42 protein-coding genes and 16 pseudogenes (1 of these 58 running past the window's edge) are annotated in these 57,671 nt (G+C 56.7%); 36 read left to right on the forward strand and 22 right to left on the reverse strand.

What is annotated here, in order from left to right; translation table 11 throughout:
• Positions 1–28: 28 nt before the first annotated feature.
• The 4 genes and pseudogenes from CES87_RS28410 to CES87_RS28425 all read left to right on the forward strand — a co-directional run bounded on the left by CES87_RS28410 (position 29) and on the right by CES87_RS28425 (position 3,722).
• Positions 29–727, forward strand: coding sequence for an ABC transporter permease (locus tag CES87_RS28410; protein WP_128608718.1), 699 nt, complete (start codon positions 29–31; stop codon positions 725–727).
• A 9-nt stretch (positions 728–736) separates the two neighbouring features.
• Positions 737–1,843 (forward strand): annotated as a pseudogene (locus CES87_RS28415) (succinylglutamate desuccinylase/aspartoacylase family protein).
• A gap of 18 nt (positions 1,844–1,861) precedes the next feature.
• Positions 1,862–2,624: pseudogene (locus CES87_RS28420) on the forward strand (ABC transporter ATP-binding protein).
• A 192-nt stretch (positions 2,625–2,816) separates the two neighbouring features.
• A pseudogene (locus tag CES87_RS28425) lies at positions 2,817–3,722 on the forward strand (MurR/RpiR family transcriptional regulator).
• Positions 3,723–4,579: 857 nt separating this feature from the next.
• On the opposite strand, the gene CES87_RS28435 reads toward CES87_RS28425, so the two are convergent.
• Positions 4,580–5,236 (reverse strand): trypsin-like peptidase domain-containing protein, encoded by a 657-nt coding sequence (locus CES87_RS28435; protein WP_128608720.1) that lies wholly within the window; start codon positions 5,234–5,236, stop codon positions 4,580–4,582.
• A 581-nt stretch (positions 5,237–5,817) separates the two neighbouring features.
• Here CES87_RS28435 and CES87_RS28440 point away from each other — a divergent pair.
• Positions 5,818–6,564 (forward strand): metallophosphoesterase, encoded by a 747-nt coding sequence (locus CES87_RS28440; RefSeq protein ID WP_128608721.1) that lies wholly within the window; start codon positions 5,818–5,820, stop codon positions 6,562–6,564.
• Positions 6,565–6,780: 216 nt separating this feature from the next.
• A complete protein-coding gene (locus tag CES87_RS28445; RefSeq protein WP_128608722.1) occupies positions 6,781–7,344 on the forward strand; it encodes a cupin domain-containing protein in 564 nt (187 codons plus the stop codon).
• Between the two features lie 15 nt (positions 7,345–7,359).
• On the opposite strand, the gene CES87_RS28450 is transcribed toward CES87_RS28445, so the two are convergent.
• Positions 7,360–8,556 carry a benzoate/H(+) symporter BenE family transporter gene (locus CES87_RS28450; protein ID WP_128608723.1) on the reverse strand — a complete coding sequence of 399 codons (1,197 nt, stop codon included), beginning with the start codon at positions 8,554–8,556 and terminating at the stop codon, positions 7,360–7,362.
• A gap of 349 nt (positions 8,557–8,905) precedes the next feature.
• On the opposite strand from CES87_RS28450, the pseudogene CES87_RS28455 reads away from it, so the two are divergent.
• Positions 8,906–10,293, forward strand: a pseudogene (locus CES87_RS28455) (PLP-dependent aminotransferase family protein).
• Positions 10,294–10,777: 484 nt separating this feature from the next.
• Here the strand turns inward: CES87_RS28455 and CES87_RS28460 are convergent.
• Positions 10,778–11,692 (reverse strand): annotated as a pseudogene (locus CES87_RS28460) (AraC family transcriptional regulator N-terminal domain-containing protein).
• A 208-nt stretch (positions 11,693–11,900) separates the two neighbouring features.
• On the opposite strand from CES87_RS28460, the gene CES87_RS28465 reads away from it, so the two are divergent.
• Positions 11,901–13,100, forward strand: coding sequence for an MFS transporter (locus tag CES87_RS28465; protein WP_128608724.1), 1,200 nt, complete (start codon positions 11,901–11,903; stop codon positions 13,098–13,100).
• Positions 13,101–13,139: 39 nt separating this feature from the next.
• On the opposite strand, the gene CES87_RS28470 is transcribed toward CES87_RS28465, so the two are convergent.
• Positions 13,140–14,072, reverse strand: coding sequence for an AraC family transcriptional regulator (locus CES87_RS28470; protein ID WP_128608725.1), 933 nt, complete (start codon positions 14,070–14,072; stop codon positions 13,140–13,142).
• Positions 14,073–14,468: 396 nt separating this feature from the next.
• On the opposite strand from CES87_RS28470, the gene CES87_RS28475 reads away from it, so the two are divergent.
• The 4 genes from CES87_RS28475 to CES87_RS28490 all read left to right on the forward strand — a co-directional run bounded on the left by CES87_RS28475 (position 14,469) and on the right by CES87_RS28490 (position 18,401).
• Entirely contained in the window at positions 14,469–15,818 is a 1,350-nt protein-coding gene (locus CES87_RS28475) for an MFS transporter (RefSeq protein WP_128608726.1), read from the forward strand.
• Between the two features lie 98 nt (positions 15,819–15,916).
• Complete coding sequence (locus CES87_RS28480) at positions 15,917–16,609, forward strand: fumarylacetoacetate hydrolase family protein (RefSeq protein WP_128608727.1); 693 nt, start codon at positions 15,917–15,919, stop codon at positions 16,607–16,609.
• A gap of 43 nt (positions 16,610–16,652) precedes the next feature.
• Complete coding sequence (locus tag CES87_RS28485) at positions 16,653–17,411, forward strand: SDR family oxidoreductase (RefSeq protein ID WP_128608728.1); 759 nt, start codon at positions 16,653–16,655, stop codon at positions 17,409–17,411.
• 33 nt (positions 17,412–17,444) lie between these two features.
• Positions 17,445–18,401, forward strand: coding sequence for a 2-hydroxyacid dehydrogenase (locus CES87_RS28490; protein WP_128608729.1), 957 nt, complete (start codon positions 17,445–17,447; stop codon positions 18,399–18,401).
• A gap of 452 nt (positions 18,402–18,853) precedes the next feature.
• Here CES87_RS28490 and CES87_RS28500 read toward each other — a convergent pair.
• A pseudogene (locus CES87_RS28500) lies at positions 18,854–19,776 on the reverse strand (LysR substrate-binding domain-containing protein).
• A gap of 554 nt (positions 19,777–20,330) precedes the next feature.
• Between CES87_RS28500 and CES87_RS28505 the strand changes: the two are divergent.
• Positions 20,331–21,654, forward strand: a pseudogene (locus CES87_RS28505) (MFS family transporter).
• Positions 21,655–21,694: 40 nt separating this feature from the next.
• Here CES87_RS28505 and CES87_RS28510 read toward each other — a convergent pair.
• Positions 21,695–22,616, reverse strand: a pseudogene (locus CES87_RS28510) (LysR family transcriptional regulator).
• A 104-nt stretch (positions 22,617–22,720) separates the two neighbouring features.
• Here CES87_RS28510 and CES87_RS28515 point away from each other — a divergent pair.
• From CES87_RS28515 to CES87_RS28580, 14 genes and pseudogenes are all read left to right on the forward strand, one after another.
• Positions 22,721–23,386: an RraA family protein gene (locus CES87_RS28515; RefSeq protein ID WP_128608730.1), complete on the forward strand. Its 666-nt coding sequence runs from the start codon at positions 22,721–22,723 to the stop codon at positions 23,384–23,386.
• A pseudogene (locus CES87_RS28520) lies at positions 23,386–24,047 on the forward strand (RraA family protein). Before CES87_RS28515 ends, CES87_RS28520 begins: the two are co-directional and overlap by 1 nt.
• Positions 24,047–24,684: pseudogene (locus tag CES87_RS28525) on the forward strand (RraA family protein). Before CES87_RS28520 ends, CES87_RS28525 begins: the two co-directional pseudogenes overlap by 1 nt.
• Positions 24,681–25,895: a pyridoxal phosphate-dependent aminotransferase gene (locus tag CES87_RS28530; RefSeq protein WP_128608731.1), complete on the forward strand. Its 1,215-nt coding sequence runs from the start codon at positions 24,681–24,683 to the stop codon at positions 25,893–25,895. The pseudogene CES87_RS28525 and the gene CES87_RS28530 overlap by 4 nt, the downstream one beginning before the upstream one ends.
• A gap of 173 nt (positions 25,896–26,068) precedes the next feature.
• Complete coding sequence (locus CES87_RS28535; protein WP_019579805.1) at positions 26,069–26,608, forward strand: thiamine pyrophosphate-binding protein; 540 nt, start codon at positions 26,069–26,071, stop codon at positions 26,606–26,608.
• Positions 26,596–27,192: a thiamine pyrophosphate-dependent enzyme gene (locus CES87_RS28540; RefSeq protein ID WP_128608732.1), complete on the forward strand. Its 597-nt coding sequence runs from the start codon at positions 26,596–26,598 to the stop codon at positions 27,190–27,192. Before CES87_RS28535 ends, CES87_RS28540 begins: the two co-directional genes overlap by 13 nt.
• Before the next feature lie 66 nt (positions 27,193–27,258).
• Positions 27,259–28,422, forward strand: coding sequence for an acyl-CoA dehydrogenase family protein (locus CES87_RS28545; protein WP_128608733.1), 1,164 nt, complete (start codon positions 27,259–27,261; stop codon positions 28,420–28,422).
• A 74-nt stretch (positions 28,423–28,496) separates the two neighbouring features.
• A complete protein-coding gene (locus tag CES87_RS28550) occupies positions 28,497–29,699 on the forward strand; it encodes a CaiB/BaiF CoA-transferase family protein (protein ID WP_178081495.1) in 1,203 nt (400 codons plus the stop codon).
• A 62-nt stretch (positions 29,700–29,761) separates the two neighbouring features.
• Complete coding sequence (locus CES87_RS28555; RefSeq protein WP_128608735.1) at positions 29,762–30,526, forward strand: electron transfer flavoprotein subunit beta/FixA family protein; 765 nt, start codon at positions 29,762–29,764, stop codon at positions 30,524–30,526.
• Positions 30,527–31,483, forward strand: a complete 957-nt coding sequence (locus CES87_RS28560) for an electron transfer flavoprotein subunit alpha/FixB family protein (RefSeq protein ID WP_128608736.1) — start codon at positions 30,527–30,529, stop codon at positions 31,481–31,483.
• 25 nt (positions 31,484–31,508) lie between these two features.
• A complete protein-coding gene (locus CES87_RS28565) occupies positions 31,509–32,351 on the forward strand; it encodes a MaoC family dehydratase N-terminal domain-containing protein (protein WP_128608737.1) in 843 nt (280 codons plus the stop codon).
• Positions 32,348–33,163, forward strand: a complete 816-nt coding sequence (locus CES87_RS28570) for a CoA ester lyase (protein WP_128608738.1) — start codon at positions 32,348–32,350, stop codon at positions 33,161–33,163. The genes CES87_RS28565 and CES87_RS28570 overlap by 4 nt, the downstream gene beginning before the upstream one ends.
• 61 nt (positions 33,164–33,224) lie before the next feature.
• On the forward strand, positions 33,225–34,616 hold the full coding sequence (locus CES87_RS28575) for an aldehyde dehydrogenase family protein (RefSeq protein WP_128608763.1): 1,392 nt from the start codon (positions 33,225–33,227) through the stop codon (positions 34,614–34,616).
• A 95-nt stretch (positions 34,617–34,711) separates the two neighbouring features.
• Positions 34,712–35,626 carry a transporter substrate-binding domain-containing protein gene (locus tag CES87_RS28580; protein WP_128608739.1) on the forward strand — a complete coding sequence of 305 codons (915 nt, stop codon included), beginning with the start codon at positions 34,712–34,714 and terminating at the stop codon, positions 35,624–35,626.
• 324 nt (positions 35,627–35,950) lie between these two features.
• Here the strand turns inward: CES87_RS28580 and CES87_RS28585 are convergent, their stop codons facing one another.
• Positions 35,951–36,724, reverse strand: a complete 774-nt coding sequence (locus CES87_RS28585) for a creatininase (protein WP_128608764.1) — start codon at positions 36,722–36,724, stop codon at positions 35,951–35,953.
• Between the two features lie 170 nt (positions 36,725–36,894).
• A complete protein-coding gene (locus tag CES87_RS28590) occupies positions 36,895–38,325 on the reverse strand; it encodes a cytosine permease (RefSeq protein ID WP_128608740.1) in 1,431 nt (476 codons plus the stop codon).
• A gap of 327 nt (positions 38,326–38,652) precedes the next feature.
• Between CES87_RS28590 and CES87_RS28595 the strand changes: the two genes are divergently transcribed.
• Both CES87_RS28595 and CES87_RS28600 read left to right on the forward strand, forming a co-directional pair.
• Complete coding sequence (locus CES87_RS28595; RefSeq protein WP_128608741.1) at positions 38,653–39,321, forward strand: FMN-dependent NADH-azoreductase; 669 nt, start codon at positions 38,653–38,655, stop codon at positions 39,319–39,321.
• Positions 39,248–40,717 (forward strand): amidase family protein, encoded by a 1,470-nt coding sequence (locus CES87_RS28600; protein ID WP_256591125.1) that lies wholly within the window; start codon positions 39,248–39,250, stop codon positions 40,715–40,717. The genes CES87_RS28595 and CES87_RS28600 overlap by 74 nt, the downstream gene beginning before the upstream one ends.
• A gap of 7 nt (positions 40,718–40,724) precedes the next feature.
• On the opposite strand, the gene CES87_RS28605 is transcribed toward CES87_RS28600, so the two are convergent.
• Entirely contained in the window at positions 40,725–41,750 is a 1,026-nt protein-coding gene (locus tag CES87_RS28605; RefSeq protein ID WP_256591126.1) for a LysR substrate-binding domain-containing protein, read from the reverse strand.
• Complete coding sequence (locus tag CES87_RS28610; protein ID WP_128608742.1) at positions 41,750–42,364, reverse strand: DUF1989 domain-containing protein; 615 nt, start codon at positions 42,362–42,364, stop codon at positions 41,750–41,752. Before CES87_RS28610 ends, CES87_RS28605 begins: the two co-directional genes overlap by 1 nt.
• 129 nt (positions 42,365–42,493) lie before the next feature.
• Here CES87_RS28610 and CES87_RS28615 point away from each other — a divergent pair, with 129 nt between their 5' ends.
• Entirely contained in the window at positions 42,494–43,363 is an 870-nt protein-coding gene (locus CES87_RS28615; RefSeq protein ID WP_128608743.1) for a LysR family transcriptional regulator, read from the forward strand.
• Here CES87_RS28615 and CES87_RS28620 read toward each other — a convergent pair.
• From CES87_RS28620 to CES87_RS28630, 3 genes are all read right to left on the reverse strand, one after another.
• Positions 43,347–43,943, reverse strand: coding sequence for a flavin reductase family protein (locus CES87_RS28620; RefSeq protein WP_128608744.1), 597 nt, complete (start codon positions 43,941–43,943; stop codon positions 43,347–43,349). The genes CES87_RS28615 and CES87_RS28620 overlap by 17 nt on opposite strands.
• A 79-nt stretch (positions 43,944–44,022) precedes the next feature.
• Positions 44,023–44,286, reverse strand: a complete 264-nt coding sequence (locus CES87_RS28625; RefSeq protein WP_128608745.1) for a hypothetical protein — start codon at positions 44,284–44,286, stop codon at positions 44,023–44,025.
• Between the two features lie 365 nt (positions 44,287–44,651).
• Positions 44,652–45,437 (reverse strand): LuxR C-terminal-related transcriptional regulator, encoded by a 786-nt coding sequence (locus CES87_RS28630; RefSeq protein ID WP_128608746.1) that lies wholly within the window; start codon positions 45,435–45,437, stop codon positions 44,652–44,654.
• Between the two features lie 133 nt (positions 45,438–45,570).
• On the opposite strand from CES87_RS28630, the gene CES87_RS28635 reads away from it, so the two are divergent.
• The 3 genes and pseudogenes from CES87_RS28635 (at position 45,571) to CES87_RS28645 (ending at position 48,838) form a co-directional block, all read left to right on the forward strand.
• Entirely contained in the window at positions 45,571–46,386 is an 816-nt protein-coding gene (locus tag CES87_RS28635; RefSeq protein ID WP_128608747.1) for a carbon-nitrogen hydrolase family protein, read from the forward strand.
• Positions 46,387–46,528: 142 nt separating this feature from the next.
• A pseudogene (locus CES87_RS28640) lies at positions 46,529–47,636 on the forward strand (polyamine ABC transporter substrate-binding protein).
• 81 nt (positions 47,637–47,717) lie between these two features.
• Positions 47,718–48,838: pseudogene (locus CES87_RS28645) on the forward strand (P1 family peptidase).
• 445 nt (positions 48,839–49,283) lie between these two features.
• Here the strand turns inward: CES87_RS28645 and CES87_RS28650 are convergent.
• Positions 49,284–49,535, reverse strand: a pseudogene (locus tag CES87_RS28650) (LysR family transcriptional regulator); the annotation flags it as partial.
• On the opposite strand from CES87_RS28650, the pseudogene CES87_RS28655 reads away from it, so the two are divergent.
• Positions 49,526–49,789 (forward strand): annotated as a pseudogene (locus CES87_RS28655) (cation:dicarboxylate symporter family transporter); the annotation flags it as partial. The pseudogenes CES87_RS28650 and CES87_RS28655 sit on opposite strands and share 10 nt — an antisense overlap.
• A 250-nt stretch (positions 49,790–50,039) precedes the next feature.
• Here the strand turns inward: CES87_RS28655 and CES87_RS28660 are convergent.
• The 5 genes and pseudogenes from CES87_RS28660 to CES87_RS28680 all read right to left on the reverse strand — a co-directional run bounded on the left by CES87_RS28660 (position 50,040) and on the right by CES87_RS28680 (position 54,894).
• Positions 50,040–51,338, reverse strand: coding sequence for a dicarboxylate/amino acid:cation symporter (locus CES87_RS28660; RefSeq protein WP_128608748.1), 1,299 nt, complete (start codon positions 51,336–51,338; stop codon positions 50,040–50,042).
• A gap of 37 nt (positions 51,339–51,375) precedes the next feature.
• Complete coding sequence (locus tag CES87_RS28665; RefSeq protein ID WP_128608749.1) at positions 51,376–52,317, reverse strand: D-2-hydroxyacid dehydrogenase; 942 nt, start codon at positions 52,315–52,317, stop codon at positions 51,376–51,378.
• Between the two features lie 14 nt (positions 52,318–52,331).
• Complete coding sequence (locus CES87_RS28670) at positions 52,332–52,724, reverse strand: VOC family protein (protein ID WP_128608750.1); 393 nt, start codon at positions 52,722–52,724, stop codon at positions 52,332–52,334.
• Positions 52,721–53,685, reverse strand: a pseudogene (locus tag CES87_RS28675) (hydroxymethylglutaryl-CoA lyase). Before CES87_RS28675 ends, CES87_RS28670 begins: the two are co-directional and overlap by 4 nt.
• Before the next feature lie 18 nt (positions 53,686–53,703).
• A complete protein-coding gene (locus tag CES87_RS28680; RefSeq protein WP_128608751.1) occupies positions 53,704–54,894 on the reverse strand; it encodes a CaiB/BaiF CoA-transferase family protein in 1,191 nt (396 codons plus the stop codon).
• Positions 54,895–55,007: 113 nt separating this feature from the next.
• Here CES87_RS28680 and CES87_RS28685 point away from each other — a divergent pair, with 113 nt between their 5' ends.
• Entirely contained in the window at positions 55,008–55,907 is a 900-nt protein-coding gene (locus CES87_RS28685) for a LysR family transcriptional regulator (protein WP_128608767.1), read from the forward strand.
• Between the two features lie 304 nt (positions 55,908–56,211).
• On the opposite strand, the gene CES87_RS28690 is transcribed toward CES87_RS28685, so the two are convergent.
• The 3 genes and pseudogenes from CES87_RS28690 to CES87_RS32485 form a co-directional block, all read right to left on the reverse strand.
• Positions 56,212–56,781, reverse strand: a complete 570-nt coding sequence (locus CES87_RS28690) for a YSC84-related protein (RefSeq protein WP_128608752.1) — start codon at positions 56,779–56,781, stop codon at positions 56,212–56,214.
• Positions 56,782–57,030: 249 nt separating this feature from the next.
• Positions 57,031–57,153: a DUF2514 family protein gene (locus CES87_RS32480; RefSeq protein WP_256591129.1), complete on the reverse strand. Its 123-nt coding sequence runs from the start codon at positions 57,151–57,153 to the stop codon at positions 57,031–57,033.
• Positions 57,148–57,321 (reverse strand): annotated as a pseudogene (locus CES87_RS32485) (glycoside hydrolase family 19 protein); the annotation flags it as partial. The pseudogene CES87_RS32485 and the gene CES87_RS32480, both read right to left, overlap by 6 nt.
• Positions 57,322–57,422: 101 nt before the next feature.
• Here CES87_RS32485 and CES87_RS28700 point away from each other — a divergent pair.
• Positions 57,423–57,671, forward strand: partial view of a trans-aconitate 2-methyltransferase gene (locus CES87_RS28700; protein WP_128608754.1) — the 5' end (the start) only. It continues 507 nt past the right edge of the window; only the first 249 of its 756 coding nucleotides appear in the window; the start codon lies at positions 57,423–57,425; its stop codon lies off the right edge, out of view.

Here is a 57,671-nt window from a genome sequence, read left to right on the forward strand (position 1 = left end):
CCGCCGAACTGTAACCGGGAGCCCACCCATGATTCTCGACTACAACCTGATCTGGGAAAACCTGCCGCTGTATTTCAATGGCGCATTGGTGACCTTGAAAGTGCTGCTGATTTCCCTGGCCGCTGGACTGGTGCTGGCGATTCCCTTGGCGCTGATGCGCGTATCCCGGTCACCGCTGATCAACTTCCCGGCCTGGCTCTACACCTACGTGATTCGCGGTACACCGATGCTGGTGCAATTGTTCCTGATTTATTACGGGTTGGCGCAGTTCGAAGCGGTACGCCAAAGCGCGCTCTGGCCTTACCTGTCCAGTGCAACCTTTTGTGCCTGCCTGGCCTTCGCGATCAACACCAGTGCCTACAGCGCGGAACTGCTGGCTGGCAGTCTGAAGTCCACGTCCCACGGCGAGATCGAAGCCGCCAAAGCCATGGGCATGTCGCGCATTACCTTGTACCGCCGCATTCTCCTGCCCTCCGCCTTGCGCCGGGCACTGCCGCAGTACAGCAACGAAGTACTGATGATGCTGCAGACCACCAGCCTGGCGTCGATCGTCACGCTGGTGGATATCACCGGTGCCGCGCGGACTGTCAGTTCGCGGTTCTACCTGCCGTTCGAGGCGTTCATCACTGCCGGCCTTATCTACCTGGCCATGACCTTCATCCTGGTTCGTCTGTTCAAGCTGGCCGAGCGCCGCTGGCTGGCCTATCTGGCACCGCGCAAGCACTAAGGAGCTGCTATGGAGCACATTCAATACCTCTTGCCGTGGAGTGCTCGGGCACGGAACGCAAGCTTGCACTGTTTCGTTTGGCAGCGGCCCGCGCAAGGCCTATATCCAGGCCTCCCTGCATGCCGACGAACTACCGGGGATGCGCGTCGCCGTCGAACTCAAGCGCCGTCTGCAAGAGCTGGAAGAACAAGGCGCCTGACCGGGGTGATCGAATTGGTGCCGATGGCCAATCCGATCGGTATCGCACAGATGTTCCAGGCCACCCATCAAGGTCGTTTCGAGTTCTCCAGCGGGAAGAATTTCAACCGCGATTTCCCGGAGCTCGTCGAAGCCGTAGTGCCGATGCTGGAAGGTCGCCTGGGAGACGATGCCGACACCAATATCGCGCTGATCCGCCGCGCCATGGGCGATGCCCTCGCCCACATGCCGGCACCGACATCGGAACTCGACGGCTTGCGGCGCCTGTTGATGCAGCATGCTTGTGATGCCGATGTGGTGCTGGACCTGCACTGCGATTTCGAGTCGATCATGTTGCTGTATGCCATGCCGCAAAACTGGCCGCGCTTGCGCTCCTTGGCCGCCGTCTTGGCGCTGGCGTTGCCTTGCTGGCGGAGGCCGCCGGAGGCAACGCCTTCGATGAAGCCTGCGCAATTCCCTGGCTGCAGCTGGCCGAGCGTTTTCCTCAAGCCAATATTCCGCTGGCGTGTGTCGCCACCACAATCGAATTGCGCGGCATGGTGACACCGAACGCGAGCAATGCGTCGATAGCGCGCAGGCCATTCTCGGCTATCTCGCCGAGCAAGGCCTGATCAGCGGTGACTGGCCTGCCGCGCCACCGAGCCGTTGTGAAGCGACACCGTTCGCCGGCGCGCAGTACGCCTATGCGCCGCACCCGGGTGTGGTGAGTTTTCTGCAACCGTTGGGCGCCCACGTCAAGGTCGGCGATCCGCTGTTCGAAGTGTTTGATCCGCAGACCGATCAGCACAGCGTGGTGCACGCCAGCACCGACGGCATCCTTTATGCCGCGAACGTCTGCGCTTTGCCCAGCCCGGTTTGTGGCTGGCCAAAGTGGCCGGCAGCACCCCTATCCGCCAAGGCCGCTTGCTCAGCGACTGATTCCAGAGAGTTGAAACCATGTACAAACTTGAAATTCAGGACCTGCACAAGAGCTACGGCACCCACGAAGTGCTCAAGGGCGTATCCCTGGAAGCGAAAGCCGGTGACGTCATCAGCATCATCGGCTCCAGCGGTTCCGGCAAAAGCACCTTCCTGCGTTGCATCAACCTGCTGGAACAGCCCAACGCCGGCAATATCGTGCTCAACGGTGAGCAGCTCAAGCTGGTGACCAACAAACTCGGCGGACTCAAGGCGGCCGAACCCAAGCAGCTGCAACGCATGCGTTCGCGGCTGTCGATGGTGTTTCAGCACTTCAATCTCTGGTCGCACATGAGTGCCCTGGAAAACGTCATGGAAGCGCCGGTGCATGTGCTGGGCATCAACAAGAAACAAGCGCGGGAAAAAGCCGAGCACTACCTGAACAAAGTCGGCGTGGCGCACCGCATGGACGCCTGGCCGGCGCATATGTCGGGCGGTGAGCAACAGCGTGTGGCTATTGCCCGCGCACTGGCCATGGAACCTGAAGTGATGCTGTTCGATGAGCCCACTTCCGCACTCGACCCGAGCTGGTCGGCGAGGTGCTTAAAGTCATGCAGGATCTGGCACTCGAAGGTCGCACCATGGTGGTCGTGACCACGAAATGGGCTTTGCCCGCGAGGTGTCGAACCAGCTTGTGTTTTTGCATAAAGGCCAGGTCGAAGAGCGAGGCGACCCGCGTGAAGTGTTGGTCAAACCGCAGTCCGAACGCCTCCAGCAGTTTCTGTCCGGCAGCTTGAAATAATCATACACTCCAGCAAACTTATCCCCCCGCGCAAAATCCTGTGGGAGCGTGCGGGCGGCGTTCCGACTTGCCCGCGAAGCGAACACCGCGATTTTCAGGCATTGCGCGTTATCGTTCTTCGCGGGCAAGCCTCGCTCCTACAGGCATTAAGGCCAGCGCCATCTCTAACCCTCAGGAAGTGTTGAACCGGATATGCCGACTCCCTCGAATAACACCACGGTCTATGCCGCGCCGGTGATGCGCAAACTGGCGCAAATCGCTCCCGAATTACAACCTTCACTGCGCAAGGTGGCGGATTTTATCTTGCGTCACCCGCTCAGGGCCGCGACGCTGACGATCGAAGAAATGGCCATGAAACATCCACTTCGCCTGCAGCGGTCAATCGTCTGGCCAAGGCTCTGAACCTGGGTGGCTATACTGGCATGAAGGCCGAGCTGGTCGCGACGTTGCAGCAAATGGTGTCGCCGGTCGACAAGCTTCGCAACGAACTGGCCCATCGTCCTGGCGGCGCATTTGGCCTGCATGAGCAAATCCAGAGCGCCACCAGCAACCTCGCCACGGCGGCAACCAATAACCATGCAGACACCTTTGAGGCTTTCATCACCTGCCTGACCAAAGCTCGCAAAATTTACATCCTGGGCTTTGGCAACAGCGTCTACTTCGCTGGCCTCGCCGCCTCAACCCTGATGCCGTTCTGTGCGGACGCCACGGCCATCAGCATGGAGGGAGGCAACGAAAACGCCGCATACCGCCTGGCTGCCATCACCGATCAGGACGTATTGCTGGCGATCTCCCTGCCACGCTATTCCCTCGACACCCTGCAACTCGCACGTTTTGCCAACGAGCGCGGCGCCTCGGTGCTGGCAATCACCGACTCACCCGCATCGCCTCTGACCGGCATTGCCGAACACGTGCTGTTTGCCCCCGCCGACCATCCGGTAATGACCAGTTCCAACATTGCCGTGCTCGCATTGATCGAGGGATGGTGCGGGCGTGATGGCTCGCAATAAAGAAGCCGTCAAGCTGGCGACCGAACTGACCGAGAGTGTGATGTCTTATCTGCATATTCCCTCCAGCGGTAAATTGCCGAAGAAGTGATGGTTCATTCTTAAGGTGTGATGGGACGGTGTGCATATCCATTGCTCCGGTAATGCCGGCTTATGGTTCCGCCCTTACGGCGGGTCACTTTGAAAAGCGCAAAGTAACCAAACGCTCTCGCCCTGACGTACGGTGCCTCGCCTAGGCTCGGCATGCCCTCGCTCCGGTCCTGCTCCGTGGGCCCGCCGCGATCGGCCATCCTTGGCCGTGCGCGGCTAACCCGGCATCCATGCCGGGTTGCCCACTGCGCAGAACCTCCACTCGGCCTTCCGACGGGGCAGATCAAGATCAAAATCAAGAGCCAGAGCAGAACCAGAGCCAGAGCCAGAGCCAGAGCCAGAGCCAGAGCCAGAGCCAGAGCCACAGCAGAAGCGATTTCGGCGTTTACACAACGGTGTGGAAAACACGCGTACCTGTAGGAGCCGGCTTGCTGGCGAAGGCGGCGTATCAGGCACTGCATGGTTAACTGGACGGCCGTTTTCGCCGGCAAGCCGGCTCCTACAGGGGGACGCGTACCTACCTCAACCAGGTCGGCTGTCAGGCCGCCTCGCGCGCGTTTGATTTGGCTTTTGATCTTCTTGCCACATCGAGAGGCCGAGTGCAGGTTCTGCGCAGTGGGCAACCCGGCATGGATGCCGGGTTAGCCGCGCTGGGCCAAGGATGGCCCATCGCGGCGGGCCCACGGAGCAGGACCGGAGCGAGGGCATGCCGAGCCACAGCGAGGCACCGAACGAAAGGGGCAAGAGCCCTTGGTTACTTGGGGCTCTTCCAAGTGACCCGCTGTAAGAGCGGAACCATAAGTGGCCGTTACCGCAGCAATGGATATACACCCAATCCATATCCACGACAGCTAAACGTTACTTCGCCACATATTTCCTGCCGTGCGGATCGTTAAGCTTTGCCTGCAACATCCCCCACTCACGCTGAATGATCGAGTAAGGGACAAAGATGCTGATCCTCTCAGCTCCCTTTACGCCGGAGTTAATGCTCACATCGTTCAGTGTGGTTGAGTAGAAACCGATATTGATGCCAACAACACTGCCGTCATTGGCGATGACCGGCCCACCCGACATTCCCTTGACCAGCGGGGCATCATGGATGCCATAGAGATCACCGCTGTGTTCATCGGCATTGATGAAAGGCGTTTGATACACCTTGCCTTTCCCGGTGGTGGCCACGAGGTAAGGACTGACTCCCACGGCAGTTATACTCTCGCCCACGCGCGGTGCGCGCCATGATGGGTAATGACCGCTGGCCTTGTGCTGGATGAAGACAAGATCGCAGAGTGTGCTGCAGCTATATATCACGTTGGGAATGAACGGAGTGTGGCGGGTGGTGACGGCGTAGTCATCGTTCCATTGCGTGGCCGAGGCCATGTAAAGATACGGCACAGGAAAGCCAGAGAAGACTAAAAAGTATGAATCATTAACAGCGCCCGAAAAGTCGGGCTTTACGATGCCGTTGCATCCTGCAGTTACAACTCCTATTAAAAAGTAGGCCATGATCTTGATCATGATGTATCCCGACTTATAGGAAGAATGTGACTGTTTTGGTTATCAGTATTTTTTATTTTGTGAGGATGCAGTACACCTCGCTCTTTGATTTAGTTGAACGCCTTGTTACTTATGGCTCAAGTTCAATACCGCGCATGAATAAATCGCGCTAAGGCCAATCGCTTTTTATTCAACCTGAAGAGTGCAAAATATTTGGCGCCAGAAAAACGTTAAAAGCGAGAATATACCAGTAACAACTAAGTAAAAGAGGACAGCGGTATTCCTGGAAAAGTCGGCGATACCAGGAAGTTTAGTTTGGATCCAATTATCTCACCCATTTACGTTAAAGCGCTGACCACAAGGTACTTTCACATTTTTAGAGTTTGGAATTGGAACGCTGTACGACTGCCAAAGTTGACACCCCCAACTACCTACTGCCGGTGAGCGGCGCGCGAGACAAAGCTATGCCAGAATTTAAGGGAACACCTGTGCAATGAACCACTGATGGCGAATATGGCAACTACCATGCAGCCCTTGCTGATGCTGAGCCGGTCATCGCCAAAGCAATAACCTGACCGCCTTCTGCCGCGCCGGAGGATCCGATGTACGAAACTACCGAGGTGTCGCGCGTGAAGCATTTCGCCGCGAATACGGCTGGCCGGGATTTCGCGGTCGGCGACATTCATGGCCACTTCACCCGGCTACAGACTGCGCTGGATGCGGCCGGTTTCGATCCTGCTGTTGACCGCCTGTTCAGCGTCGGTGATCTGGTTGACCGGGGGCCTGAGTCCCTGGATGTCGATGAATGGCTACTGCACAAGCCCTGGTTCCATGCAGTGCGTGGCAACCATGAGCAGATGACTGTTGATTCGCACGCCGCCGGCCGCACCAGCAATCAACGCGCCATGCACTTCATCAATGGTGGTGGGTGGTTCTACGGGATATCCAGCATCGAGCAAGACTTCTACGCCAGCATCCTGGAGAACCTGCCTCTGGTGATCGAAGTCGAGACCGCACAGGGCCTGATCGGCATCGTGCACGCCGACGTTCCGTGCGCAAGCTGGGGAGAAATGATTACCGCGCTTTCTGGATCGGCGATGGAGGCCGACCACGTTGCCGCCATACTTCAGTGGTCACGCAAGCGCCTGACCGACGAAAACCGCGCTGGCGTTAATGGTGTGCGAGCCGTAATCGTGGGCCATACGCCACTCAGGCAGCCGGCCATACTCGGGAATGTCTACCACATCGACACCGCAGGCTGGATGGACGGGTATTTCACGCTGCTGGATCTCGCCACGCTGCAATGCTTCCCGCCAATCGACCCCGCGCTCGATTACAACCGGGATTAAGCACCTTCTGCCGCCATGTGAGGAATCGACCGAGCTGTCGCGCCAAGCCCTACACTGAATCATGGACAACGACATCCAGATCAGCGGATCAGCCTGGTTCACCACAGGACAAGGACAAGCCATGGCGGCTTCAGCAACGACGTTATTTGTCCTTAATTAAATGCAGCGAGCGGAGCGCTATACCCTCCTCTCGCTGCCCTCTTTGACGACCGCCCGTTGAGTAATCCAGATGAAATAAGAAGAATCGTGACCGGCCGCGACGAACAGGGTAACTCTGTGTTCGTTTCAGACGACTTTGCCCCAAGAGCCCAGTCCTTTGCCTCGATTCCGGGGCAAGCGATGGCCCAGCTATGGTCGACCCCCGCCTCTCCTGCGCTCGTCGAAAAAGGACGCGATCCAACCCTTGATCACGCTTCGCTGATTCCTCCACCGGGAGGTACAAGCATTGCCATGTTTGATTTTCCACCGGACACCGTCATGCAGAATCTCGTCGATGGCGCCCAGGCCTTTGGCGAACTGAGTGCAGCACTGCCTGGCTTGATCGAAAGCTTCGAACCGGACCATCCGGGCATGCACACCACCGCCACCATTGATTACGGAATCATTCTGGAAGGTGAAATGTGGCTAGAGCTCGATAACGGTGAGAGTCGCCTCGTCAAGGCGGGCGATATCGTGATTCAAAATGGCACACGACACGCGTGGCGAAACAAAAGTGACCGGATTGCCCGGGCACTGTTTGTGATGATCGGTGCGCCACTTCCCGAGAGACAGGCTGTGTAGTTTTTAATTATTCATTTATCGTCCAACGAGGGCGGCGGCTTTGCTTTCCCGGGTGTAGGTCAATACGAAGTGCGCCACGAGGCCGAAGATCAAACCCCAAAACGCAGCGGCCAAACCGAGGAAGCTCATGCCCGACGCCGTCACCAGGAAGGTAATCAGCGCCGATTCCCGTTGTTTTTCGTCTGCCATGGCGCCGGTCAGCCCGGCGCTGATTGCACCGAACAAGGCCAGGCCGGCAAGGGAGGCAATCAACTCTTTGGGCAGCGCGGAAAACACCGAAGCCAGGGTCGCGCCGAAGGTGCCCATCAGAATGTAGAACGCCCCGCAGGCGATCCCGGCGATGTAGCGTTTGTCGCGCTCTTCGTGGGCTTCGCGGCCGGTGCAGATCGCCGCTGTAATCGCTGCCAGGTTAAAGCCGTGAGAGCCGAACGGCGCCATCAGGATCGAGCCGATCGCGGTGACCGAAATGATCGAGCGTGCCGGGGTGTTGTAACCCGAGGTGCGCAACACCGCCATACCCGGCACGTACTGACCAGTCAGGGTCACCAGCGCCAGTGGCAGGCCGATGTTGATGATCGCGTGCCAGCTCCACTCGGGGGCAATGAAGACCGGATGGGCCACGGCGATGGTGATCGAGCCGCTGTTGAGTTCACCGAACGAGGCGGCCACCGCACAGCCGACAATCAGTACCGAGAGAATCGCGTAGCGCGGCGAAAAGCGTTTGAAGATCAGGTAGGTCGCGATCATCGACAGCACCAGTTCCGGTTGCAGCTTGATCGAAGTGAACAACTCGGCGCCGAAGCGGAACAGAATGCCCGCGAGCATCGCGGCGGCGATGGCTTTGGGCAGGCGGCTCATCAGTTTGTCGAACGCCCCGGACAAACCGACCACGGCGATGATCACCGACGCCACTACATAGGCGCCGATGGCCTGGGGCAAAGTAACGGTGGGCAACATCGACACCAGCAATGCCGCACCCGGCGTCGACCACGCGGTGATCACCGGAACTCGCAGGCGCCAGCTCAGGAACAAGCCGGTAATACCGCTGCCAATGGAAATGGCCCAGATCCACGAAGACACCACGTCGTTGGGCAGGTGCGCTTCCTTGGCTGCCTGAAACACGATGATTAAGGGGCCGGCGTAGGAAATGATCACGGCAATAAAGCCCGCGATAACGGCTGACAGGGATAGATCCTTTCTGAGTGTGTCCATGGTGTCTCGACTTGGCGCAACAGAGTCGCGCAGTGAACAGGGGAGGATTGAGTCGATTGATTCGATGCGATATGAGTGTATTTGAAAGAATTGAGTTGATTCAATAGATGACAGGGTTGTTACGAGATGTTTTTTTGCTAGCAGTGACAGCTTTTTGCGGATAATACGTTTAATTCATTGATTTATAAGGTTATTATTTTTCTGAAAAATCTCCTGCTTGGACATTGAATATCGACTCAATCAACGAATCAATCGAATCAATTTCTCGATTAGGTCGATTTATTAGTCGCCTAACCTCCATGTGATATGCTCGGATATTCATCATTTCTACGATGGGCAGCGATCATTCATGTGGGTTCCCCAGCTAAGCGAGTTCAACCAGCCGATGTATTTGTCGATTGCCGATGCGTTGGCGCGCGATATAAGCAACGGCGTGTTGAATGAAGGCGATCGCCTGCCGACCCTGCGGGAGCTGGCCACTACCCTGAATGTAACGCCGGGCACTATCAGCCGGGCCTATAGCGAAGCCCACCGACGTCGCCTGGTGCAGGGGAAGTGGGACGCGGCACTTATGTGCTCAACCAGAAGCAGCTCGAACTGCCGGCGAGCAACAGCACCGCGCCACTCAATCTGGGGCAATCCGAGTTACTCGATCTTTCGATCATCAAGCCCTACAGCGAAACCCTGGAGTACTGGTTGCGCGGCGCTCTGGTGGGGATGGCCAAAAGCACCGATTTCGCCCGAGCCCTGGATTACGCGCCGGACGGCGGTCACCCGGCGCATCGCGAGGCGGGCGCGCAGTGGTTACGCCATTCGTTGCCCGATGCGCAATGGCAGCAAGTGGTGATCACCGCCGGGGCCCAGCATGGTTTGATGGTCGCGATGAGTGCCCTGACCAACGCCGGTGACCTGGTGCTCTGCGAAGCGCTTTGCTACCCCGGCATTATTTCCCTGGCCCACGGTCTCGAGCGCCGCCTGCGTGGCGTACCCATGGACGACGAAGGGATCATTCCCGAAGCGTTGCGCGAACTGTGCGAGCGAGAGAAACCGGCGATGCTGGTTTGCGTGGCGACCTGCCAGAACCCGACAGCGGCGATCATGTCGCAAAAGCGCCGGGCCCAAATTGCGGCACTGGCCGAAGAATTCGACTTCATCATCCTCGACGATGATATTTATGGCTTCCTCGCCACCGACCCGTCAATCAAGCCGCTGTCGGCATTTGCGCCGGACCGTTCGGTGTACCTGACCAGCTTGTCGAAATCGGTCATGCCGGCGCTGCGCGTCGGTTATATCTATAGCCCGCCAAAACTGCTGTCACGCCTGACCTCGATGGTGCGCAGCAGCGTCTGGATGCCGTCGCCGTTGACCGCGCAACTGGCCAGCAATGTGATAACCGAAGGCCTGGACAAAAAACTGATCCGCATCCAGCGCAACGAAGCCGCGGGGCGGCAAGCGATTGCCCGGGAAATCTTCGCCAATTTCGAGCTCAAGACCCAGCCCTATTCGTACCACATCTGGTTGACGCTGCCCGAGCCATGGACCAGCGACGAGTTCACCATGCTCGCCCGGGCCAACGGTGTGCTGGTACTCAGCGGCACCCAGTTCCAGGCTGAACGCTCCGGGATTACCCGTTGTGTGCGACTGGTGTTGATGTCGCCCACGAGCCAGGACGAACTGCGTTTCGCCCTGACCAAACTGGCCAGCCTGATCGATTCCGACCCGCGACGGTACTACTGAGCCGCCGCAGGGCCGCTGGATCCCGTCGCAGAGTTGAGTCCCCTGATCAGCGCCAAAAAAGCTCAAAGCGTTTCCTTTGACGTCGGGCAGCTACCCGTCAATACCGATGGTATTCCTGACCTCCGTGGTCACCTCCATAGTAGCGATCATGGTCACGTCCGTGTCCATCACGGTAAGGCCAGCAGCCGCCAAGTAGAACGGTTGCAGATATCACCAGAACCAATACAGTTGTGCGTTTCATTTGATCATCTCCGGACAGGCTAAACCTGAAGCTGTAAACGTTTGATTGCGCCTAATTTGAGATGGTTCAAACAGTCCCTTTACCCGGTGCCGATCGGAATTTTTAACGCCTGCTTTTATGCGTCAGCACTCTCCCCTACGCCCAACGGCAACCAGTAGGCGGCAGAGATCACCGCCCAGCGCCGCACCGATATCCTCGATATGAAGCCATCATCAATCGCCTCTCATGTACGGATTGATGTTGCTACCCCTGCCCTCGCAACACCGCAATATCCTCTTGGGGGTACGCCAAACAGCCGACTGTATTCGCGACTGAACTGAGACGGGCTTTCATATCCGACCTTGAAAGCCGCACTGGATACGTCCTGGTGTTCATTGAGCATCAATCGCCTTGCCTCATTCAGTCGCAGCCACTTTTGGTACTGCAAGGGGCTCATTGCGGTGAGTTGGCGGAAGTGGTGGTGAAAGGTCGGGGTGCTCATCTGCACTCGGGCCGCAAGATCATCGACGCGAAGCGCCGAGGTGTAATTCAACTTCAGCCAATCGATGGCTTTGGCGATCCGATAACCTTGGCCATCGACAGAAGTTATTTGTCGAAGCCGGCTCGCCTGATCACTCTGCAAGAGACGGTAGTGAATCTCGCGCTGGATCAAAGGGGCGAGAACTGGAATGGACTCCGGCTCATCGAGCAGTGCCAATAGGCGCTCAAATGAGGCCAGCATTGCCGGGGTCACTGAACCAATTCCTACCCCTTCGCAATTGAACGATCACGGGTGGGCGGCAGATCACTTTGCGCTATCAGCTCAGCCAGCATGCGCAGATCGAGTTTCAACGTCAGCCCCAGGCATGGCTGCACCGGGCTTGCCGACAGCACTTGTGAATTGGCAGGCAAGTCCAATGAGGTGATCAGAAATCGCGAGGTGTCATACAGGTAGCCCTCGCCCCCCACCCAGAGCTGCTTCTCACCACGGGCGACGAGAATGATGCTTGGCTCAACCATGCAGACGATGGGCGGCGCTGGATGTTCGCGCCTGAAAAAGCCGAGGCCAGCAATGGCCGTTCCATAATCACCTGGTTTCGAGATCTGCGCGCCGATGATCTGCGCAAGCCTTTCTTGTGGCGACGCCTGTTGAGGAGCTGTGTCGGGGTTGTTCGTCATATTCGTCTTGTACCTCTTCACTGAACTCTAACTCGCCAGCTCCCGAGCGTCCTGCAAAAAAACGGAGAGTCATAGAATCAGGCAAGTAATCCAGCGCAATGCACTACAGAGAGCCTTGGTAGACCGGGAAAATGTCCATCCGACAAATCCTTTGAGGTCTTCGCCATGCTTGTACAAGCCCATGCCGGCCCAATACAGAATTCAAACAATGACTGATCACACCATCCCAGTGCCCCATAAATCATGGGGTGCCATATTCGCCATGTCGCTCGCCGCCTTCGTGCTTGTGGCATCGGAGTTCATGCCCGTCAGCCTGCTGACGCCAATTGCCGCCGATCTGCATATCACCGAAGGACAAGCCGGTCAGGGTATTTCCGTTTCGGGGCTGTTTGCCTTATTCACCAGCCTTCTTATTCCGCAGGTGGCGACGCGGGTTGACCGTAAACCGCTACTTCTTTCACTGACGCTGTTGATGATCCTTTCCGGAACAGTGGCCGCGTTCGCACCGAACTACGGGGTATTCATGATCGGGCGCGCGCTGATCGGTGTTGCGATTGGTGGCTTCTGGTCACTGTCGGCGGCAACCGCCATGCGCCTTGTGCCTGATAACCAGGTCACACGTGCCATGGCAATCGTCAACGGCGGCAACGCTTTGGCGACTGTCATTGCAGCACCATTGGGCAGCTTTCTCGGTGCCTTGATTGGCTGGCGCGGTGCATTCTTGTGCGTCATCCCGGTCGCGACAGTTGCTTGTGTATGGCTGTCTGTAAGCCTTCCACCGATGAAATCGCAAAGCGGTTCAGGCACTGGAAACGTCTTCAGGTTGATGAAAAGCGTACCGGTCGCGTTAGGCATGGTGGCGGTCAGTGTGTTTTTCATGGGCCAGTTCATGCTGTTTACCTATTTGCGCCCGTTTCTTGAAACGGTCACGCACGTCAGTGTCTCCATGCTGTCGTTGATGTTGCTCGTCCTGGGTCTTGCGGGCCTCGCGGGAACCTTCCTGATTGAAGCGTTGTTGAAAAATGGCCTGCATCGAACCCTCATCGCCATCCCGATCTTGATGGCGGTGATTGCACTGGCACTGGTTTCATTCGGTAGCTCGGCGGCCACCACGACTGTCTTGCTGGGCTTCTGGGGACTGGTTGCGACTGCAGCGCCCGTGGGATGGTGGACATGGCTGGCGAGAACGTTGCCAGACTCTGCTGAAGCGGGAGGCGGCTTAATGGTGGCGATCGTCCAACTGGCAATCGCCTCTGGGGCAACCGTTGGTGGGCTGGTCTTTGACTTTAGCGGCTATCGAGCGACCTTCGAGTTGAGCGCCATCTTGCTGGGTGTGGCGGCCTTTCTTGCCTTCTTGGCTGCTCGCGCAGCATCGCGGGAGTCACTTGCAGTGGCGATGCCCTTCTGAGCGCCGTCGAGTTTGCGCTGCAATGTAAGCGATGAACAATCACGTGTTGGACGGCGATTGCGGCGTATCAGGATTGAGTTGCTGACGCCTGAATTGCCCTGGAGGCTGGCCGTGGATCTGGCGGAAGCGTCGCGAAAAATAGGCCTCGTCGGCGAAGCCACACAATCTCGCCACTTCCCCCACCGGCCGCGTTCCATTGAGTAAATAATTGCGTGCCGCGTGCATCCTGCGCTCGAGCACCAGTTCAGTGAAAGTCTTGCCGATTTCCTTGCGCAACCAGTGCGTCAGGTACGTCGGTGACAGGTACGTCGCAGCGGCAACCTTGATCAGGTTGAGGTCGGGGTCGGCGATGTTCTTGCGCAAGTATTCCGACATCCTGCTCAGTGCGTCGCGTCGGCTGACTTCAGCGGCGTTCTCTTCGGCCAACCGTTTCAGCGGCTCGGCATACAGGGCACAGACGCTCCCCACCAATTGCAGCAGCAAGCCCTTGAGCATCTCCCGGGTACCGAACTGACGGTTTTCATCGAGCATGCGCATCTGTTCGATCAGGGCACAGACTTTGCTGAAATCTTCATCGGCCAGAATGAAATCCAGATGCTCCTGAAAGCGGAACGGCGACAACTCCGGCGCCAGCAGAATCGAGACTTCCTCCAGATCCATCGGATCGCACTGCAAGTGCGGTAGCAGAAAGGTCTGGGAAAAATTGATCACCATGAAATTGCTGTCGGCCGGATGCGGAATCACGTGCACGCGATGCGGCAGGATGAAGGCCAGCGTGTTGCGCGGAAACGGGCGTTCGACGTTGCCAATGTGCTGCACCGTATCGCCACCGAGGTTGATCTGGATCTGGAAATACTCGTGGCGATGGGGACTGGTTTCGGCACGCCGGCCCTTTTTGTCGCGAATGTAGAAGTCCGTCAATTCGCTGCGTTGCTGCATGACGTAGGTGGGCACTCGATCGGGTGACGACATCTCCTGAGGATCCTCGGCGGGTACATGGACAGGTTGTCATCACGCTGAGATGCAGGCGGCGACGTGGATGATTGTGTAGGCGTATACGACAGAATCTAACACGTCATAGGATGACATCAAAAATCAGAAAATTAATTGTATCCGTGTGTGCTACATCGTCTGTCCAAAAAACATGAACCAGTGCAAATACATTTAATCGCTAATAATCAAACACTTAAAAACATTACTGATCAAAACTCCGATAACGGATTGATTTGATTTTTCTTGGACACCTGCATTAATCGCTGTTTTAAATAGAAAAAACGATCTAACGCCTGCGTTGATTTTGAAAGGTTGTACGACCACTGTGACAGACATGCAGCCCGACCCTTCCAAAAACAATCAAAAGGTCTCCTCATGTCGAACTCGCAAACCTCCCCGTCCACCGCGCCGTCGGTGAGCGTCGGCGCCCAGGACGCCGCACTGTCCCAGCGCCTGCCGACACGTCGGCGCTGGTTCATGCTGTCATTGCTGCTGATTGCGACCATCATCAACTACATCGACCGCGTGAACATCTCGATTGCCGCACCGTTCATGGCCAAGGATCTGGGCCTGGACAAGATCGAAATGGGCCTGATTTTTTCCGCATTTGCCTGGACTTACGCGCTGGCATTGGTACCCGCCGGGTTCATCGCCGATCGTTTCGGTTCCCGGTTCACCTACGGGGTGTCGCTGATCAGTTGGTCGACGGTCACCGTGTGCCAGGGCTTTGCCACAGGATTCGCTTCGCTGTTCGGACTGCGCCTGGCCGTCGGTGCCATGGAAGCTCCAGCGTTTCCGGCCAACAGCCGCGCGGTCACGGTGTGGTTCCCGGCCCGCGAACGGGGCCTGGCCAGCAGCATTTACGTGTGCGGCCAATATCTGGGCACCGCGCTGTTTACCGGCGCGCTGCTGTGGCTAGCGACGACCTATGACTGGCGCCATGTGTTCTACAGCACCGGGATTCTCGGGATTGTATTCGGTGTGATCTGGCTGTGCCTGTACCGCGATCCGCTGAGTTGCAAGAACGTCAGCCCGGAAGAATTGAAGTACATCGAAGCCGGCGGCGGACTGGTCAAGAGCAGTCAGGAACGCACCAAGTTCAACTGGCGGCAGATCGCCGAGCTGTTCAGCTATCGGCAGATCTGGGCAATTTGCATCGGCAAGTTTGCCAGCACCTCGGCGCTGTATTTCTTCCTGACCTGGTTCCCGACGTACCTGATCGAGGAACGCAAGCTGACCATGATCAAGGCCGGGATCTTCGCGGTACTGCCGTTCGTGGGTGCAACGGTCGGCATTCTGCTGGCCGGCATCGTCTCCGACTTGCTGATACGCCGTGGTTACTCAATGTCCTTCGCTCGCAAGTTGCCATTGGTGGTCGGATCGATGCTGGGTATGTCGATTGTTCTGGTGAATTTCACCGACTCGAACGTGATCTGCATTGCCGTGCTGACCATTGCCTTCTTCGCCCAGGGAATCGCTTCGTCGTCGTGGGCGGCGGTGTCAGAAGTTGCGCCCAAGGAACTGATCGGCCTTACCGGCGGGATCACCAGCCTGGCCGCCAACATCGGCGGGATCGTCACCCCGATTGTGATTGGCGGCATCGTCCACGCGACAGGCTCGTTTGCCTACGCCTTCTGGTTCATTGGCGGCGTGGCGTTGATAGGTACCTTGTCCTATTCGTTGCTGCTCGGTCGCTTGTACCGCATCGAACTCAAGCCGCGCTGAGCCAAAAAACCGTTTTTCTCCAACACAAGGCGGCTTTCGTCCAACTTTGCAAAAGATTGCCGCCGTACGCTGACGCTTCAAACAGGACGACTACAAAAATGACGATGACCGAGTACGTGTTTACCCCGGATCTGCCCGTGACCTTGCCGGTTGCCGGCAGCCAGCAGCGCTTTCCCGTTGGCCGGGTATTTTGCGTCGGCCGCAACTACCCTTGGCCAGACACCCAAGGCCAGTCCCGCCAGCCGCCAGTGTTCTTCATGAAACCGGCGAGCAACGTGGTGGATGCGGCGGGTGAAGTGACTTTCCCACCGTTGACCGAAGAGTTTGTCCACGAAGTCGAATTGGTCGTGGCCATCGGTGAAGGCGGCGCCAATATTCCGCAGAGTCAGGCGCTGGCCTATGTCTGGGGCTATGCCGTCGGTCTTGATCTGACCCGTCGTGATGTCCAGCGCTCGGCCAAAAGCAATGGCTTGCCGTGGGAAGGTGCCAAGGTGTTCGACGGCGCCGCGCCAATGACCGCCATTGTGCCGGTGACTCGTGCAGGACACCCGGACGGCGATTTGTGGCTGAACGTCAACGGTGAGGAGCGCCAGCGCGACAGCCTCGACAGCCAGATCTGGTCGGTCAGTGAAATCATCAGCCGCATCTCGCAATCGGTAGCGCTCCGGGCGGGTGACTTGATCATGACCGGCAGCCCCGCAGGCGTCGATGCGCTGCAACCGGGCGACATCATTAACGCCGGGATCGACCGCATCGGCCAACTGGAAATGCGCGTCGGTCAGCGACCTTGAACCCGGCATACGCTCTCGTGAATTGAAAAAAGGAGATAACAACATGTCCAGTCCTTTGAAAGTGGCCCTGGTCACCGGCGCCGGTAGCGGAATCGGCCGCGCCGTGGCCCTGGCTCTGATGGCCGACGGATTTACCCTGGTATTGGCCGGACGTCGGCCGGAGCCATTGCAGGCCTTGGTCGAATTGGCGCTCAGCGAAGGACATGAAGCGTTGGCGGTGCCCACTGATGTGCGCGACCCGGCCAGTGTCGATGCGCTGTTTGCCACCATCTCGGAGGTGTATGGCCGCCTGGACGTGGTGTTCAACAACGCCGGGGTCAACGCCCCCGCCGTGCCGCTGGATGAGCTGACGTTCGAGCAATGGCGAAACGTGATCGACACCAACCTCAACGGCGTTTTCCTATGCGCCCGTGGTGCCTTCGGACTGATGCGCCGGCAACAGCCACAGGGCGGACGCATCATCAATAACGGCTCGATCTCGGCGCATACACCCAGGCCGTTCAGCAGCGCCTACACCGCCAGCAAACACGCGGTGCTGGGCCTGACCAAATCCTTGGCCCTGGACGGTCGAGAATTCAACATCGCCTGCAGTCAGATCGACATCGGCAACGCCCTCACCGAAATGTCGGTGCGCATGACCAAAGGCGTGCGCCAGGCCAACGGCACCATCGCCGTGGAGCCAATGGTGGACGTCAAGCATGTGGCCGATGCCGTGCGCTACATCGCCGGTCTGCCGCTGGAGGCGAACGTCCTGAACATGACCGTCATGGCCAGCGCCATGCCGTTTGCCGGTCGCGGTTAAACCGGCCTTTTTATTCCGTTACGCGAGGTTTACATGAAGCCAGAAGTCTTGCAGCTCAGCCCGATCCTGATCCCTGAAATCAACGCGCGGCTCGATGAGCTGTTTACCGTCAGACGTTACTTCCAGCAGGCCGACAAGCCAGCTTACTTGCAGGAACACGGCGCGAACATTCGCGGGGTGATCACCGGCGGGCATACCGGTATCAGCCAGGCGCTGATGGAGCAGCTACCGAAACTGGAAGTGGTGGCGGTCAACGGCGTGGGTACCGATGCGGTGGATCTGGCTTACGCCAGGGATCGCGGGATTCGCGTGACCGCAACCATCGGCGCGCTCACCGAAGATGTCGCCGACCTGGCCATCGGCTTGTTGATTGCCGTGTGCCGCGGGCTGTGCACCAGTGATCGTTACGTGCGCTCGGGGCAGTGGCCGCACAGCCCGACGCCGTTGGCCCCGTTGCCGTTGGCGCGTCAGGTGTCCGGCATGCGCATCGGCATCGTCGGCATGGGCAGGGTGGGTCGTGCCGTGGCAACCCGCGCCGCCGCATTCGGCTGCCCGATCAGTTACACCGATCTGCAGCCGATGAGCGATGTGAACCACACGTTCATCGCCGATCTGAAGCAGTTGGCCAGCAACAGTGATGCGCTGATTCTCGCGGCCGCTGCCGACAAGGCTGAAGCCATCATCAATGCCCAGGTGCTGCAAGCGTTGGGCACAGGTGGGTATCTGATCAATGTAGCGCGAGGCAAGCTGGTCAACGAGGTCGACCTGGTGTCTGCACTTGCTGCCGGTGAGATCGCAGGTGCGGCGCTGGATGTATTTGTCGATGAGCCGAACGTGCCCGAAGCGCTGTTTGGTAACGAGAACGTGGTGCTGCAGCCCCATCGCGCGAGTGCAACGCTGCAGACCCGCACGCGGATGGGCGAGATGGTGGTGGCAAGCCTGGTGGACAGTTTCGCCGGGAAGATACCCCAGGGCTGTGTGACTGACTGAGTGTTGGCCACCCTGGGAAGTAGCGATCCCTCGGAAGTGGAAAAGCCATTGCGCGTGAGGTCGACAAGGTAAATCACAGTGGGCGCTTGATGCTTTGATCGTCACCTTTGGGTCCAGGCTGTGTGAAAACTCATGCGCCGTTTTGAAGTCCGCGTTACTACGTAAAATCTGCCAGCGGTTGGTTATCAGCAGGCCGTAAGTTTGCGTAGGAACGCGATTTTTCCGCCATCTGAGCAATACTGGAATCGAGGGAGACATCTGGAATGCAGATTTGCGTTGAATTTTCCAAGACTGACTTTTGATGTGCCCAGAGACGTGCATCGCAAAGCAATCCGGGGATGAGCACGAGCGGCAAGCTGTTGAAAGACAACGGTGGGTTCCCTCAAAGGTTCGTGGTCAAAGATTGGTCGTTGTGACTTGGGGACTTACTGACGGGTCGATGTTTTGATTGCTCAAAGCATGTGCCCTGCCCAGATTTTGCGACTTACCAGGTCGGCGGCAATCTCGATGAACGCATCCCCAACAAATTTTGCAGCCGGACTAACTCGCCTGTCCGCGGGAAAGACCTGGACCAATTTACGCATGGGAGTGGGGTCGACCAAAGGCGCAGCACTGAGCAAGCCAGATTCGATTTGCGCGTAAATCGATGCCAATGGCAAAGCGGTCAAACCAAAGCCATTGCGGACCAGGTCGATCATCGCGCCGAAAGAGTCAGCTTCAACGCTGGTCTTTAGCTTGATTCCTACTTCACGCGCACAATTGTCCAGAATGACGCGAAGACTGTGTCGAGCGCTGGGCAATACCAATTGTTGGTCCGCCAAAGATTCGAAAGACACTGGCGTATCAATGCGCAGGTCAGCGCTGGCGGGACCAACCAGCAGCAGGTTTTCCATCATCACCGGCACGATTCGAAGCGTATGTAGCGGTTGCGGGTCATAAGAAATCGCAAGCTCCAATTCGCCACGCTGAACCCAATCCAGCAGGTAACCGCTGAAGGCCGAGGAAAATCTGATGGCTAGATTCGGGTGTTCTTCCTTGATTTTTCGAACCAACGGAACAGTGACAATTTCCGCTACCGTCGGCGTTGTACCGATTACCACTGTGCCCCGAAAAGAAGACTTCCCGCCCACAACCGAACTTCGAATGGATTCCATCTCTTCCATGATTCGGTGGCATGCGCCAACACTTCACGGCCGGCATCGGTGATTTCCATGCCTCGACCATGCCGATCAAAGAGGTAGGTTCCGAGTTCTTTTTCCAGCAAACGAATTTGTCTGCTCAAGGCCGGTTGTGCAATGTGAAGGCGGTCAGAGGCCTTGCTGAGACTGCCAAGCTCGGCAACATGGATCAGTGTTTTGAGTTGAACGACATCCATTAGCGGGCCAGTCGAATCGGGCTCGGCGCGAAATGCGTCGAAACTAGTGTGAGTGTAAACGCATTAGCGTCACCGGGAATGCCACATTCCCCCGTTGCGTAGGACATGCAGGCTTGTGAGCAGGCTGTGTACCTTGCCCCGCCGGGGCTGCGAGGCAAGCTATAAAATTTCGGTATATCAGTTAGGCCTGGCTGACGGCTTATTACCCTCGTGACTCTGCGGTAGCGTGCAATCAACGTCGACGCCAAGAGCTGATCGACTGACTACAAGAATAAGATTCGAGGGCTTGCGCCATGACTTACTTCATTTCTCGTGACCTGACCGACCCGCCTTACACGCTCAGCGAACAGCTGACCTCTCGCGTACATCCCCCCTCTTCATGTGCCTTGGCCAACACAGGATTACAGCCGCTGCGTTAAGCAGATCAACACATCGAGCTAGCAACGTCGGACACGCATCAGCGTGCGCCTCGTATCGTCTTGCCTTGAAAAAGGGTGAACTAAATGTTCGCATCAACCAGCGACTCAACAATCCACACTGCAAAGGCCGATCAGATGAAAAGTCCGAATCGCGTCAGAGCAATCATGGGTGCCTGTTCGGGTAATCTTGTGGAGTGGTACGACTTTTTCATTTACGCCTACACCGCCATCTACTTCGCGGCTTCGTTTTTTCCCAAAGGTGACACCACGAGCCAACTGCTCGCTACAGCCGGCGTTTTTGCCGTCGGTTTTTTCATGCGTCCTCTCGGTGGCTGGATTTTCGGCTGGATCGCTGATACTCGCGGCCGAAAAGTGTCGATGATTATCTCGGTGTTCATGATGTGCGCCGGCTCCCTGCTGATTGCCGTCATGCCAACCTATGAAACCATCGGTGTGGCTGCGCCGGTTTGCTCGTGGTAGCCCGACTGATTCAGGGCCTGTCCGTAGGCGCCGAGTACGGCACAGGTGCCACCTACATCAGTGAAATCGCGACACCTGGTCGTCGTTGTTTTTATGGATCGTTCCAGTACTTCACCATCATCGCAGGTCAGCTTCTTGCCCTGATGACCGTGGTCATACTTCAACAAACGCTTACCGGCGAGGAACTGCGCGAATGGGGCTGGAGAATTCCGTTTTTCATCGGTGCCCTGAGTTCTATCGTGGTCGTGTATTTGCGCCGCGCGATGCATGAAACCGCCACCAAAAAAGACATGAACCGTAAAGATGCCGGTTCGCTGCGCGGCATGTTCAAACATAAACGCGCAGTGGCACTGGTGGTAGCGTTTACCATTGGCGGTTCGCTTACTTCTACACCTTCACTACCTACATGCAGAAATTCCTGGTGATCTCTGCGGGGTTTAGCCCGGAAACAGTGAGCTTCATCATGACGGCGGCACTGGTTGGCTTTATGTTCTGCCAGCCAATCTTTGGTCTGCTCGCCGACCGTATCGGGATCAAGGCTCACATGTTGATGTTTTCCGGATTGGCCATGCTGATGGTGATCCCTCTGCTCTATTCACTGCAATCAGTCAGCAGTCCGTTTACAGCGTTCCTGTTGGTATTTGGCGGTTTGGCTATCGCGTCGCTGTATACCCCGATTGCCGGTATCGTCAAAGCTGAACTGTTTCCGCCAGCGGTTCGAGCATTGGGAGTGGGCTTTCCTTATGCCGTCGGTAACGCGGCGTTCGGCGGCACCGCCGAGTACGTCGCCTTGTCGCTTCGCTCACAGGGGATTGAGGAATATTTCTTCTTCTACGTCGCGGCCGTAGTAACCATTACTTTCATCGCCGCAATGCTGATGCCGAACCTGTCCCGCTATGGTTACATCAGCGGATCTGGTGAGATCGAAGAGCGCACCGGGCTGAGGGACCGCGTCAAATCACAGGCTGCCGGGATCTGAATCACGGACGATTACTGCGATTATTTAAAAGGGCCCATGATCATCCATGGGCTCTTTTTTTGATTGGGGAGCGCGTTTTAGTGCGCAACCGGTCAATTATTTCTTCCACCTGCGGATTAGGCCGATCAGCATTCCAGGCTACCGCAGTCGTGACGACGTTGAGCTTCTGACTAAGCGGTCGAAACACTACGTTGTCGGGGGCCAGTTTTTTCAGCGACGCTGGCACCAGTGCGATGCCCTGACCGTAGCTGACAAAGGCGATCTGAGAGGCGACAGAGCGCACTTCATGCAATACGCGAGGGGAAAAACCACTGGCTCGGCAGGTGGCGATGAGATTGTCGAAATACACCGGGCTGACCTTTCGGGAAAACATCACCAAAGGCTCGTTGGACAGACTGGACAGACTGATTCGAGTGCGCGAAGCCAAGGGGTGATCACTGGGCAAAGCCACCACCAGGCGATCTTCCAACAGCGGCAGTGACTTGATCGAGGCTCCCAAATCACCATCCAGGCGGGCGAACGCCAAGTCGATATCTCCGGCTTCCAGCGCCGGAACGGCTTCAACGCTGTCGATTTCCCGCACAGACACGGTGAGGTGCGGATAGTCGTTCTTCAATTGCTCGATCAACCCCGGCAAGACATCGAACATTGCCGTGGAAATCGCTCCAATGGTCAACATCCCCGACTGACCCGCCACTGCCTCTTCCACGGCAAGTTCCAGGCGCTCAAGTTGGTCGGCGAACTTACGCACGGCCGGCAGAATCGCCGCCCCACCGGCGTCAACTTTGCACCACGTCGCGAGCGGTCAAACAATTTGACCTTGAGCGCCTGCTCCAGTACCTGAATCTGCTCGCTCAACGGCGGCTGGACATTCCCAAACGCTTGGCCGCACGGCCAAAATTCTGTTCTTCGGCAACCGCCAGAAACAACCAGAGATGACGAATCAGACGAAAGTTGATCATGATTAATCCATAGGTTTAACGTATCTAATGCTTCTGTGATTAGTAATATACCTATCAAATTGTCTCACCGACACTGGGCGCCTCGTCACTAGAGGGGCTACCCCATGATCCATGAGAGTTTGCTAAATCGCTTGGCAGCGCTGGATACCAACACGGTGTCCGATGCGCTCGACTTCCTTGGCCTGCCTGGCGCCACTGTGGGGCTGCGCCCACTGTGGAACTGCCCAAAGATCGTTGGCCGCGCCAGTACGGTACAACTGGCCCGGAAATCTGACAGTGCACCTACAGTGCATCTGATTACCCCAGTGGTTGAACAGATCGATAGTGACGACCGTGTACTAGTGATCGCCGGCGGTATCGAGGGCATCTCCTGCTGGGGCGACATCCTGGCCAACGCGTCGGCCCGCAAGAAAGTACGCGGCACTGTGATCGATGGTTTCAGTCGAGACATCGATGGCAGCGAGTCGATTGGCTACCCGGTTTACGGACGCGGGGTCACCATGATCAGTGCCCGCAATCGAGTCATTCAGATCGACGCGGCCGTGACCATAAAAGTGGCCGGCGTCGACGTCAGTGAAGACGACTATGTCATTGCCGATACCTGCGGAACTGTGTTCGTCCCACAAGCCTATATCGAGAAAGTGGTCGACCTTGGCGAGCGCATCGCCCGCCGCCAGGACGCAATGGTCGAGGCAGTGCGCAGCGGCCGTTCGGTAGCCGAGGTCATGCATGACACCCAATTCGAAGCGATCCACGTGGAGCACGCCTGATGAATCTTGAAGATCAAACCCTGGTCGCCTTATTTGAAGGCCTCGACACCCCAGGCGTCTCCGATGCCCTGGACAAACTAGGCCTGCCCGGTCCATGCCTCGGCGTGGCGCCGCTGGACAACTACAGCAAGGTTATCGTCGGCCCGGCCTTCACCGTGCAGTACGTCACGGCCAGCGTACCTCCGGGCACAGTAGGCGATTTCATCGAAGACGTGGCACCCGGCGATGTGGTGGTCATCGACAACGGTGGCCGCACTGACTGCACCGTCTGGGGCGACATCATGACCCAATACGCCGGTACTCGGCAGATCGCTGCCACTGTCATTGACGGTGTTGCCGTGACGTGAACAAAGCACTGGGCGATGGCTACCCGATCTTCAGCAAAGGCCGCTTCATGCGCACCGGCAAAGACCGTGTACAGGTTCAGTCGGTCAACCAGCCAGTGTCCATCGGCGCCGCTCGAGTATGTGCTCGCGACATCGTGGTCGCCGACGCCAACGGCGTGGTGATCGTCCCCCGCGCTCGTGCAGCTGAAGTGGCTGCGTGTGCTCGTCAGATCGAATCGGTCGAAGCCGACATTCGCGCCCTGATCGCTCAAGGCAAAACCCTTAAAGAAGCCCGGGCCGCATTGGGTTACCACAGCTTGCAGAGGAAAGTCTGATGACCACGCTCCCCCTCCCCCTGAATTTCCACGAACGTGCAAAAGTGTTGGGCAGCTCGACGCTGTATGAAGCGTCCCATCTTCCTTGTGCGGTCGACAGTGCGATCCGTCCAATTTGGGACGGCGCCTTCATCGCTGCCCCCGCCTACCCGCTGGAATGTTCGCCGGGTGACAACCTCGCTCTGCACTTGGCCATGGAACGAGTGCCTCGTGGCAGTGTATTGGTTGTAGGTACAGGTAGCTTCATCGCCGGTTACTGGGGCGAAGTGCTAACCGTGGCGGCTGAAGCGGCTGGCGTGGTCGGTCTTGTGATTGATGGTGGCGTTCGCGATATAGCGGCCCTCAAGAAACGTCAGTTTCCAGTATTTGCCCGCGGCATCTCGGTCAAAGGCACCGTTAAGGCCAGCGCTCCCTCGGTGGGCCAAGCGTTTGATTTCAACGGTGCACACGTTGCACAGGCGATCTGGTGGTGGCCGACGATGACGGCGTGATCATCATTCCCAAGGCGGATGCGGCACGCACTCTGGCTGAAGGCGAGGCGCGCGCGAGCAAGGAAGCGCAGATGATGCAGGCATTGACCGAAGGCCGTTCGACACTGGAACTGATGAACCTGACTGAGTGGAGAACCCGCGCATGAGCGTCGATATCCAACGACTGAATCAACGTCTGGCCAGCGCACGACCATCAGCGACTTATCGGATCATGGACCGTGTGGCGGAACGTCGGGCACAAGGCGCGAAGATCATTTCGCTATGCGCCGGCGAGCCAGATTTCGATACGCCCAAGCATGTTCGCGAAGCGGCAATCATCGCCATCGAGCACGGCCATACCCGCTACACCCAAGTTGCCGGGGTCCGTTCACTGCGAGAAGCGGTGGCCGCCAAGTTCCACCGCGAGAATGGTCTGGATGTCACCTGGCAGGACACCCTCGTCTGTAACGGTGGCAAACAGGTGATCTACAACGCCTTGGCTGCGACCCTTAATGAGGGCGATCAGGTCATCGTGCCGGCGCCGTACTGGGTCAGCTACCCGGAGATGGTTCAATTGTGTGGAGGTGAGGCCCGGATCGTGACGTGCGATTCAAGGACCGGCTTCAAGCTAACACCAGCCGCGTTGGCCGCGGCGATCACGCCGCATACCCGCTGGTTAATCCTCAATTCGCCGTCCAACCCGACCGGCGCGGTGTACAGCCGGGACGAACTGCAAGCTTTGGCTGAGGTGTTGTTGGCTAATCCTCACGTGCTGATTCTGGCTGATGACATCTACGAGCATCTGATCTTCGACGACCAAACTTTCCATACCCTGGCCCAGGTCGAACCGCGGCTGGCACCGCGAACCCTGACCATGAACGGTGTGTCCAAGGCCTATGCCATGACCGGTTGGCGCATCGGCTTTGCTACGGGACCACGCTGGCTGCTGGAGGCTATGGAAAAACTGCAAGGTCAGCAAACCTCTGGCGCCAGCTCGATTTCGCAACAAGCCGCAATTGCTGCTCTGGACGGCCCCAAGGACTTTATCCGTGAAAGCCGTGCCGCTTTCCAGAGTCGTCGCGATTTGATGGTGGCGCTGCTGAACAACACGCAAGGTCTTGAATGTGTCAGTCCGGCAGGGGCTTTTTACGCGTTCGCCTCCTGCGCCGGATTGATCGGCCGTACCTCACCGGGTGGCCGAGTACTGCACACCGACGAAGATGTTGCACATGCGCTACTCGATGAGGCCGATGTGGCCGTGGTGCATGGCAGTGCTTTTGGCCTTGGTCCTTACATTCGTATTGCCTATGCACTGGACGATGCTTCATTGCGCCGGGCTTGCGAGGCGATCCGTACATTCTGCACCTCTGTGCGTTGATCATTCTCCCTTCCCATAAAGCGTGGCTATCGCATTTGCCCGGCATGCCACGCACACCTCAACCAGCTATACAAAATGGGCATATCTCAAAGACAAAAACGGTAGTCGTCCTTCTCCTCCATCCCTCCCAGAATGTGTGAAAACACAAAAGCAGCACTGCTTGGGAGATGGGTATGTCAACAGAAGCTGAACAAACCGTAGGACAGGATTGGCAGGAGGACGTGTTCCGCGTGCTCAAGGCCCACAACGTCAAACACGTGGTCTTCGTACCGGACGCAGGCCATTCCGCGGCCATCCGAATGTCCTATGCAGACCCCGACATCAAGGCCGTCGTCCTTACCACTGAAGAAGAAGGCATCGGCTATCTTGCTGGCGCCTGGCTTGGAGGGGAGCGCGGAGCCCTCTTGATGCAGTCCAGCGGCGTCGGAAACTGCATCAACACTCTGGCTCTTCAAGTCTGCGCCGGCTTCCCGCTGTTGATGGTTGTCACCATGCGTGGCGACTGGGCCGAATTCAACGCGTGGCAGAACCCTATGGGTCAGGCAACCGAAGCCTCTCTGAACCTGATGAAGGTCATGACCTGGCGCGCGGACGTCCCGGAAGACGTCGCTCCACTTCTTCACGGTGCCGCGACCATGGCATTCAACGGAGATTCCTCCACTGCCCTGCTGCTCGGTCAGCGCCTGATTGGAGAAAAGAAATGGGTCAAGTAAGCGCAAACCACATTCTGTGCCGCCGCGAAGTGGTTAAAACCCTCCTGGCCGACCGCAAAGACGTGCTGGTCGTGACCGGCCTGGGCTCGGCGTCCTATGACGTCATGGCCGCTGGGGACAATGATCTGAATTATTACCTCTGGGCCGCCATGGGCAGTGCCATTACGGTTGGCCTGGGTCTGGCTAATGCACAGCCTGACAAGTCGGTGGTGGTAATCACCGGTGATGGTGAGTTGCTCATGGGCTTCGGCGCCCTGGCCACCGTCGCGCTTCAAAAGCCCGCCAACCTGACTATTGCGGTGTTGGATAACGGTCACTTTGGCGAGACCGGTATGCAGGTCAGCCATGCGGGGTTTGGAATTTCCCTGGACCAGGTCGCGAAAACTTGCGGCTTCAGCTGGACCGATGAAATCCGTGACATGGAAGGCGTACACAACCTGCGCGAGCGCTTCGCAACACGCGATGGCGTCAAGCTCGCAACGATCAAGATCAAAGCGGAAAACCCGCCACGCGTGCTACCACCGCGTGATGGTCACTACGTCAAAAATCGCTTTCGTGCTGCGCTGGGTTTCAACCCGATCTGACAATTCTATGCCCGTATCCGGTCACGCAGGGCAGTTGTCATGCGTGACGCGTTGAGGAGAATAATAATGACTGACCGCAACTCTGACGAACTCAATGCCATCCGCGAGGGCGTACGCGCTCTTTGCGCTGAATTCGATGCGGCTTACTGGCGTAAAGTCGACGAAGAAAAAGGCTTTCCGGAAACCTTCGTCAAGGCCCTGACGGACGCAGGTTGGCTGGCCGCGATGATTCCTGTCGAATATGGCGGCTCCGGCCTCGGACTGGCCGAGGCCTCAGTAATCCTGGAAGAAGTGAATCGCTGCGGTGGTAACTCCGGCACCGTCCACGGGCAGATGTACAACATGTTCACCCTGCTGCGTAACGGTAGCGAAGCGCAGAAAAGCTATTACCTGCCGAAACTGGCCAGCGGCGAATTGCGCCTGCAATCAATGGGTGTGACCGAGCCTACTACCGGCACCGACACCACAAAGATCAAGACCACAGCGGTCAAACGCGGCGACAAGTACGTCATTAACGGGCAGAAGGTCTGGATCTCGCGAATTCAGCATTCCGACCTGATGATCCTGCTAGCGCGTACTACCCCTTTGGCCGACGTGAAGAAAAAGTCCGAAGGAATGTCGATCTTCCTCGTCGACCTACGTGAGGCCATCGGTAACGGCCTGACCGTGCAACCTATCGCCAACATGGTCAACCACGAAACCAACGAGCTGTTCTTCGACAACCTGGAAATTCCTGCCGATAGCCTCATCGGCGAGGAAGGCAAAGGTTTCCGCTACATCCTGGATGGCCTGAATGCTGAACGCACACTGATCGCCGCCGAATGCATTGGCGACGGTCGCTGGTTTATCGAAAAAGCCAGCGCCTATGCGCGTGATCGCGTCGTGTTCGGACGCCCTATCGGGCAGAACCAAGGCGTTCAGTTCCCCATCGCTGAAGCACACATTGAAATCGAAGCGGCTGACTTGATGCGCTGGCGTGCTTGCGAGGAATACGACAGCGGCATCAACGCCGGGGCCAGCGCCAACATGGCCAAGTACCTGGCGGCGAAAGCCTCTTGGGAAGCCGCCAATGCGTGCTTGCAGACTCACGGCGGTTTTGGTTTTGCCTGCGAGTACGACGTCGAGCGCAAATTCCGTGAAACCCGTCTGTATCAGGTTGCTCCCATCTCCACCAACCTGATCCTGTCGTACGTTGCCGAACACCTGCTTGAACTGCCGCGCTCCTTCTAAAGGAACAGCGTAAAGCCCAGTGCGTCGGCTTAAGCAGGCGCGACTGGGGAGCCATGACAAGAGAGATAATAATCATGAGCCAACCCAAAGGTATCCGTCCGCTCGATGGCATTACCGTCGTCAGCCTTGAGCATGCGATTGCGGCGCCCTTCTGCACCCGTCAACTGGCCGACCTTGGTGCGCGTGTGATCAAGGTCGAACGCCCCGGCACGGGGGACTTTGCCAGAGGTTACGACCAACGCGTCAACGGTCTCGCCTCGCACTTCGTCTGGACCAATCGCTCGAAAGAAAGCCTGACCCTCGATCTGAAACAGGATTCGGCCACCGAGGTGCTGGACAGTTTGCTGGCCACCGCCGACGTCCTGGTGCAGAACCTGGCGCCGGGTGCGGCAGCACGAATGGGACTTTCATTTGAGGTTTTGCATCAGCGGTTTCCGCGCCTGATTGTCTGTGACATTTCAGGCTACGGCGCAGGCGGCCCCTATGAAAAGAAAAAAGCCTATGACTTGTTGATACAGAGCGAAGGTGGATTCCTTTCGGTCACCGGCGGACCGGGTGAGGAAGAAATGGCCAAGGCCGGTTGCTCGATTGCTGATATCGCGGCCGGCATGTACGCCTACACCGGAATTCTATCCGCCTTGCTGTTGCGTGGACGCACTGGCGAAGGTAGCCACCTCGATGTGTCGATGCTGGAAAGCCTGGTCGAGTGGATGAATTACCCGATGTACTACGCCTACGACGGCGCTACACCTCCCCCCCGCGCCGGCGCCGCGCACGCCACGATCTACCCCTATGGCCCCTTCCCCATCGGTGACGGCACAACAGTAATGCTGGGTTTGCAGAACGAGCGAGAGTGGCAGCTGTTTTGCGACAAGGTACTGCTTACTCCTGAACTGGCGAAAGACGAACGTTTCTCTGCCAACTTCAAGCGCGTCGAAAACCGCCAAGCGCTGCGGGCACTCATCGTTGAATCGTTCTCCACACTCAATTTCGATGCCGTGTTTGATCGGTTGGAGCATGCGCAAATTGCTAATGCTCGGGTCAATGACATGCAAGGTGTTTGGGACCATCCGCAACTTCAGGCGCGTGATCGCTGGCGGGAAGTCGAAACCTCTGCCGGCACCGTTCCTAGCTTGATACCTCCCGGTAGCAACAGCGCGTTCGAGCCACGTATGGATGCCGTACCGGGCCTCGGCCAGCACACCGAACAGGTGCTCAGGGAACTGGGGCTGGGTACGGATCGTATTGAACAAATGCGCACTGCCGGGGCGATTTAGCCTTGATCTGAAAACAAAAGGCCTGCCTGCAACGATCAAAGTTTTTGAGAGAACACTGCCCAATGAAGATCCTGGTAGCTGTGAAACGAGTAGTCGACTACAACGTGAAAGTTCGCGTCAAAGCAGACAATTCGGGCGTCGACCTCACCAACGTCAAGATGTCGATGAACCCGTTCTGCGAAATCGCAGTGGAAGAAGCCGTACGCCTGAAAGAACTCTCTATAAAAGAAGGGCGCGTTGCGACTGAAATCGTCGTCGTCTCCGCCGGCCCGTCCACCGCTCAAGAGCAACTGCGCACTGCGCTGGCTCTGGGTGCCGACCGCGCCATCCTCGTCGAATCCGCTGAAGACCTGACTTCCCTGGCCGTTGCCAAGCTGTTGAAAGCGGTGGTCGACAAGGAACAGCCTCAGCTGGTGATCCTTGGCAAACAAGCCATCGACAGCGACAACAACCAGACTGGCCAGATGCTCGCTGCATTGAGCGGCTACGGTCAGGGTACGTTCGCCTCCAAAGTCGAAATCAGCGGCGACAGCGTTGCCGTGACTCGCGAAGTCGACGGCGGCGCACAGACAGTTTCCCTGAAACTGCCGGCCATCGTCACCACCGACCTGCGTTTGAACGAGCCGCGCTATGCGTCCCTGCCAAACATCATGAAAGCCAAGAAGAAGCCTCTCGAAGTGCTGACTCCGGACGCTTTGGGCGTTTCCACCGCCTCCACCAACAAGACCGTGAAAGTCGAAGCGCCTACTGCACGCAGCGCGGGTATCAAGGTCAAGTCGGTGGCTGAACTGGTCGAGAAACTGAAAAACGAAGCGAAGGTGATCTAAATGACTATCTTGGTTATTGCTGACTATTCAAATGACCAGCAGGACAACAAAGTGCTGGCTCCAGCCACGCTAAACACTGTGGCTGCCGCTACCGAAATCGGTGGTGACATCCACGTGCTGGTAACCGGCGCATTCGTGGGTGCCGTAGCTGAAGCCGCGGCAAAAATCGCTGGCGTGGCAAAAGTGTTGGTGGCCGACAACGCTGCATACGCCAACTTGCTTCCAGAAAATGTCGCCCCTTTAGTCGCCAGCCTGGTGATCGAGCAGCAATCGATTTACAGCCATGTCCTGGCCTCCGCCACCTCAAACGGTAAAAACATCTTGCCGCGCGTTGCCGCTCAGCTGGATGTTGACCAGATCTCCGAGATCATCTCGGTCGAAAGCGCTGACACCTTCAAGCGCCCGATCTACGCCGGTAACGCTATCGCTACCGTGCAATCGAGCGCTGCGGTGAAAGTCATCACCGTGCGTGCCACTGGTTTCGATCCGGTTGCCGCTGAAGGTGGTTCGGCTGCCGTTGAAGTCATTGCCACTGCCCATGACGCTGGCGCTTCCAGCTTCGTTGGCGAAGAACTGGCCAAGTCCGACCGTCCGGAACTGACCGCTGCCAAGATCGTCGTTTCCGGCGGTCGCGGCATGCAGAACGGCGACAACTTCAAACACCTGTACGCCCTGGCCGACAAGCTGGGCGCTGCTGTCGGTGCTTCCCGCGCCGCGGTCGACGCAGGTTTCGTACCCAACGACATGCAGGTCGGTCAGACCGGGAAGATCGTTGCTCCACAGCTGTACATCGCGGTCGGTATCTCCGGCGCGATCCAGCACCTGGCCGGCATGAAAGACTCCAAAGTGATCGTTGCGATCAACAAGGACGAAGAAGCGCCGATCTTCCAGGTGGCCGATTACGGGCTGGTGGCGGATCTTTTTGAAGCGATTCCAGAAATGGCTGCCCTGGCCTGATCACTGACCGACTGGAGCAAAGAATATGAGCAGTTCCGATTTTTCCGCCTGGATTGGACGACGTCAGGAAAGCCAGGACCGGATCAGTTTCACTCTGGTCAGACGCATTGCCGCGACATTGGGCGAGTCGGCTCCACAACCCGGTGAGCCACTGCCGCCCCTGTGGCACTGGGCATTTTTTCAGGAGCCGGTGGGTGCCAGCGAACTGGGGCCGGATGGCCATCCAGCGCTTGGGGGCTTTTTGCCGCCGGCCCATAACCGCAATCGCATGTGGGCGGGCAGCCGAATCGAGTTTTACCAGCCGATAAAAGTGGAGGCTGAAGTGACCTGTCTATCGACCATCCTCAACGTCGAGGAGAAGCACGGTCGCACGGGTTCCTTGCTGTTCGTCACGGTACGTCATGAGTTTTTCCAGGACGGCAAACTCGCCCTGCAAGATGAACAGGACATTGTTTACCGCGAACCTACCCCGCCCAAACTGCAGGGCACCGAAACGTTACCTGAAGGCCAATGGCAGGAACGGATCGAGCCTTCCCCAACCCTGCTGTTCCGTTATTCCGCAGTCACCTTCAATGGCCATCGAATTCACTATGACTGGCCTTATGTGACAGAGAGCGAAGGTTATCCAGGGCTGGTGGTACATGGTCCATTGATCGCAACGTTGAACTTGCGTGCCTTCACCAAAGCGCATCCAACTGCGCGCCTGGAGCGTTTCACTTTCCGTGGAGTACGGCCGCTGATTTCGCCACAGCCTTTCGAGGTGGGCGGACGTCTAATCGAAAACGGCAAGGCGCAGGTTTGGGCTGGTAATCAGGACGGCACAGCACAGATCGGAGAGATCGAGTTCAGCAATGGAGCAACGCCATGAGCCAATCAATTGTTCGCTCCGCCCTGTTTGTGCCGGCCACTCGACCAGCGCGCATCCCAAAAGCTATTGCCACTGGTGCGGATCGGGTCATCGTTGACTTGGAAGATGCCGTGCAAGAAAACCTCAAGGAGCAGGCGAGGGATAATCTTGACGCTTTCCTGAGCGAAGCTCCGGATGCACGGATTCTGGTCCGTGTGAATGCCCCGGATCACTGGGCGCATGTTGCGGATCTGGACCTTTGCCGGCGCCACGCCGGCGTGATCGGAATTCTGCTACCCAAAGCAGAAAGCGCGGAACAGGTCATCACTGCTGCTGGTACCGAAAAACCGATTTGGCCAATCATCGAGAGCGCCAAGGGCTTGTCAGCACTCAACGAGATTGCCGGCACTCTAGGCGTTGAACGCTTGTCGTTCGGCAGTCTGGATCTGGGTCTGGACCTGAACCTGACTACTGGCAGCCCTGCTGCTGAAGAAATCCTTAGCCATGCTCGCTACTCCGTTTTGCTCGCCACCCGAGTTGCAGCGCTCGCTCCAGCGCTGGACGGCGTGTTTGCGTCGATTCAGGACACCGCAGGGCTGCTGCGCGCTGTTCATTTTGCACGCGACATGGGCTTTGGTGGCGCGCTGTGTATCCATCCAACCCAAGTCGCGATCATTCATCAGGCGCTAAAACCCAGCCTGGAAGAATTGCACTGGGCGCAATGCATTATCGAAGCCGCTCGCTCAGGTGAAGGCGTTTTCGTGCTGGATGGGCAAATGGTCGATGCGCCGGTTATTGGTCGCGCACAATCCATTTTGGCTCGCGCGATCTGATTCAACACCGGCGCTGTTGCTTAGAAGCTATGCATCCAATCCCACCCAGCAGGACGGTGTCATGACTAACGTTTCCAGCCTTACCCATGCCATTTCGATCAACCCCGCCAATGGTGAGCAGATCGGCCAGTACCCCTTCGAATCCGCAGCGGAACTGGAGGCGTCACTGTCACGTGCGATTACAGGGTTTTCCACCTGGCGTAGCCAACCCGTCGAAATGCGCTCGCAAGCACTGATCGCTTTGGCGAGGGCATTACGCGACAACGCAGAAACGATGGCGAAGATGATCACGCAAGAGATGGGCAAACCCACCACTCAGGCGCGCGGTGAGATTGAAAAGTGTGCGCAGCTCTGCGAGTGGTACGCCGAACACGGCCCCGCCATGCTGACCGCCGAACCCACACAGGTCGAGGGCGGTAAGGCACGAATTGAGTATCGTCCACTGGGTCCGATTCTCGCCGTGATGCCGTGGAACTTTCCCATCTGGCAGGTGCTGCGCGGCGCCGTTCCTGCGTTGATTGCCGGAAATACCTACGTCTTAAAACATGCGCCGAACGTGATGGGATGTGCCTACCTGCTGCAAGATGCGTTCAAACGCGCCGGCTTTGCCGAAGGCGTGTTTGAAGTCATCAATGTCACGGCCGACGGTGTCTCCACTGCGATAACAGATACTCGCATTGCCGCGGTCACGCTCACTGGCAGCGTCCGAGCGGGCATGGCTATCGGCGCGCAGGCGGGTGCAGCCTTGAAGAAGTGCGTGTTGGAGCTGGGTGGCTCAGATCCCTTCATTGTGCTCAACGACGCCGACTTGGACGAAGCTGTGAAAGCTGCTGTGGTTGGCCGATACCAAAACACCGGACAAGTCTGCGCGGCTGCCAAACGCCTGATTGTGGAGCAAGGTGTTGTCGAGGAGTTTACCCGCAAGTTTGTCGAATCCACCTCCAAGTTGGTCATCGGCGATCCACTGGCCACAGACACTTACATAGGACCCATGGCCCGCTTTGATCTGCGCGATGAACTGGATCGTCAGGTCCGAGACACCCTGGAAGAAGGTGCGACCTTGTTGTTGGGAGGCAGAAAGGCCGAAGGCCCTGGTAACTTCTACGAGCCGACGGTATTCGGTGATGTCACCGACCAGATGACATCATTCAAACAGGAATTATTTGGGCCCGTGGCTTCGATCATCACCGCGCGGGACGCCGCACACGCACTGGAGCTGGCCAACAATAGTGAATTCGGGCTTGCCTCGACCATCTACACACGCAATGTCGAACTGGCCCAGAAGCTGGCCGGCGAACTGGAAACCGGAGGCGTATTCATCAATGGCTATTGCGCAACCGACCCACGCGTCACTTTCGGCGGCGTGAAGAAAAGCGGTTTTGGCCGGGAACTGTCGCATTTCGGTGTGCGCGAATTCTGTAATGCGCAGACCGTCTGGTTGGACCGTCACTAACAATAAGCAAGACGCCAGGAACTGCGAGACCTTTCGCCAAACCAAAGATGGGCGAGTCCGGAAAAGATTCGCCTTGCCCTTATGAGGAGCTTTTGATGCGTACCTTCCCTGCAATGCTGGGCGTTACTCTGACGGCTGCGTTGACCTTTACTCCAGTAATAGCTGCCGAACTTACAGGAACACTTAAAAAAATAAAGAACTCGGGGACCATAACCCTGGGCCACCGGGACTCTTCAATTCCGTTTTCCTACTTCGCCGACGCTTCCGGCAAACCAGTTGGCTACTCCCATGACATCCAGTTGAAAATTGTCGACGCTATCAAGCAAGAACTTGAGATGCCCGAACTGAACGTACGGTACAACCTGGTGACGTCACAAACGCGCATCCCGCTTGTGCAAAACGGTACTGTCGATCTGGAGTGCGGTTCTACTACCAATACCGCAGAGAGAGCGCAGCAAGTCGAATTTTCAATCGGCATCTTCGAAGCCAGCACTCGACTTTTGGTCCGAAAGGATTCGATCTACAAAGACTTTGACCATCTCAACGGCAAGAACGTCGTGACAACTGCTGGCAGCACTGCCGAGCGGATGCTCAAGGTAATGAACGCCGAGAAAAAGATGAACATGAACGTCATCTCTGCCAAAGACATCGGTGAGTCTTACCAAATGCTGGAGTCCGGTCGTGCCATTGCTTTTATGCAAGACGATGCGTTGCTGGCAGGCGAGATGGCCAAAGCTAAGAAACCAGAGGATTGGATGGTCACAGGAACGCCGCAATCCAATGAAATCTACGGCTGTACTATGCGTCGAGGTGATCCAAGTCTCAAAAAAGTCGTCGATGATTCGATCAAAGCTCTTTTCGTCTCAGGTGAAATCAACACGATTTACGATAAATGGTTTACTCAGCCTATCCCCCCTAACGGCTTGAACCTGAAATTCCCCATGAGTGCAGAACTCAAGACAATTATTGCTAAACCCACTGACCAGCCTGCGCCGGTAAAATCCCAGTAATCGTCGTATTGTAAAAAATTGATTAACACGCAAACGCCACCCGTCAGCACTCCGATCAACTGAGTGTAACCACCAATATGGCCAGCGATAATCAACCGCGACAGCAACTCTTCGATGGCGAATATCGGCAGTGGCTCCATTCCGCGCAGCGGGTTTCGGGTGTGATCCGCTGCGCGAGAGTAGGCCAGCAATAGTCTGCTTTGGAACCAGTCGCGCTGGGGACTTTCCAAAAACCTGGTTCTAGAAGATTTATTTGCACGGACGAATCAGTCAGTTAATTTCTCGATTACACCAATGCACCGCGACGCTGAAAGTCGCCTGTCCCTATAGCGAGTCAAGTCCGAACTCGAATCGTACCGCTTGGGCGATACCACCGATAACATCATTCACCAACCACCTTCCTTTCTCCGCGCTTGAGTCCAGTGCAGATGACAGCACCCCACTGGCTGGTACCCATTCAGTGCGCGCGGGGTACATGTCGTAAACTGGGAACTGCGCCGGTCCGTGATCAGGAATCTGGTCAAGGCACACCATCTGCGGGTAGTAATGCAGCATCATCGATGTTTCGATGACCGCAGCATGTTCCAGCGCAATCCCAGGAAAACCGTCCGGAAAAATTTTGTCGAGTGTCTGTGATTTCACGAATTCCCAATGCTCGAGGCGCATGACTTCTAGTCCGCTATTCGGACCAATATCGCGCATGGCCAGTTCGATGCCTTCGGTGACAAACCACTGGTTTTCATAATGACCGATCACCAACACCAGACGCTTCACTCCATGGCGATGAAACTCGCGTACGGCATCGCGTACCATGGCGATCAGAGTGGCGCCGTCCACGCTGGTGGTCCCGCAGAAGTGCTGGCCTCCTCCACATTTTGGCTGTGACTTGTAGCCGTAGGACAGTGCCGGGGCGACGAGGCCGTCTATCATCTTGGCGACATCTTCACTGATTGCACTGGCCAGCAACGCGTCGGTGCCCAAGGGCAAATGAGGTCCGTGTTGTTCAGTTGCGCCGATAGGCAGCATGACCACCGCGCCTGATTGCACGCGGCGCTCATAGTCGACCCAACTGATGTTATCCATCCTGACGTTATTCATAGCGTCGCTTCCGTTTCGGGGGTTGATGGTGAACGTCCCGGCGCCCGGCCGCACCGAGATGATCACGCGCTGGCTTATGCTCGCGCCGGATACCAGGCTTCGGGTTCCGGGTACAAGAGGGGTCATACCCAGTTTCCTCTCTAATCATTCAATAGACGAACACACAGCGATTACTTGGCCAGCACTGAAGTGCTGACAACTTCTGCACGGCGTGAGCGATGCAGTAAATAGTAAATACCGCCGCCCACACCAAACCCCGCTAACCAGGACAAATCAATTCCGCCCAATGCCATTGCGAGCGGACCTTGCAGTGATTTAATTGTTCCGACCTGAAATAACCAAGCTGCAAATACGCCCACGGCCAGTGCAAATACGCCTCTCCAATTCACATCAGAACAGGCACTTAAAGAGTGATGGCAATACAGCGATTTCAAATCGACCTGACCACGGCGAATCAGGAAGAAATCGACCAGCGTGATACCCGCCCACGGACTGATCCATACGACAAAAAAGACCATGAGGTTTTCAAAGGCATGCACAAACTCGGCGGATTGCAGAAACAGGTAGAGCATCAACAGCGCAACCACGCCTGAGACCATCGAAACCGCCCAGCGTGGAACACGCAAATCCAGCGACAACGTCGCCAGCGCTGCGGAATAAATAACCACGATGTTGGTGGCGACCGGGCCATGCAACAGCACCAGCAACACCGGTAACGCCATCGTGCCGAACACCGCGATGATCAATTGCGCAGGATCCGAACCTCCGCCCCCCGAAGCAATGGCAGCGCCCAGAAAAGCCAGCCATACAGTGGGCAGAAACATGCCTAGGAACGTCGATCGAAAAACTTGACCATCAGACAATCGACTCTGGGTGAAGCGGGTGTAATCCGACGCGTACACCAGCCATGAAATACCCCAGCCGATCCCGATCGCCGTCATCAGGCTGCTCATTGCCGACAGCTTGCCGAAACCCTGAAGGGTGGACGCCTGCCACTGGATATCCACATGGGCAAAAGCCAGAGCGGTCATTGCCACCATGATTAACAGAATCACCGGCATGGTGTAACGCTCGAAGCACTTGATGGCATTGAAACCCCAGGCCGCAATACCCACCTGAAGAATCATGACCGCCAGAGCGATTCCATACTTGAGTTCCATACCACCACTGATGCCGATTTTTTCCAGAGCCGCCACGGCAAGATCGAGGACGATCCAGGTGTTAGTGGCCACCCAACCCATTGGCATGAGCACTTGCATGATGGTAGGGAGGTAAGCGCCGCGACGGCCAAACGCCAATCGTGATAGCACCATCTGCGGCACGCCGGTGCGGTGCCCCATGATGCAGATGCCGCCGAACAGAGCCGCGCCCATGAGGTTGCCTACCACCACCACGAATAACGTTTCCCACAGGCTCAGACCCAGCTGAATACCGATGGCGCCGAGCACCCAGTTGATGGGTGCGACGTTGGCTCCGGCCCAGATCCAGAACTGGTCCAGCGGTGTCGACGTACGCTGACTATCGGGCACCGGCGTGATGCCCAGCGCATCATAATTGGCTTGGTTGGTTAATTTTTTTTCAGCATTGCGATGGTTTGACATTGTTGTTTTCCTCGCTGACCGGCGATCGTGTAAATCGCCCCGGACTATTAAAGCGAGGTCTGTACGTTCAGGTAATTGATAATAACTAAAAGAGCTTTTAGAAAAATTACCGCATTAAGTTTTACTCAATGGCGCAGCAATTTACCCGATGAAATGGCTTCTAACGGTTAACAATTCATGCGCGAATTCATGCCCGGACATGAAGCTCAATGATTGAGCTTTACTCAACTCGCTTCAAATATTAGTCAATAGCGTGACCCTCCATGGTCGTGGCCAAATAATGCAGCCATTAAGGCAATATCGCCTCACCTGCAAAGGAAGTATCACATGACTACCCTTCTCCATATTGATGCCAGTGCACGATCCGATCGTTCGCTGAGCCGCAAACTGTCCCAGGCATTTGTCGACGCCTGGGTCGATCGCGACGAAAAGACTCACGTCATCACCCGTGATGTTGGGCACAACCCTCCTCCGTTCACGACTGAGGCCTGGATTGCCGCAGTATTTACTCCCGAAGAGCAATTGACACCGGAAAAACGCCTGGAGATTCGCCTCTCGGATGAGTTGATCGATGAGATTGACCGCGCCGATGTCATTGTCATGGGTACGCCGATGTACAACTACGGAATGCCGGCAGCCCTCAAGTCCTGGTTCGACAAAGTCATTCGCATCGGCAAAACCTTCACCTTTGATCTTGAACGCGGTGATTTCCCACTCGAACCGATCATGAGCGGCAAAAAACTGATTATTTTATCTTCCCGGGGGGAGTTCGGATTTGGCCCAGGTGGAGTGCGCGAATCCATGAACCACCTCGATACTCATATACAGACCTGTGCTCATTACTTGGGCGTGACCGAAACTCACGTCATTTCCATCGACTATCAGGAGTTCGGCGACACCCGCCACGAAGCGTCGATCGCTGATGCATTTGATGCAATTGCAGTGCTGGTCAGGCAATTGGTCGAAGATCGCCAACGTCAGCTTTCGCCTGCTTGATGACCAGGTATCGCCGAAAAAAAAAGGAAAAAACATGATCACCCTGCTGCAAACCGCTGAGCGATTGAGAAAAGGCCTGACGACGCCGAATGAGTTGATCGAATCTGCACTAGCGGCGATCAACAACTCGGCGCATGTGTTCATTACCGTACTGGAACAGCGCGCTTTCGACGATGCGAAAGCCTCGACACGACGTTGGCAGCAAGGGGCGCCTTTGAGCCCTTTCGACGGGATTCCCTACGCGGTCAAGGATTTGCTGGATGTCGTCGGCAGTCGAACAACCGCCGGTTCCATAACCCGCATCGATGCACCGATTGCGGTCGAGGATGCGCACGTTATTGCAGCGTTGAGCGCACTGGGGATGATCCCGTTGGGGAAAACTAATCTGACGGAATTCGCTTACTCCGGACTCGGACTGAATCCGCATTTCGGCACTCCGACCTGCGATGTCCCAGTTGGCGAAAGCCGTGTTCCTGGCGGATCTTCCTCGGGCTCGGCCATCGCTGTGCAACGCGGGATCGTCAGTTGCTCCATTGGCACCGACACGTCTGGTTCGATCCGCATTCCGGCGGCGTTCAATGCGCTGGTCGGTTACAAGGCTTCCACCGGTCGCTACAACATGACAGGCGTGCACCCCCTCGCTATCACGCTCGATAGCCTGGGCCCGCTTGCCCATACCGTAGCGGATTGCGTCGCGTTGGATGCAGCGATGCGTGGCATGCAGGACGTCGCCATCGAGGCAGCTGACCTTTCCAGGCTGCGCTTTGTGATCGACGACGGGGTCATGTCTGACCCTGCGTTGCAACCCGCCGTCCGGCACAACCTTGTTTTGATGATGGAACAGCTTCGAGCCGCCGGCGCGGAAGTTGAGCGGCGGACGGTGCTGGCTGTTGCCCGCACCAGAGAACTCATTGCGCGAGAGGGCTGGCTTGGTGCAATTGAAGCATGGCGACTTTTGGGAACGATAGTCGAAGGTCCGCAAGGGCACAGCATGGACAGGCGCGTACTTCATCGTCTGCGCGCGGCTAAAGAGATCGAACCGGCCAGCGAATCCCGGATCCGCCATTTGCGCACGGAGCTGATGACAGCCATGGAACACGAGCTCGATGGCGCCATTCTGGTCCTGCCGACGGTCAAGCATGTCGCCCCGCCGATGGCGTCACTGTCGGAGGACGACGAGCTGTTCGCGCGTGTTAATCTCGAGACCCTGTCACTGACCATGATTGGCAGTTTGCTGGATATGCCGGGTGTGGCCATTCCGTCCGGCAAGGACAGCATCGGCCTTGCCACATCGACCTTATTTGCGACGACCGAGGGCCGCGACGACGCATTGCTCGGTGCATGCTTGGCGATCGAAGCAGGCCTTCGCCCCCCATGCTTGCCAGCCACGCGGTAGCGCGATATCAGTCGATCACCGCCGAATTTTGCGCTGATCTCTCATTGAGGGCATTTTCACGGAAGGATTGGGCTTCGCTCAGGATCCAGTCCCGGAACAACGCCAGGCTGCGGCGCGCGCTGCCGGGGCTCTGTTCAATAAGGTGGTAGGTGAAACCCGGCAAGCTCGGACCATGTATTCGCTGCATTTTCCCGGAGCGTAGCTCTTCGTCGATCAACACATTGCTGCACAACAGAGGCCCCAACCCGCGCTCAACCGCATGCAGCGCCAGGGTTTCTTCGCTGTACCAGGAAATCCGGAAGTCCCGCGATAAGTCGTGGTCCACGCGCGCCAGCCAGGCTGACCACGAGGGTGCTTCAAGCGCTTGATTCTTCCATTTGAAGGCAAGCAGCGAGCTATTGTGAAAGTCGCTGATGGTCGCAGGACGGTCAGCGGGACAAATGCTTTTGTCCGCGACTGCGATGTATTGATCTTTAAACAGCATCCCAGCCAGGCTGTCCGCATCAAGCGGGCCATAACGGATCGCCAGATCGACTGGCTCGGAACGCAAGTCCACGACTTTCTCCGAGGCATGGATGGACACGACGATGTTGGGGTAGATAGCGTTAAACTTCGCCAGTCGCGGCATTAACCATCGCTCCGCAAACGCGCGCGTGGTGGACACCTCAATGGCATCCCCTGCTTTCGGCGATCCAAGCAGGGCAAACGCTTGGGCAATTTGGTCAAAGCCGTCGCGCAATAGCGGATAGATCGCTTTGCCGGAGTTCGTAAGGGTCACGGTTCGCCCCCTTTCCAAAAGCTTTTGCCCCAGTCCGTCTTCCAGTTGCCGGACCTGATGGCTGACGGCCGCGACGGTGACCGAAAGCTCATTGGCCGCTGCGGAAAAACTCTGGTGACGCGCTACCGCTTCAAACGCGCGCACAGAACTGAGTGGAGGTATTTTGCGCATGGCTTTCTCCGCACACCTGATTGTGTGCTGAAAACGGATTTCAGCCTGCCGGCCAACAACGCATACCGGCAGGTACTTCGACATTAGAAGACGCTGTAATGAACATCCTGGGGCTGCATGCCGTTAACCGCCGTAATGTCCTGAGGACAGGCAGAGAGCACCACAATAGCGTCCATTTCGGCTCTGAGGCACACGTATTGCCCTGGCTTACTGACTGGCGTGGCGAACTCGATGCGCCCGTCCTGCCTGACTGGAACATTCATGAAGAGATTCAACGGGCTTGGCGTTTCGCGGACGGTCAGGCCGAGCACTTCGAGGGCGTGGAAAAGGTTTTCATTGCAGCTTTCGTGATGGCCGACAACCCCCAGTTGCACGTAGCGCGTCGGGTCACACGCGGCGACCAGCGTGTCGTGCACACCGGGTGTTGTGTCCTCGGCAAGCGTGACAATTGCCTGCCGCTTATTGGTCAGGAAACTGTCGCCCGTGCTGGGGTTCAGCTTCAACCAGAACGCACGGCTGTGCTCCATTGACATGGCTTCCGAGAGGTCCTCCGGGTTGAAGGCCCAAGTGTCGACAACCTGCTGGCCATGAGTATTGATCAGTTTGAGGGTTTGCCCACGGTTCAACCTGATCGCGACACCCCGTCGCGCAGGCAAGCGGGTCAACGTACCGGGATGTACCAACGATATTGCGGTCATGTTTTTTTCTCCTGTCTGAGACTGATCAACGGCGCTTCGGGTTATCAGGACTCAAGGAAAACACAGCATCACTATGCAAACCAATAATATAAACTGGGTTCGGTATAAGCTAAAACTATAGGATGATCCATGCGAATCCGGCAGCTTGAGTGCTTCAGAACGTTGATGATTCACGGCACGATGACGCGGGCGGCTGAGTTGCTGGGTATCTCCCAGCCTGCCGTCAGTAGCACCATCGCCAATCTGGAACATGAGACGGGCCTTACATTGTTTGTGCGCAAAGGAGGCCGATTGCAACCTACGCCGGAAGCCCGGCTGTTCTTCGTTGAGGCTGAGCGGGCGCTGGAGGCCGTTGAGAAAACCAATCGCATCGCTAGGGAAATCCGAACCGGCAAACGAGGCCATCTGGCAATCGCCGCCTATGCCAGCATCTCGATCAGTCTGTTGCCACGCCTGATGGCCGAGTTCGCGAAAGATCGCCCAGGACTTGAGCTGAAAATCATCACTCGAAACTCTCAATCTGTCCGTGAGTTGATGACTACGCAGCAATTCGACCTGGCCATTGCCGAACTTCCCCTCGACTACCCGTCCTCGAACATGCATGTTATTTCGTACGAATGTCGGTGCATGGTACCGCCAGGTCATCCTCTCGCAGAACTGGAGCGGATTACCCCAGCGGACCTGGATGGTGTGCCTTTCGTTTCCCTGTTCAAAGGCGACCCCATCTACCAGCAGTTGGCCATGGCTTTTTCCGCGCATGGATCAGCCTGGAACGTTGTGGCCGAGACGGAATTCTTTTCGACGGCTTGCGAATTGGTGAGCGCGGGCATGGGTGTCGGGATCGTCGATCCGGTGATCAGTCGCCCCTTCACGGAAAATCTGGTGCTCTTACCCTTTTCGCCCGCTATCAAATACGAAGTTGCGCTCTTGCTCCCCACACAGGAAGCGCCTTCGCAACTCGCACGGGAATTTGCCGATTTCCTCACGCACCACCTTTGACAATGTCACCGAGGGTGGAGAATTGGCCATAACCTAGCCTGGCGAGCGGCCGGATTCTGGAAAGGTCGATTCGACCTTCAGTGAGGCAGGCATCATTAATGTGGACGCCAACCACTCGCCCGATGATCAGCAGGTTCTCCTCCAGCTCCGAAGGAAGCTCAACGGTTTTCCACAACACGCATTCGATGTGGATGGGAGAGGCTTTGACCCGTGGAGGCTTCACCAGTGAGGACGCTTCGAAATCCAACCCGGCCCGTTCGAACTTATTGATGTCGGGCCGGCCGCCTTCGCTGGTCGTGCGAACCTGAGCGTGCAAGTCAAAGGTGGTCATGTTGCAGACGAATTGGCCGGTTTCAAGGATGTTCTTGGCGGTGTCTTTCCTTCCGTGTGCATGGCGACCATTGGAGCCAAACGCCACAATTGGCGGGTTCTCCGACAGCGCATTGAAAAAGCTGTAAGGCGCAAGATTCGGTATGCCGCTCGCACTAACTGTTGAAACCCACCCCACCGGTCTCGGGACCACACAACTCATCCAATGCAGATTGATCTCTTCGTCGTCGCGGCCAACTGCAAGAAACATACGGCACCCTCCCGAGCTAAGTAATAACGGGAGTGAAACAGCATTGCCGGACTATAAATAATAGTGAATATGCCATCGACTATAAGTGTGCCTTATAGGTCCGAATGCTTACGCGCGAACACTGGACGGTGCATCCCGTGACCGATGCGATCAAAACCCAGTCATAGAAATTCCGCGCAATCAAATCCTCAACGGTGCGGGTGAGCAAACGATAGACGGTATCGGCCAGTTGCGAGGAGGTAGCGGTGTCGCCAGCGGTGAAAACCGCCTGGTTCGCCAGTTTCGGATCGAGCACGATGGCGCCGGTCTGGCGGCCAATGTCTTCAGGCGTGCTGACGATCACTACGTATGTCCAACGTTAAAATTAATTCGGTAACGTTTCAGCTGCGCTGTCATGCCAATAGAGCAAAGCTCGAAACTCTCAGTACCATGCGCCACCCGTGTCTTGTCGATCTTTCCAGTGTCTGCTTTTGGCCGCTAGATGCCCTTTGCGAAGGGCAGCTATTGGCCGATCTCCGCCCTCCACGAAGGGCGGCTTTGCGTCGAATTCCGTCGGTCGCGACAGGCAGAAATCGACCCAATGCAGTCATTCAGTTTTGCGCAATAAAGCCTGACTTTGAGAGATAGGTAGGCATTCGTCTGATGTGGAAGCGAGGCGGAGGCGAAGCCGATTGTCTTGGGAACAGACACCATCATGAAACGACGGATTTAGCTCTGCGTGTTCAAAAACAGTGAGAACAGCTCGGACTGAGATTTAATGCCGAGCTTGCTGTACATGTGCTTGCGGTGGACCTTCACAGTCTCCGCGGAAATCGCCAGCTTGCGCGCGATCTCCTTGTTCGAGCAGCCGCTGAGCATAAGCCGGCCGACGTCCAGTTCGCGGGCGGAGAGCGGCGTGTCCAACTGCTGGTCCGTGGAGTCCAGCCAGCTCTGCCAACTTGGTGTCGGCGACGCGTTCTGCTCCAGCGCCTCCCGCTCGAATGCCATGCGCTGACGCATCAGGGCGGCAACCCAGGACTGGATGAGTGTGAGTAGGGCGATCTGCTCTGCACTGAAGAGACACTCACTTCCCAGCGACAGACTGAGAGTGCGTTCTGCGTCGAGCTGGACGTTTATATGTACTTCGTCGGCAACGACATTGAGGCGGAAGTAGCGTTGGTAGTAGTCGGTTTGTTCGAAGCACTCCGGCGCCACGTCGGCAAGCCAAAACAAACCATTCTGCGGTGCTTCTCGGTTGGCCAGGTAAAAGGGGTCGAGCAGATACAGGCCTTTGAGGTAATCCTGAAAGAGCGGGTCTGGCCCGCCATCCCTGCCTGGGCATTCTGCGAGCACCTGCGGACGGCCATTGCTGAAAATCAGCACGACCCAACTGTCCACCGGAATGTATCTATCCAACAGACGCACCAGGGCCAGCCAGAAATTAGGACGATCAAGTGCCTCAATCAGCCTGCCAATCGCCTGGTGCCAGGCCATGTCCTGCAATGTAATGCTCACGTTTCTACCCATATGGGGTTACCCCATCGAAGTGATTACTTTCCGTTTTATGGCTATCCATACTCCATTCAGCCCTGGCGGGTGCTGTTCAGTTTGGCGATTGCGAGCCCAAATACACGTGAAAGGATCACCGATGAAGATTGAACTTGTACAACTTACCGGTCGCGATGGCGATACCGCTTATAACCTAGAGCGTACCTTGCAGGCCATCGCTACCTGCGCCGCGGATACCGATCTGCTGATTTTTCCAGAGACACAGTTGATGGGTTTTGCCAGCGCGCAGCAGCTCGCCGAGGTCGCCGAGCCCCTGAACGGACCAAGTGTGCAGGCCGTGCAGCGCGCCGTACGCGAACGGAACGTCTCAGTGCTGGTTGGCCTGGCTGAGAACGACAACGGCACCTTCTACAACACCTCCTTGCTGGTAACCCCACAAGGGATCGCCTTGAGTTATCGCAAGACTCACCTTTGGCCGTCGGAACGCGGCCTGTTCCAACCAGGAGACCGCTATGCCACTGCGCTCTGGAAGGGCATCCGTGTCGGCATCCTGATTTGCTACGACATTGAGTTGCCGGAAAGTGCTCGGGCGCTCGGCCAACTCGGCGCCGAGCTGATCCTGGTCACTAATGGCAACATGGATCCCTACGGCCCTGTCCACCGCACCGCGATCATGGCTCGCGCTCAGGAAAACCAAGCATTCGCGGTGATGGTGAATCGAGTCGGCGACGGCGATGAGGGCCTCGTATTTGCCGGTGGGAGTGCAGCAATCGATCCCTTCGGGCGCACGCTATTCGAAGCGGGGCGCGCAGAGTGCCGTCAGGTGGTAGAGCTGGATCTCGACCTGCTGCGCACTGCCCGTCGCGAATATGACTACCTCAGTGACCGCCGCCTGCTCCTGACCGGAGAGCAGGTTGAGCATGGTGATGGTCGACGTGAACTACTGATCCCCTGAATCAGGCACGAGAGGTGTAACCACACCACAGTGAGTGTTCCGTCTTAACGCCGATCTCGACCCTGCCACAACAATAATTCACAAACTAGCAGGAGCAGTGCTCGGGTCCCTGGACTCGGTGCTAAAGCTCTGGAGCATCCCCATGAAACCAACTCGTTACATGCAAATTGCACTGGTCTCGCTGTTCAGTTTCGGTCTGGTCTGCGCCGAGGCTGATGAAGCTGGCAAGCACAGTGTTCATATTTACAACTGGTATGACTACATTGCCCGAACACGATGAAAGACTTCGAGAAAGAAGCGGGCATCAGCGCTGTGTACGATGTGTTCGACAATAGCGACGTCATGCAAAGCAAACTGATGGCCGGCCGCAGCGGCTATGACGTAGTGGTAGCTAGTGGCGACCTGCTTCCGAACCTGATCAAAGCGGGTGTGCTAAAAAAACTGGATCGCACCAAGTTACCCAACTGGTCCCACCTCGATCCCGACATCCTCGCCAAGTTGCAGAGCAACGATCCCGCAAACAGCTATGCGGCCCTTATCTATGGGGTACCACTGGCATCGGCTATGACGCGGACAAGGTTAAATCGATACTTGGCCCAGATGCGCCAGTTAATTCTTGGGATCTGATTTTCAAAGAAGAAAATTTGGCCAAACTTAGTCAATGCGGTGTGGCCATGCTGGACGCTCCTAGCGAGGTTATTCCCATCGCGTTGCACTACCTTGGACTGCCATACAACAGCCAGAACCCGGACGATTACAAAAAAGCCCAAGAACTACTGCTGAAACTGCGTCCCCATATCGTCTACTTCGATTCTTCCAAGTTCATCTCTGATCTAGCCAATGGCAACATCTGCGTCGTGCTGGGCTGGGCGGGTGGTGTCGCCGATGCGCAAAAAGCCTCCGAGCTGGCTGGCAACCATCGCAACCTTGTCTACAGCATTCCACGTGAAGGTGCCCCGGTATGGGTGGAGAGTCTGGTACAGCTCAACGATGCGCCGAACCCGGAGCAAGGGTTAGCCTTCATCAACTATATGCTGCGCCCCGAAGTCATCGCTGAGTCATCCAACTACCTGAGCTATCCGAACGCCAACAAGGATGCCACCGCGCTTGTCGAGAAGAAAATCCGCGACAACCCAGGGGTGTATCCGTCCAAGCAAGTCTTGGACACGCTATTTCCGCTAGAACCACTCCCGCTGAAGATGGAGCGCGTGCGAACCCGTGCGTGGAACACGGTCAAGACCGGCGCTTGAAAGGCGGACTTGGCTCTGCTGATCGTTAGCCAAGCCTCGTCATTAAACCAATCCAACAAGAGAGAAATCATGAAAGAGACGATGAAACCACGCGCCCGCGACCTGGACATTCAGTTCGGCCAACTGCAACCCGGCCCCTTAAATGCCATCACCGATGTGCCGGGCGTACGGGTTGGCCACAGCAATGTGCGAGGGCGCACCCCCCACGGCCGCGACATCCTGACCGGTGTCACGGTCATCGAACCGCGTGCCAGTTCGACCAGCCAGCAACCGTGTTTTGCCGGCGTCCATGTGTTGAACGGCAACGGCGACGCCACCGGTCTGGAATGGATTCGCGAAGCAGGTCTTTTGACCAGTCCCATCGCCTTCACCAACACTCACAGCTTGGGCGTGGTGCGCGATGCGCTGGTTGTGCTGGACCGTGAACAACAGCCGGATGATGGCCGTCTCTACTGGAACATGCCGGTGGTGTTGGAGACCTATGACGGCCTGCTCAGCGACATCAACGGTTTCCATGTGAAACCCGAGCATGTGGCCGAAGCCCTGAGAAATGCGGTGGGCGGGCCCGTGATCGAAGGCACGGTCGGTGGCGGCAGCGGCATGATCTGCCACGAATTCAAGGGGGCATCGGCACCGCTTCGCGGCGTCTGAGCAGCACTCAGGGCGGCTGGACCGTTGGCGCCATCGTCCAGGCCAATCACGGCATCCGTAACGAACTGCGCGTCGACGGCTACCCGGTCGGACGCTACATGGAACAGGCCGACTCGCCGTTCCTCAAGGCTTCGCTGCCGCACCCGGGCATGGGTTCGATAGTCGTTTGCCTGGCCACCGACGCGCCGTTGTTGCCGCACCAATGTACGCGCCTGGCGCAACGTGCCAGCCTCGGCCTCGCCCGCACCGGTGGTGGTAATGAAGACCATAGCGGTGACATCTTCATCGCCTTTGCTACCGGTAATCATGTGCCGCCGGCCGCTTATGAGAGTAAGCGCGCGCCGACCACCGACAACCTGAGCATGGTCAACAACGACCACATCAGCGAGTTGTTCCTGGCAGCCACCGAAGCGGTGGAAGAAGCCATCATCAATGCCTTGTTAGCCGCTGACACCGCCGAAGGCAACGGGCATGCCGTGCCGGGACTGGATTGTGAGACGCTGCTCAAAGCGTTGCATCAGGCCGGCTGGCCGGGAGCGGCGAATGGTTAACTGACCTAGCGATATTGAGGTGGTGTGCTTGTTCCGCATTCATTCCACCTCGAACATATTGATTGCATCTTCAGGTTCCAGGGAAGACATCGCAACCTCAGGCTCACGCGACGTTTAAGTGAGAGCTGTCAGTCTTGGATAGACCTAAAATGCAGGCGTCCTACTGCGGCGATGCTGACTGGTAATGACCTGAATTGTGAATGTAAATTAAGAAATACCACTTACCTCCGCGGGCCAAATGATCATCGTCGACGACTCCCCAGCACGGCGTATCAACAGCGGGCAAACATCCTCTTTGGTGTCTGCAACTCATGCATAGAACAGCGCATGCCGAAATCATCGACGTTGATGTCGACAGTTTTGAATGACTGCTCCTGGCCGATTTCTGCCGGTGCCCACCGGCAGCTTCACGCCCTACTGGTCGACAAAACTCTATTCCCGTTTTTCACACTGACAACAACAGTTTTGAAAAATCACAACAGGCAACCGCCAGTTCTGCGACGTTCTGGTTCAGGCCGAACTGTCGATCTGTGCGGTGCAGTGCGGTGTAGCGGATCCGCGGCAATCCGGGTGTGGTGACCAATGCCCGCAACGCACCACGCTCGATCAAATGCGACAGACACGCCTTAGGCAGATAACTCACGCCGACGCCGGACAACGTCAACCCGACCTGCACCAACAAATTGTGGTGATCAAGCTTTGCTCGTAATCACCATGGTTCTGACTTCAAAGGGGGCTGCGGGCGTACCGGGATTCATGTTCGTGATTCTTTCGGCCACCCTGGCGAGTGCCGGGCTGCCACTGGAGGGCATCGCTTTTATTGCCGGCGTCTATCGGTTGATGGAGATGCCAACCACTGCCCTGAACGTACTAGGCAATGCCCTGGCACCTTTGGTCATCACCAAATGGGAGGGCCGCACCGCGCATTGTTTGAAGGCTACACCTGCCTGAACGATAGTTGGCAGAAGTGAAGGCCCCTCTTGAAAAGGGGCCTTTTTTTCAAGTCAGTATCACTTGGCTGAATGAAACTGCCGAAATCTGGACATTGCACCCGATAGCGTGTGACGCCAGAACCTAGTGATTATCGATAGAAGCGAGTCACAGTTACTTCGCGAAGTCCAGGTGTAAAACTGCAAGGAACGCTCGCAGCCCTCCGGCTTACCGTGCGTGGCAGTAAGCCGAAGGGCCGAAAGCGTAACTGCTAACCCAGCTCGCGCTTGAGCTGCTCCCTGTCTAGCGCACCATCCCAGCGTGCGACGAACAGCGTAGCTACGCCATTGCCAATCACGTTGATCAGCGCACCGCCTTCGGAAATGAAGCGGTAAACACCTAAGACCAACACAAGGCCTGCGGCGGGTATTACATCTATGGACCCCAACGTCGCAGCCAGAGTTATGAATGCCCCTCCAGTCACACTCGCTGCTCCTTTGGAAGTCAGCAGAAGGATGAACAGCAACGTTACCTGGTGATAAAGAGACACGTCGATATCCAGCGCCTGGGCGATGAAAATCGCCAGCACCGTCATGTTGATGCAGCTACCGTCGAGGTTGAAGCAGTAACCCGAGGGTACCACCAGGCCCACAGTGGATTTTTCACATCCGAGCTTTTCCAGCTTGTCCATCAGACGGGGAAGCGCGGACTCAGATGATGAAGTACCCAGCACCAGAACCAGCTCCTCACGGATGTACTTGAGAAACTTCCACAGGCTGAAACCGGCCAGTCGAGCCACAAGGTTCAACACCACGAAGACAAAAACCAGCCCCGTGATGTAGTAGCAGACCAGTAGGTTTGCATAGGCACCCAGTGACTGGACCCCATATTTGCCTACCGTAAATGCCATGCCGCCAAACGCACCCAGTGGCGCGAGGTACATCACGATTTTCAGCATGCGAAAGAACGCTTTGGCCACCAGATCAATGGTGTTCAAAAGTGGCTTTCCTACCTCCCCCAACAGCTGCAAACCGAAGGCAAACAGCACGGAGATGAAGAGGACCTGCAAGATGTCCCCGTCGGTAAAAGCACCGAACACTGTGCTCGGAATGATATGGGTCAGAAAGCCTACAACGCTTTGGTCATGTGCCGCCTTCGCATACCCGGCAATAGCGGAAGAGTCCAGGGTAGCTGGATCGATATGCATCCCCACGCCAGGCTTAAGCAGGTTCACACCGATCAATCCGATCACCAGCGCGATGGTGGTAAGCACTTCGAAGTACACCAGCGACTTGAACCCGATTCGTCCAATGCGCTTGAGATCACGCATGCTGGCAATACCGCTTACAACGGTGCAGAAAATGATCGGGGCGATGAGCATCTTGATGAGCTTGATGAACGTATCGCCCAGAGGCTTCATCTGCTCACCAAGCCCGGGGCTGAAATGCCCCAGGACTATCCCTAACAGGATGGCCGCCAACACCTGGACATACAGGTGCTGATAGAAGGGCTTACTGCGAGGCACAATCACGTCGGGCGTTGCGTTCGAAGAGCTAATTGTTTTTGTCATGGCTCCACCTATGGATTTTTATGAGGTCGACTATGTTTCAGGTCACCACGTTGATCGGTGTACCCGCTGCGAACGCCGCAATGTTTGCCGCCAGTACGCTTTTCAGCCTTGCCACGCTGCTCTGGCTCGCCCAGGCCACATGAGGAGTGACGATCAGGTTGGGATGCTCGCTGTGAAGCAGCGGATGGTCGGCGCGAGGAGGTTCTGCGTAGAGCACATCCAGCGCAGCGCCACCCAATTGGCCGTTAGCGAGACCTGCCAGCACCGCGTTTTCGTCGACCAGAGGACCGCGAGCGGTGTTAATCAGTAATGCACCGGGTTTCATTCGAGAAACTTCAGTAGAGCCAATCAGGTAACGCGTCTGAGGCGTCAGAGGGCAATGAAGGGTCAGCGCGTCAGCGTTAGCGAGTACCTGATCAAACGCCGTATACCCTTCGCGAACCCGCTGAGCGCCGCGATGCTCCGCAAACAGCACATTGATCTCCAGCGCCCGTGCCAGACGTGCGACACGACTGCCGATATCACCCCGACCTACGATTCCCAATGTTGAACCTTGTAGATCCTGGATCGGTGCACCGTGGACGCAGAAGTGGGACGAGGTTGGCCAGTCCGTCGCAGAGGCGGCTTGATAGGCACGCAAATGACGACGCAAGGCGAAAAGCGATCCAATGACCGACTCCGCCACACTGACAGCGCTGTACGCCGGAACATTGCAAACCGTGATGCCTTGATCGCGGCATGCGGCGATGTCCACACAGTCGTAACCGGTAGCTGCCACACAGATGAGTTTAAGACGCGGCAGTTGCTCCAACGCAGAGCGATCAATCCGGACCTTGTTTGTGATCGCCACGTCAGCGTCAAACAGCGCTTCTGTCACTTGTTCAAGGGAAGTCTTTTCGCGTTCAGTCCAGCGAGTGGCTTCAGGCGGACACGTCATTGGAGACGGCAGACTGGCGCCGTCGAGGAAAACAATGTTCATGGCGAATGCTCTCTTCAGCGTGGGGAAGTATCAAGTGGCTCGCAGATTTCGATCAGATTCAGGTCTGGGTCACGCACATAGACAGAGCGGATGGGGCCTATGGCACCGGTTCGCTGTACGGGCCCCTCTAGAACCGGCCATTGTTCGCTCTCCAAATGGGCAACCACAGCATCCAGCCCTCTGCTGGCGATGAAGCAAAGGTCGAGAGCGTCTGATACCGGTAGATGCGCCTTGGGCTCGAACTCGTGGCCACGCACGTGAATGTTGATCTTCTGGTTGCCGAAGCAGAACGCCAACCGGCCATTGCCGAAGGTTTCCAGGCGCATGCCCATGACTCGGACGTAGAAATCCTTGCACGCCTCAAGGTCAATGGTGGTGAGCACTAGATGGTCGATATGATCGATCATTGCCCACACCCAATCTCGGCGTTGGCCACCTGCTTACTGAGACTGTGCACATGCTCAGGGATTGGATGCAGATCCAGACGTTTGCCCGCTCTGAGTATCTGGCTTGGAGTGTCATGACCAATGAGGCCAGGAAGACGCGCCGATGCAGCGAGGACTCGATCAATGTCCATACCGGTCTGATAGCCCATCAGATCGAGCATGTGCACCAAGTCCTCCATGCACACGTTGCCGCTCGCGCCTGGCGCATAGGGGCAGCCACCAAGTCCGCCTAACGAGGCATCGAAACGATCAATGCCTGCCTGAAGCGCCGCCAGCGTATTGGCCAATGCCATGCCACGAGTATTGTGCAAGTGCAGAGTCACTTGCAGATCTGGAAAACGATCGCGGACATGCTGAGACAACGCTTGAACCTGTGACGGATAAGCCATGCCTGTGGTGTCACACAGCGTCACGCCACGTACACCGAGCGCGGCGAAACGCTCTACCAAGCGCAACACATCGTCGGTCGGGACATCACCCTGCATAGGGCAACCAAACACCGTCGACAGCGACACATTGACTGCAACGGGACCTTGTCCGATTACACCGACGACATCTTTCAACTGTTCGAAAGATTGCTCGCGGGTCATGCGCAGATTCGAACGGTTGTGAGGCTCGCTGACTGACATCACCAGGTTGGCTTCGTCGATCCCACACCCGAGTGCACGCTCTGCGCCTCGAACGTTAGGCACCAGTACGGTGTACTCCACGCCGGGCTCACGTTTGATGCCCGCCATCACCGCCTCCGCATCCCGCAGGGCCGGGATCGCCTTGGGCGAAGTGAACGAGGTTACTTCGATCTTGGCGTAGCCGCATTGGCTCAGCTCATTGATGAGGACAATTTTGTCTTCAGTTTCAATGAAAGTTTTTCGTTCTGGAAGCCGTCACGGGTTGCGACTTCCTGCATGAACAAGCGTTTCATTCAGGCTACTCCTGATTATTAGATAATGCCGCGATCGCGCCACTGCTCACGTGTCTGGGCACTGATACCCAAGCCATCAAGTACGGAGTCGGTGTGCTGCCCCAACGTCGGTGCACGGGATCGTATTTGCCCAGGTGTTGCTGCAAGTTTGGGGACGATGCCCGGCAGGGTTACAGGCGTGCCGTCATCCAGCTCGCTGGGGAGCAGCATTCCCCGTGCCTGGTAATGGGGGTCGGAAGCAATGTCCGCGGCGTCGTAGATTTTTCCGGAGGGGATGTTTGCGTCTTTCAGCGCGGCCAGCACATCGTCGAGAGATCGCTCTGCGGTCCATGTAGAAATAGCCGCATCGATCCTGGCAACATGGCGTACACGACCATCGTTCTGCTGTAGTTCGGGCTCATTGGCCAGATCCAGGCGGTCGATCTTCTCCATCAAGCGCTTATAGATACTGTCGCCATTGCCCGCTATCAATGCGTACTTTCCATCCTGGCAACGGTATGCGTTAGTGGGTGCAATACCTGGCAGGCTGCTGCCCGCAGGCTCGCGCACAGTTCCGAACACCGAATGCTCCGGGATCAGGCTCTCCATCATGTTGAACACTGACTCGTAGAGCGCCACGTCGACCTGCTGACCCGCACCGTGGTTTTGCTCACGGTGACGCAACGCGAGCAGTACGCCGATCACGCCATGTAGCGCGGAGAGTGAATCACCAATCGATACGCCGACGCGTACAGGCGTTCGCCCGGGCTCACCCGACAGGTGACGTAAACCGCCCATGGCTTCTCCGATAACACCGAAGCCTGGTAGGTCTCGATAAGGGCCAGACTGGCCGTAGCCTGACACGCGCAGCATGACCAGTCCCGGATTGATGGCACTCAACTTATCCCAACCCAACCCCCATTTTTCAAGGGTTCCAGGGCGAAAGTTTTCAATGAGGATGTCGGCATCCTTCACCAACTGCATGACCACGTCACGGGCTTCAGCCTGATGCAAATCGAGGGTGACTGATTGTTTATTCCGCGACTGAGCGGCCCACCAAACGGATGTACCGTTGTGGAGCAAACGCCACTTACGCAGTGGATCGCCGGTAACCGGCGGTTCGATCTTTATAACTTCGGCACCGAATTCGGCAAGGATCTTCGCGGCGAATGGCCCGGCTATCAGTTGGCCCATTTCGACCACCTTAATGCCATCCAGAGGTAGGCTCATGACGGTTTCCGTTCTTGTTGGAGGTGTTGGCCGGATCATCTCCCTAAAACATCGTCGTGAGAATTTCAAAGATTTCCACTATCCTTTCCAAAATGGAAACGGAGCGGATGACGATGCTAAATTTACTTCAGCTTGATTTGGTGTCACTGCGCCTGCTGGTTCTCACTGCCGATTGTGAAAACTTGACCAGAGCTGCAGATAGCGCGCACATGACAGTTTCCGCAGCCAGCAAACGCTTGGCAGAACTTGAGAGGGTGACGGACTGCACTTTATTCATCCGAGTGCCGAGAGGGCTGCAATTGACGCCCGCTGGTCGAGGCCTGGCAGAGCATGCACGAAACATTCTGGAAGGTGCTCAGCGAATGGCCCATGACGCCAGTGACTACGCCAATGGTGTCAGGGGACATGTAAGACTATTCGCCAACACTTCCGCCGTGATTCAGTTTCTACCTAAAGATCTGACAACGTTTCTCGCATCCAACCCACACGTGCGCATTGGTCTGGAAGAAGCCCTCAGCGATATGACGATTCAGGCAGTGGAAGATGGGCGCGCCGAAATCGGTATTTTCGCCGATAACATTCCTGCGCTCAGGCTAGAGACACGCCCTTATAGACGAGACAAGCTGGTTGTCCTCGCGCCACAGGACCATGTGCTTGCGCAGCGTGAAAACGTGACGCTGGCTGAGACGTTGGATTTTGACTACGTTGCGCTGAACCAGGGCAGCTCCCTACTTCGCCGCATCAATGATGCAGCAGCGACTACCGGAAAACTATTAAAGGTCCGCATCCAGGTAAGCAGTTTTGACGGTATCTGCCGCATGATCGACGCAGGGCTCGGGATCGGAATACTACCTCTCGGAGCGGTCCATCCCGAGCTGCTCGTATCGAAGCTTCGCGCAATACCCATCGAAGGCGACTGGGCGTCACGTACGCTTTATGTCGGAGTCTCTGACGCCGCGCGTCTTTCACCGGAAGCAGCAAATTTGTATAGCTTTTTGAGTGGACTTGAGTAACCCACGCTCCTTGCCCCTAACACCCCATGCACGCAGGACCTCGGCAAGACCCTTTGTTTAGCCCGTAATCATTGGCGCTCGCTGCAATCGAATGCCTACAAGTGCTCACAAGCGCGTGAGAGAGTCACGCAAAAGTCACGCACGCTTTTTCCCTCCCGGCGTCCTGCCGACCGAACACACCTCTTTCCACCTGTAACTTTTTCGTTGGCCGTGGTTTGACCAACTCCGCATTCTTAACGGCAACGAGGAGGCTAGCTAGCGGTCGCTTGAGCATCAAGCTGAAGCGACCGACCGACCGACGGTTTCAGCGATTGAGTTTAGTAATTTTTGATCCCTGCAATCCCAGCCCAGCCATTAAGCCCTTCTGATCAAAGATGAACGCATAGATGTCGGACTGAAGCGTTGAGGTGGTCAGCGACTTGGCCATGCCTGAGTCAACAACCACAATACTTGGGCCCACGCCTACCTCAAATCCGTTACCAGTTTTCAGATCGTTCAGCGCGGAACTGGTCATGAAGAACATGGCGTACCCAAACTTCTGCGCGCCCGCCTGAAGACCGTATGAAGCTGCAGTGGTCGAGTAGTATCCCGTGACTTTGCCGTTCTCGATCAATTCGCCTTCGCCATGCTGAGCACCGACGATGAGACCCGCTTTCAGCACATCCGGGAAAACGAGGATACCCTTTGCTCGCTGCGCTAGGACACGCGCTTGCGGCGTACTGATATATAAACTCTTTAACGCTGCTTTCGCTTCCTGATCCATCTGAGCGTCCGCAGCCATCGCACCAGAGGCGGAAGTTGATTGATCCGTTTGGCAGCCCGCAGTGATCGCGAAGATAGAAATCAATGCCATTATTCGAAGGTGTTTGATCATGAGGAATACTCTTTTTCTACCCTCGCCACTGAATGAACCTGCGTGACGACAGCCGTTGCTGATTAACGTCTAACAGATCCGACCTTTATTACGTCGTACTCACAAACAATTGGACTTTAGCCCTGCCAAGCGTTTGGTCAAATACAATGCGATGAACGCTACGGATCGCCCCAGCAAAACCAAAACAGATCGCGGTGGTTTTAGACAGCTTCTGCCCCCTCCCCGGCGTTCTGCCGACCGAACACATCCCTATTTCGCAATACCGTCATACGCCTGCTCGCAGGTCATACCCCTGCCTCTGGCTTGGTCAGCAACTTCAGCCAGGTCGCCCGCTCGCTGGTCAGCGCGCTTGAGCACGTCGGCAAGCACCATTGCGGCGCGGGCAGCTGCCTTGCCGATCTGGGCGATGAACGCGGCCACGCGCTTGACCCCGACAATCTGAAGCCGCTGCTTCGCCGTGTTGAGGACAGGTGCAAAAACGCCGGCTTGTTTGCCGGCGTTCGGGAGGATCTGCAGCAGTTGCTGCGCGGTAATGGGCATGGCTTTTCTCCGGGCAAAAATAAACCCGCTCGATGGCGGGCGATTTCGGATTTTTGGTGTAAAAATGCAAAGCTCAGCCATATATTTAGGAATGCTCGCGGATGACCTCGACACGCTCACCATTCCCTGCGGACTCTTTCAGACTTCTCGCTGCCGAGGAAGCTAAACACTGGTGGTTTCGCGCTAGAAATCGAGTTCTTCTTTGGGCCCTCAAAAGCAAGATCGGTCAATTCAGCAATTTTCTAGAAATTGGCTGCGGAACTGCTTTCGTACTTGAAGGGGTTAGAAACAGCTATCCAAATGCTGACCTGTATGGATCGGAGTATTTCGAAGAAGGTTTGATCCATGCT

The sequence above is a fragment of the Pseudomonas sp. ERMR1:02 genome, from assembly GCF_002277815.1.
Taxonomy (GTDB): domain Bacteria; phylum Pseudomonadota; class Gammaproteobacteria; order Pseudomonadales; family Pseudomonadaceae; genus Aquipseudomonas.

Excerpts from the sequence above, each read along its gene's own strand:
- CES87_RS28410 (WP_128608718.1), top strand. The coding sequence starts at position 29 with ATGATTCTCGACTACAACCTGATCTGGGAAAACCTGCCGCTGTATTTC.
- CES87_RS28435 (WP_128608720.1), bottom strand. The coding sequence starts at position 5,236 with ATGATCAAGATCATGGCCTACTTTTTAATAGGAGTTGTAACTGCAGGA.
- CES87_RS28440 (WP_128608721.1), top strand. The coding sequence starts at position 5,818 with ATGTACGAAACTACCGAGGTGTCGCGCGTGAAGCATTTCGCCGCGAAT.
- CES87_RS28450 (WP_128608723.1), bottom strand. The coding sequence starts at position 8,556 with ATGGACACACTCAGAAAGGATCTATCCCTGTCAGCCGTTATCGCGGGC.
- CES87_RS28465 (WP_128608724.1), top strand. The coding sequence starts at position 11,901 with ATGACTGATCACACCATCCCAGTGCCCCATAAATCATGGGGTGCCATA.
- CES87_RS28470 (WP_128608725.1), bottom strand. The coding sequence starts at position 14,072 with ATGTCGTCACCCGATCGAGTGCCCACCTACGTCATGCAGCAACGCAGC.
- CES87_RS28475 (WP_128608726.1), top strand. The coding sequence starts at position 14,469 with ATGTCGAACTCGCAAACCTCCCCGTCCACCGCGCCGTCGGTGAGCGTC.
- CES87_RS28480 (WP_128608727.1), top strand. The coding sequence starts at position 15,917 with ATGACGATGACCGAGTACGTGTTTACCCCGGATCTGCCCGTGACCTTG.
- CES87_RS28485 (WP_128608728.1), top strand. The coding sequence starts at position 16,653 with ATGTCCAGTCCTTTGAAAGTGGCCCTGGTCACCGGCGCCGGTAGCGGA.
- CES87_RS28490 (WP_128608729.1), top strand. The coding sequence starts at position 17,445 with ATGAAGCCAGAAGTCTTGCAGCTCAGCCCGATCCTGATCCCTGAAATC.
- CES87_RS28515 (WP_128608730.1), top strand. The coding sequence starts at position 22,721 with ATGATCCATGAGAGTTTGCTAAATCGCTTGGCAGCGCTGGATACCAAC.
- CES87_RS28530 (WP_128608731.1), top strand. The coding sequence starts at position 24,681 with ATGAGCGTCGATATCCAACGACTGAATCAACGTCTGGCCAGCGCACGA.
- CES87_RS28535 (WP_019579805.1), top strand. The coding sequence starts at position 26,069 with ATGTCAACAGAAGCTGAACAAACCGTAGGACAGGATTGGCAGGAGGAC.
- CES87_RS28540 (WP_128608732.1), top strand. The coding sequence starts at position 26,596 with ATGGGTCAAGTAAGCGCAAACCACATTCTGTGCCGCCGCGAAGTGGTT.
- CES87_RS28545 (WP_128608733.1), top strand. The coding sequence starts at position 27,259 with ATGACTGACCGCAACTCTGACGAACTCAATGCCATCCGCGAGGGCGTA.
- CES87_RS28550 (WP_178081495.1), top strand. The coding sequence starts at position 28,497 with ATGAGCCAACCCAAAGGTATCCGTCCGCTCGATGGCATTACCGTCGTC.
- CES87_RS28555 (WP_128608735.1), top strand. The coding sequence starts at position 29,762 with ATGAAGATCCTGGTAGCTGTGAAACGAGTAGTCGACTACAACGTGAAA.
- CES87_RS28560 (WP_128608736.1), top strand. The coding sequence starts at position 30,527 with ATGACTATCTTGGTTATTGCTGACTATTCAAATGACCAGCAGGACAAC.
- CES87_RS28565 (WP_128608737.1), top strand. The coding sequence starts at position 31,509 with ATGAGCAGTTCCGATTTTTCCGCCTGGATTGGACGACGTCAGGAAAGC.
- CES87_RS28570 (WP_128608738.1), top strand. The coding sequence starts at position 32,348 with ATGAGCCAATCAATTGTTCGCTCCGCCCTGTTTGTGCCGGCCACTCGA.
- CES87_RS28575 (WP_128608763.1), top strand. The coding sequence starts at position 33,225 with ATGACTAACGTTTCCAGCCTTACCCATGCCATTTCGATCAACCCCGCC.
- CES87_RS28580 (WP_128608739.1), top strand. The coding sequence starts at position 34,712 with ATGCGTACCTTCCCTGCAATGCTGGGCGTTACTCTGACGGCTGCGTTG.
- CES87_RS28585 (WP_128608764.1), bottom strand. The coding sequence starts at position 36,724 with ATGAATAACGTCAGGATGGATAACATCAGTTGGGTCGACTATGAGCGC.
- CES87_RS28590 (WP_128608740.1), bottom strand. The coding sequence starts at position 38,325 with ATGTCAAACCATCGCAATGCTGAAAAAAAATTAACCAACCAAGCCAAT.
- CES87_RS28595 (WP_128608741.1), top strand. The coding sequence starts at position 38,653 with ATGACTACCCTTCTCCATATTGATGCCAGTGCACGATCCGATCGTTCG.
- CES87_RS28600 (WP_256591125.1), top strand. The coding sequence starts at position 39,248 with ATGCATTTGATGCAATTGCAGTGCTGGTCAGGCAATTGGTCGAAGATC.
- CES87_RS28605 (WP_256591126.1), bottom strand. The coding sequence starts at position 41,750 with ATGTCGAAGTACCTGCCGGTATGCGTTGTTGGCCGGCAGGCTGAAATC.
- CES87_RS28610 (WP_128608742.1), bottom strand. The coding sequence starts at position 42,364 with ATGACCGCAATATCGTTGGTACATCCCGGTACGTTGACCCGCTTGCCT.
- CES87_RS28615 (WP_128608743.1), top strand. The coding sequence starts at position 42,494 with ATGCGAATCCGGCAGCTTGAGTGCTTCAGAACGTTGATGATTCACGGC.
- CES87_RS28620 (WP_128608744.1), bottom strand. The coding sequence starts at position 43,943 with ATGTTTCTTGCAGTTGGCCGCGACGACGAAGAGATCAATCTGCATTGG.
- CES87_RS28635 (WP_128608747.1), top strand. The coding sequence starts at position 45,571 with ATGAAGATTGAACTTGTACAACTTACCGGTCGCGATGGCGATACCGCT.
- CES87_RS28660 (WP_128608748.1), bottom strand. The coding sequence starts at position 51,338 with ATGACAAAAACAATTAGCTCTTCGAACGCAACGCCCGACGTGATTGTG.
- CES87_RS28665 (WP_128608749.1), bottom strand. The coding sequence starts at position 52,317 with ATGAACATTGTTTTCCTCGACGGCGCCAGTCTGCCGTCTCCAATGACG.
- CES87_RS28670 (WP_128608750.1), bottom strand. The coding sequence starts at position 52,724 with ATGATCGATCATATCGACCATCTAGTGCTCACCACCATTGACCTTGAG.
- CES87_RS28680 (WP_128608751.1), bottom strand. The coding sequence starts at position 54,894 with ATGAGCCTACCTCTGGATGGCATTAAGGTGGTCGAAATGGGCCAACTG.
- CES87_RS28685 (WP_128608767.1), top strand. The coding sequence starts at position 55,008 with ATGCTAAATTTACTTCAGCTTGATTTGGTGTCACTGCGCCTGCTGGTT.
- CES87_RS28690 (WP_128608752.1), bottom strand. The coding sequence starts at position 56,781 with ATGATCAAACACCTTCGAATAATGGCATTGATTTCTATCTTCGCGATC.
- CES87_RS32480 (WP_256591129.1), bottom strand. The coding sequence starts at position 57,153 with ATGGTGCTTGCCGACGTGCTCAAGCGCGCTGACCAGCGAGCGGGCGAC.